The sequence below is a fragment of the Devosia sp. FJ2-5-3 genome (assembly GCF_029201545.1).
Lineage (GTDB): Bacteria > Pseudomonadota > Alphaproteobacteria > Rhizobiales > Devosiaceae > Devosia.
In genome coordinates this window covers 2,984,255-3,041,120 of sequence record NZ_CP104007.1, presented here as the reverse complement: position 1 = coordinate 3,041,120, position 56,866 = coordinate 2,984,255, and the positions used below count along the sequence as shown (strand labels likewise).

General features: G+C 60.7%; 52 protein-coding genes and 1 tRNA gene (2 of these 53 cut by a window edge). 21 read left to right on the top strand and 32 right to left on the bottom strand.

Going from position 1 to position 56,866, the window contains the following annotated elements:
• The 4 genes from fabF to gmk all read left to right on the top strand — a co-directional run.
• Window positions 1-170, top strand: the final stretch of a protein-coding gene (gene fabF, locus N0P34_RS14690) for a beta-ketoacyl-ACP synthase II (RefSeq protein ID WP_275603971.1). The gene continues 1,099 nt to the left of window position 1, outside the view; the window shows 170 of its 1,269 coding nt (coding positions 1,100-1,269); its start codon lies beyond the left edge, outside the window; it ends in the stop codon at window positions 168-170.
• A 165-nt stretch (window positions 171-335) separates the two neighbouring features.
• On the top strand, window positions 336-1,442 hold the full coding sequence (gene mltG / locus N0P34_RS14685; protein ID WP_275603970.1) for an endolytic transglycosylase MltG: 1,107 nt from the start codon (window positions 336-338) through the stop codon (window positions 1,440-1,442).
• Window positions 1,439-2,323: a YicC/YloC family endoribonuclease gene (locus tag N0P34_RS14680; RefSeq protein ID WP_275603969.1), complete on the top strand. Its 885-nt coding sequence runs from the start codon at window positions 1,439-1,441 to the stop codon at window positions 2,321-2,323. Before mltG ends, N0P34_RS14680 begins: the two co-directional genes overlap by 4 nt.
• Before the next feature lie 8 nt (window positions 2,324-2,331).
• The gene (gene gmk / locus N0P34_RS14675) at window positions 2,332-2,982 is read left to right on the top strand and encodes a guanylate kinase (RefSeq protein ID WP_275603968.1); all 651 of its coding nucleotides are present in this window, start codon (window positions 2,332-2,334) and stop codon (window positions 2,980-2,982) included.
• An 8-nt stretch (window positions 2,983-2,990) separates the two neighbouring features.
• Here the strand turns inward: gmk and rsmA are convergent, their stop codons facing one another.
• From rsmA to N0P34_RS14645, 6 genes are all read right to left on the bottom strand, one after another.
• Window positions 2,991-3,833 (bottom strand): 16S rRNA (adenine(1518)-N(6)/adenine(1519)-N(6))-dimethyltransferase RsmA, encoded by an 843-nt coding sequence (gene rsmA, locus N0P34_RS14670; protein WP_275603967.1) that lies wholly within the window; start codon window positions 3,831-3,833, stop codon window positions 2,991-2,993.
• Window positions 3,830-4,831 carry a 4-hydroxythreonine-4-phosphate dehydrogenase PdxA gene (gene pdxA / locus N0P34_RS14665; protein ID WP_275603966.1) on the bottom strand — a complete coding sequence of 334 codons (1,002 nt, stop codon included), beginning with the start codon at window positions 4,829-4,831 and terminating at the stop codon, window positions 3,830-3,832. Before pdxA ends, rsmA begins: the two co-directional genes overlap by 4 nt.
• A gap of 93 nt (window positions 4,832-4,924) precedes the next feature.
• On the bottom strand, window positions 4,925-5,830 hold the full coding sequence (locus N0P34_RS14660; RefSeq protein ID WP_275603965.1) for a SurA N-terminal domain-containing protein: 906 nt from the start codon (window positions 5,828-5,830) through the stop codon (window positions 4,925-4,927).
• 139 nt (window positions 5,831-5,969) lie between these two features.
• A complete protein-coding gene (gene lptD / locus N0P34_RS14655; protein ID WP_275603964.1) occupies window positions 5,970-8,270 on the bottom strand; it encodes an LPS assembly protein LptD in 2,301 nt (766 codons plus the stop codon).
• Window positions 8,267-9,337, bottom strand: a complete 1,071-nt coding sequence (locus tag N0P34_RS14650) for an LptF/LptG family permease (RefSeq protein ID WP_275603963.1) — start codon at window positions 9,335-9,337, stop codon at window positions 8,267-8,269. Before N0P34_RS14650 ends, lptD begins: the two co-directional genes overlap by 4 nt.
• Entirely contained in the window at window positions 9,334-10,401 is a 1,068-nt protein-coding gene (locus N0P34_RS14645; protein WP_275603962.1) for an LptF/LptG family permease, read from the bottom strand. The genes N0P34_RS14650 and N0P34_RS14645 overlap by 4 nt, the downstream gene beginning before the upstream one ends.
• Before the next feature lie 186 nt (window positions 10,402-10,587).
• Here N0P34_RS14645 and N0P34_RS14640 point away from each other — a divergent pair, with 186 nt between their 5' ends.
• Both N0P34_RS14640 and N0P34_RS14635 read left to right on the top strand, forming a co-directional pair.
• On the top strand, window positions 10,588-11,034 hold the full coding sequence (locus N0P34_RS14640) for a DNA polymerase III subunit chi (RefSeq protein WP_275603961.1): 447 nt from the start codon (window positions 10,588-10,590) through the stop codon (window positions 11,032-11,034).
• The gene (locus N0P34_RS14635) at window positions 11,031-11,648 is read left to right on the top strand and encodes a YitT family protein (protein ID WP_275603960.1); all 618 of its coding nucleotides are present in this window, start codon (window positions 11,031-11,033) and stop codon (window positions 11,646-11,648) included. Before N0P34_RS14640 ends, N0P34_RS14635 begins: the two co-directional genes overlap by 4 nt.
• A 38-nt stretch (window positions 11,649-11,686) precedes the next feature.
• On the opposite strand, the gene N0P34_RS14630 is transcribed toward N0P34_RS14635, so the two are convergent.
• The 3 genes from N0P34_RS14630 to N0P34_RS14620 all read right to left on the bottom strand — a co-directional run bounded on the left by N0P34_RS14630 (window position 11,687) and on the right by N0P34_RS14620 (window position 15,358).
• Window positions 11,687-12,505, bottom strand: coding sequence for a DUF4344 domain-containing metallopeptidase (locus N0P34_RS14630; protein WP_275603959.1), 819 nt, complete (start codon window positions 12,503-12,505; stop codon window positions 11,687-11,689).
• Window positions 12,506-12,538: 33 nt separating this feature from the next.
• Complete coding sequence (locus tag N0P34_RS14625; protein ID WP_275603958.1) at window positions 12,539-13,399, bottom strand: DUF4344 domain-containing metallopeptidase; 861 nt, start codon at window positions 13,397-13,399, stop codon at window positions 12,539-12,541.
• An 87-nt stretch (window positions 13,400-13,486) separates the two neighbouring features.
• A complete protein-coding gene (locus N0P34_RS14620; protein WP_275603957.1) occupies window positions 13,487-15,358 on the bottom strand; it encodes an ABC-F family ATP-binding cassette domain-containing protein in 1,872 nt (623 codons plus the stop codon).
• 230 nt (window positions 15,359-15,588) lie between these two features.
• Between N0P34_RS14620 and N0P34_RS14615 the strand changes: the two genes are divergently transcribed.
• The 3 genes from N0P34_RS14615 (at window position 15,589) to N0P34_RS14605 (ending at window position 18,599) form a co-directional block, all read left to right on the top strand.
• Window positions 15,589-15,969, top strand: coding sequence for a hypothetical protein (locus N0P34_RS14615; RefSeq protein ID WP_275603956.1), 381 nt, complete (start codon window positions 15,589-15,591; stop codon window positions 15,967-15,969).
• A 126-nt stretch (window positions 15,970-16,095) separates the two neighbouring features.
• Window positions 16,096-16,518, top strand: a complete 423-nt coding sequence (gene ndk / locus N0P34_RS14610) for a nucleoside-diphosphate kinase (protein WP_275603955.1) — start codon at window positions 16,096-16,098, stop codon at window positions 16,516-16,518.
• A 209-nt stretch (window positions 16,519-16,727) separates the two neighbouring features.
• Window positions 16,728-18,599, top strand: a complete 1,872-nt coding sequence (locus tag N0P34_RS14605; protein WP_275603954.1) for a DEAD/DEAH box helicase — start codon at window positions 16,728-16,730, stop codon at window positions 18,597-18,599.
• Between the two features lie 18 nt (window positions 18,600-18,617).
• Here the strand turns inward: N0P34_RS14605 and N0P34_RS14600 are convergent, their stop codons facing one another.
• On the bottom strand, window positions 18,618-19,838 hold the full coding sequence (locus N0P34_RS14600) for an MFS transporter (RefSeq protein ID WP_275603953.1): 1,221 nt from the start codon (window positions 19,836-19,838) through the stop codon (window positions 18,618-18,620).
• 91 nt (window positions 19,839-19,929) lie between these two features.
• Window positions 19,930-20,523, bottom strand: a complete 594-nt coding sequence (locus N0P34_RS14595; RefSeq protein ID WP_275603952.1) for a MarR family transcriptional regulator — start codon at window positions 20,521-20,523, stop codon at window positions 19,930-19,932.
• A 131-nt stretch (window positions 20,524-20,654) separates the two neighbouring features.
• Here N0P34_RS14595 and N0P34_RS14590 point away from each other — a divergent pair, with 131 nt between their 5' ends.
• The 3 genes from N0P34_RS14590 to N0P34_RS14580 all read left to right on the top strand — a co-directional run bounded on the left by N0P34_RS14590 (window position 20,655) and on the right by N0P34_RS14580 (window position 25,385).
• On the top strand, window positions 20,655-22,244 hold the full coding sequence (locus tag N0P34_RS14590) for an MDR family MFS transporter (protein WP_275603951.1): 1,590 nt from the start codon (window positions 20,655-20,657) through the stop codon (window positions 22,242-22,244).
• 233 nt (window positions 22,245-22,477) lie between these two features.
• Entirely contained in the window at window positions 22,478-23,086 is a 609-nt protein-coding gene (locus N0P34_RS14585) for a hypothetical protein (protein ID WP_275603950.1), read from the top strand.
• Between the two features lie 196 nt (window positions 23,087-23,282).
• On the top strand, window positions 23,283-25,385 hold the full coding sequence (locus N0P34_RS14580) for a molybdopterin-dependent oxidoreductase (protein ID WP_275603949.1): 2,103 nt from the start codon (window positions 23,283-23,285) through the stop codon (window positions 25,383-25,385).
• On the opposite strand, the gene N0P34_RS14575 is transcribed toward N0P34_RS14580, so the two are convergent.
• Entirely contained in the window at window positions 25,373-26,140 is a 768-nt protein-coding gene (locus N0P34_RS14575; protein ID WP_275603948.1) for a sulfite exporter TauE/SafE family protein, read from the bottom strand. The genes N0P34_RS14580 and N0P34_RS14575 overlap by 13 nt on opposite strands.
• A gap of 283 nt (window positions 26,141-26,423) precedes the next feature.
• Here N0P34_RS14575 and N0P34_RS14570 point away from each other — a divergent pair, with 283 nt between their 5' ends.
• Both N0P34_RS14570 and N0P34_RS14565 read left to right on the top strand, forming a co-directional pair.
• Complete coding sequence (locus N0P34_RS14570) at window positions 26,424-26,864, top strand: glyoxalase superfamily protein (protein WP_275603947.1); 441 nt, start codon at window positions 26,424-26,426, stop codon at window positions 26,862-26,864.
• Between the two features lie 107 nt (window positions 26,865-26,971).
• A complete protein-coding gene (locus N0P34_RS14565; protein ID WP_275603946.1) occupies window positions 26,972-27,676 on the top strand; it encodes a glutathione S-transferase N-terminal domain-containing protein in 705 nt (234 codons plus the stop codon).
• 9 nt (window positions 27,677-27,685) lie between these two features.
• Here the strand turns inward: N0P34_RS14565 and N0P34_RS14560 are convergent, their stop codons facing one another.
• Window positions 27,686-28,210: a DUF2147 domain-containing protein gene (locus tag N0P34_RS14560; protein ID WP_275603945.1), complete on the bottom strand. Its 525-nt coding sequence runs from the start codon at window positions 28,208-28,210 to the stop codon at window positions 27,686-27,688.
• A gap of 210 nt (window positions 28,211-28,420) precedes the next feature.
• On the opposite strand from N0P34_RS14560, the gene N0P34_RS14555 reads away from it, so the two are divergent.
• Together N0P34_RS14555 and N0P34_RS14550 are read left to right on the top strand one after the other, a co-directional pair.
• Window positions 28,421-28,510 (top strand) — tRNA-Ser (locus N0P34_RS14555).
• Window positions 28,511-28,902: 392 nt separating this feature from the next.
• Window positions 28,903-29,991 carry a LacI family DNA-binding transcriptional regulator gene (locus N0P34_RS14550; protein WP_275603944.1) on the top strand — a complete coding sequence of 363 codons (1,089 nt, stop codon included), beginning with the start codon at window positions 28,903-28,905 and terminating at the stop codon, window positions 29,989-29,991.
• Window positions 29,992-30,026: 35 nt separating this feature from the next.
• Here N0P34_RS14550 and N0P34_RS14545 read toward each other — a convergent pair whose 3' ends face one another.
• Both N0P34_RS14545 and N0P34_RS14540 read right to left on the bottom strand, forming a co-directional pair.
• Window positions 30,027-31,028, bottom strand: coding sequence for an ABC transporter permease (locus N0P34_RS14545; RefSeq protein WP_275603943.1), 1,002 nt, complete (start codon window positions 31,026-31,028; stop codon window positions 30,027-30,029).
• Window positions 31,029-31,045: 17 nt separating this feature from the next.
• Window positions 31,046-31,786: an ATP-binding cassette domain-containing protein gene (locus tag N0P34_RS14540; RefSeq protein WP_275603942.1), complete on the bottom strand. Its 741-nt coding sequence runs from the start codon at window positions 31,784-31,786 to the stop codon at window positions 31,046-31,048.
• A gap of 309 nt (window positions 31,787-32,095) precedes the next feature.
• Here N0P34_RS14540 and N0P34_RS14535 point away from each other — a divergent pair, with 309 nt between their 5' ends.
• The 5 genes from N0P34_RS14535 to N0P34_RS14515 all read left to right on the top strand — a co-directional run bounded on the left by N0P34_RS14535 (window position 32,096) and on the right by N0P34_RS14515 (window position 37,753).
• The gene (locus tag N0P34_RS14535) at window positions 32,096-33,085 is read left to right on the top strand and encodes a sugar-binding protein (protein WP_275603941.1); all 990 of its coding nucleotides are present in this window, start codon (window positions 32,096-32,098) and stop codon (window positions 33,083-33,085) included.
• 65 nt (window positions 33,086-33,150) lie between these two features.
• Window positions 33,151-34,125 (top strand): NAD(P)-dependent oxidoreductase, encoded by a 975-nt coding sequence (locus N0P34_RS14530; RefSeq protein WP_275603940.1) that lies wholly within the window; start codon window positions 33,151-33,153, stop codon window positions 34,123-34,125.
• A 76-nt stretch (window positions 34,126-34,201) separates the two neighbouring features.
• Window positions 34,202-35,149, top strand: a complete 948-nt coding sequence (locus tag N0P34_RS14525; protein ID WP_275603939.1) for a sugar-binding protein — start codon at window positions 34,202-34,204, stop codon at window positions 35,147-35,149.
• Between the two features lie 88 nt (window positions 35,150-35,237).
• Window positions 35,238-36,761, top strand: coding sequence for a sugar ABC transporter ATP-binding protein (locus tag N0P34_RS14520; RefSeq protein ID WP_275603938.1), 1,524 nt, complete (start codon window positions 35,238-35,240; stop codon window positions 36,759-36,761).
• Window positions 36,762-36,769: 8 nt separating this feature from the next.
• Window positions 36,770-37,753, top strand: coding sequence for an ABC transporter permease (locus tag N0P34_RS14515; RefSeq protein ID WP_275603937.1), 984 nt, complete (start codon window positions 36,770-36,772; stop codon window positions 37,751-37,753).
• An 869-nt stretch (window positions 37,754-38,622) separates the two neighbouring features.
• Here N0P34_RS14515 and N0P34_RS14510 read toward each other — a convergent pair.
• From N0P34_RS14510 to N0P34_RS14430, 17 genes are all read right to left on the bottom strand, one after another.
• The gene (locus N0P34_RS14510) at window positions 38,623-38,958 is read right to left on the bottom strand and encodes a hypothetical protein (RefSeq protein WP_275603936.1); all 336 of its coding nucleotides are present in this window, start codon (window positions 38,956-38,958) and stop codon (window positions 38,623-38,625) included.
• Between the two features lie 188 nt (window positions 38,959-39,146).
• Entirely contained in the window at window positions 39,147-42,224 is a 3,078-nt protein-coding gene (locus N0P34_RS14505; protein ID WP_275603935.1) for an efflux RND transporter permease subunit, read from the bottom strand.
• Entirely contained in the window at window positions 42,221-43,225 is a 1,005-nt protein-coding gene (locus tag N0P34_RS14500; RefSeq protein WP_275603934.1) for an efflux RND transporter periplasmic adaptor subunit, read from the bottom strand. The genes N0P34_RS14505 and N0P34_RS14500 overlap by 4 nt, the downstream gene beginning before the upstream one ends.
• A 68-nt stretch (window positions 43,226-43,293) precedes the next feature.
• Window positions 43,294-44,370, bottom strand: a complete 1,077-nt coding sequence (locus N0P34_RS14495; RefSeq protein ID WP_275603933.1) for an efflux RND transporter periplasmic adaptor subunit — start codon at window positions 44,368-44,370, stop codon at window positions 43,294-43,296.
• Window positions 44,370-44,945, bottom strand: coding sequence for a TetR-like C-terminal domain-containing protein (locus N0P34_RS14490; RefSeq protein WP_275603932.1), 576 nt, complete (start codon window positions 44,943-44,945; stop codon window positions 44,370-44,372). The genes N0P34_RS14495 and N0P34_RS14490 overlap by 1 nt, the downstream gene beginning before the upstream one ends.
• Before the next feature lie 403 nt (window positions 44,946-45,348).
• Window positions 45,349-46,110 (bottom strand): anti-sigma factor, encoded by a 762-nt coding sequence (locus tag N0P34_RS14485; RefSeq protein WP_275603931.1) that lies wholly within the window; start codon window positions 46,108-46,110, stop codon window positions 45,349-45,351.
• Window positions 46,110-46,628 (bottom strand): sigma-70 family RNA polymerase sigma factor, encoded by a 519-nt coding sequence (locus N0P34_RS14480; RefSeq protein WP_275603930.1) that lies wholly within the window; start codon window positions 46,626-46,628, stop codon window positions 46,110-46,112. Before N0P34_RS14480 ends, N0P34_RS14485 begins: the two co-directional genes overlap by 1 nt.
• Before the next feature lie 23 nt (window positions 46,629-46,651).
• A complete protein-coding gene (locus tag N0P34_RS14475; protein WP_275603929.1) occupies window positions 46,652-47,284 on the bottom strand; it encodes a TetR/AcrR family transcriptional regulator in 633 nt (210 codons plus the stop codon).
• A gap of 2 nt (window positions 47,285-47,286) precedes the next feature.
• A complete protein-coding gene (locus N0P34_RS14470; RefSeq protein WP_275603928.1) occupies window positions 47,287-48,927 on the bottom strand; it encodes an ABC transporter ATP-binding protein in 1,641 nt (546 codons plus the stop codon).
• The gene (locus tag N0P34_RS14465) at window positions 48,927-49,877 is read right to left on the bottom strand and encodes an ABC transporter permease (RefSeq protein ID WP_275606993.1); all 951 of its coding nucleotides are present in this window, start codon (window positions 49,875-49,877) and stop codon (window positions 48,927-48,929) included. Before N0P34_RS14465 ends, N0P34_RS14470 begins: the two co-directional genes overlap by 1 nt.
• A gap of 13 nt (window positions 49,878-49,890) precedes the next feature.
• Window positions 49,891-50,871, bottom strand: coding sequence for an ABC transporter permease (locus tag N0P34_RS14460; RefSeq protein ID WP_275603927.1), 981 nt, complete (start codon window positions 50,869-50,871; stop codon window positions 49,891-49,893).
• Between the two features lie 69 nt (window positions 50,872-50,940).
• Window positions 50,941-52,518, bottom strand: a complete 1,578-nt coding sequence (locus N0P34_RS14455; RefSeq protein WP_275603926.1) for an ABC transporter substrate-binding protein — start codon at window positions 52,516-52,518, stop codon at window positions 50,941-50,943.
• A gap of 379 nt (window positions 52,519-52,897) precedes the next feature.
• Window positions 52,898-53,614 carry an LrgB family protein gene (locus tag N0P34_RS14450; RefSeq protein WP_275603925.1) on the bottom strand — a complete coding sequence of 239 codons (717 nt, stop codon included), beginning with the start codon at window positions 53,612-53,614 and terminating at the stop codon, window positions 52,898-52,900.
• The gene (locus N0P34_RS14445; protein WP_275603924.1) at window positions 53,611-54,033 is read right to left on the bottom strand and encodes a CidA/LrgA family protein; all 423 of its coding nucleotides are present in this window, start codon (window positions 54,031-54,033) and stop codon (window positions 53,611-53,613) included. The genes N0P34_RS14450 and N0P34_RS14445 overlap by 4 nt, the downstream gene beginning before the upstream one ends.
• A gap of 49 nt (window positions 54,034-54,082) precedes the next feature.
• The gene (locus N0P34_RS14440; protein ID WP_275603923.1) at window positions 54,083-55,315 is read right to left on the bottom strand and encodes an amidohydrolase family protein; all 1,233 of its coding nucleotides are present in this window, start codon (window positions 55,313-55,315) and stop codon (window positions 54,083-54,085) included.
• 8 nt (window positions 55,316-55,323) lie between these two features.
• Window positions 55,324-56,301: an oligopeptide/dipeptide ABC transporter ATP-binding protein gene (locus N0P34_RS14435; RefSeq protein ID WP_275603922.1), complete on the bottom strand. Its 978-nt coding sequence runs from the start codon at window positions 56,299-56,301 to the stop codon at window positions 55,324-55,326.
• Window positions 56,288-56,866: the 3' portion of an ABC transporter ATP-binding protein gene (locus N0P34_RS14430; protein WP_275603921.1), read on the bottom strand. It continues 423 nt past the right edge of the window; 579 of the gene's 1,002 nt are visible here — the last part of the coding sequence; its start codon lies off the right edge, out of view; it ends in the stop codon at window positions 56,288-56,290. Before N0P34_RS14430 ends, N0P34_RS14435 begins: the two co-directional genes overlap by 14 nt.

The following is a 56,866-nucleotide window of genomic DNA, read 5'->3' as shown; positions in this document are numbered from 1 at the left end:
TGCGTGACAGCATCGCTCCGCCGACCCTTAACCTCGACAATCCTTCTGTCGAGACGCCGATCAACCTTGTTCCCAAGGTGGCCCTCAAGAAGGAAATCAACGTGGCTCTGTCCAATAGCTTCGGCTTTGGCGGTACCAATGCCACGCTGGTCATGCGCAAGGTCGCCTGACTTTTCCACTTTTCAAGAGGGGCACATCGCGCCGACGCGCGCTGTGCCCCTTGTTTTTGTGGCCGGCCATTGCAAAAAATGCGGGCGCGTCGCCACAGTTTGGCGCCAGAACCACAACACGGTCAGTATTGCCCTCAATACGGACAGCGAAGGTGACGACCCACAATGAATGACCGCCGCAAACGCCGCCGCCGCTCATCCAACGGTCTGGTTGATGTTCTCAACGCCCTTCTGACCCTATTGGTCATTGGTCTGGTGGTCGTGGGTGGCGGGTTCCTCTTCGTCGCCTCACAATATTACGGCGATGGCCCCATTTCCGAAGATCGCGTCTTCCGCGTCGAGAGTGGCAATACGCTGACCTCCACGGCGACCCGCCTCGAGGAGCAGGGCCTGATCTCCAACGCCTTCATTTTCCGCCAGTTCGGCGAACGGGTCGAGAAATCGACCGTCGTCAAGGCAGGCGATTTTACCATTCCTGCCAATTCCAGCATGTCGGAAATTTTCCGGGAGCTGACCGAAGGCACCCCAATTCGCTACGCAGTGACCATTCCAGAGGGCTGGACGTCCTGGCAGGTGGTACAGCGCCTGGGCGATGATGATCGCCTGACCGGCACCATCGATGTCCTGCCGCCTGAAGGCTCAATCCTGCCCGGCAGCTACGACTATTTGCCCGGCGATACGCGCCAGGCCGTCCTCGAGCGCATGCAGCAGGCCATGACCCAGGCTCTCGCCGAAATCTGGGAAACCCGTGCGGCCGACCTGCCGCTCCAGTCGCCGGCCGAAATGCTGATTCTCGCTTCGATCGTCGAGAAGGAAACCGGCGTCGCTGACGAGCGGCCGCAGGTCGCCGCCGTTTTCGTCAACCGCCTGCGCACCAATATGCGCCTGCAGTCCGACCCGACGATCATCTACGGCATCACCCTTGGCCAATCGACGCTCGACCGCGGCATCCGCCGCTCCGAAATCGAGGCCAAGACCCCGTACAACACCTATCAGATCGATCGCCTGCCGCCGACGCCGATCGCCAATCCCGGGATTGACGCCCTCAAGGCCGTGGCCAATCCCGATAGCCACAACTACATCTACTTCGTTGCCAAGGGGGCGACCCCCCGCGAAGGTCACGTTTTTGCAGAGACCTACGCCGAGCATCAGCAGAACGTCGCCCGCTATCGCCAGATCGCCCGCGAGGCTGCCGAACAGGCGGAAGCCGAGGCTGAGGCCGCCCGCCAGGCGCTCGAAGCCGAGGAAGCCGAAGAAGCACCGGCACAATGAGTGCCGCACTGGCCAGCATGACCGGTTTCGCCCGCGCAGAGGCCGCCAATGGCGCCCTGCGCGCGCGCATCGAGATCAAATCGGTCAATGGCCGTGGTCTCGACATCCGAACCCGGTTTGCTCAGGGTCTTGATATTTTTGATCTGCCTGTTCGGCAATTGCTCTCCCAGGCGCTGAGCCGGGGCTCCCTCAACGTCAGTCTGACGCTTGATCGGGGCGCGGCCGGAAAGCCTATCACCGTCAATGAAGCTGCCCTCGCAACGATCATCGCTGCAGCCAACGATCTCGCGCAGCGGCTGGAAGTCGCGCCCCCGCGCGTCGACGGCCTGCTCGCCCTGCCGGGCGTCTTGGCCGTCGAGGAGGCAGATGCGCTGGATGAAGAGGCCGTCGGCATCCTCGTGACCGAGGCCGCGCAGAATGCTCTTTCTGCCCTTCAGGCGTCACGCCGGGAGGAGGGGAGCCGCATTGCCACGACGCTCTCCGATCAGCTCGACCAGATCGCTGTCCTTGTCGAAGCCGCCGCGATCCACCCTTCGCGCAACCGCGAACAGATTTCTGCCCGTCTCAAGGCGCAGATCGAGGCCCTCAATCAGCAAACCGACATCGCGCCCGAGCGCTTTGCGCAGGAAGTGCTGCTGCTGGTCACCAAGGCTGATATCCAGGAAGAGATCGATCGTCTGCGCGCACACATCGCCGGGGCGCGCAAGCTGATTGCCCAGGGCGGGCCCGTGGGGCGCCGGCTGGATTTTCTGGCGCAGGAATTCAACCGAGAAGCCAATACGCTCTGCTCGAAATCGAACGCGGTGGAACTGACCACCATCGGCCTTGACCTCAAGGCGGTGATCGATCAATTACGCGAGCAGGTTCAAAACATCGAGTAGAGTGGGCAATGGATTTTCAGCGTCGTGGCGTCATGCTGGTCATCGCCTCCCCATCAGGCGCCGGCAAATCTTCCATTTCCCGTGCCCTGTTCCAGCAGGATCCCAACATTCGCCTCTCCGTCTCCGCCACCACACGCGCGCGCCGGAGTGACGAAGTCGAGGGCACCCACTACTATTTCGTCGACGTCCCGACCTTCCAGCGCATGCAGGCCGAGGGCGGCTTGCTCGAGTCCGCCGAGGTGCACGGCAATTACTACGGCACCCCGCGCGCCCAGGTCGAAGAACAGCTTGCCGCCGGCAAGGACATTCTCTTTGACGTCGACTATCAGGGCACACTGCAGCTCTACGAAAATTGCCGCGCCGATATGGTGACCGTCTTCATTCTGCCGCCAACCATTCAAGAGCTTCGTGCGCGTCTCGAGCGTCGCGCCCAAGACAGCGTCGGCACCATCGAAAAGCGCCTGAGAAACGCGCGCATCGAACTCGATCACGCCGGTGAATATGACTATGTCATCATCAACAGTGATCTTGAAAGCTCGGTCCAGCGCGTCCGCTCGATCCTCGCCTCCGCGCGCCTCAAGCGAGAGCGTCAGCTCGACCTCATGAGCTTCGTCCAGGATCTGCAGAGCCAGATCGACGCCCTCGGCCCTTCAGACTGATCAGGACTTCAGCGGAGGCCCGGCAGGGCCCTCGCCATCTTTAGGAACGCTTCTACCGGCAATTCCTCGGCGCGCTCATCGCCCTTGAGCCCCGCGGCGGCCAGCAAGCCTTCCACCGGCACACCCAAAGACTTCAGCGACTGGCGCACCATCTTCCGGCGCTGGCCAAAGGCTGCTTTCGTCACCTGTTCGAGGAGCTTTACCGGCAGGCCCTCTTCGACGGGCTTTGGCACGAGATGGACCACAGCCGAGGTCACGGCCGGCGCCGGCACAAAGGCCTGGCGTCCGACATTGAACGCAATGCGCGCATCGGTGCGCCATCCGGCCAGAACGCCAAGGCGACCATAGTGATTGTCGCCCGGCCTGGCGCAAATGCGTTCGGCCACTTCCCGCTGGAACATCAAGGTCAGGCTGTCGAAGAAAGGTGGCCAGGGCTCCATGGTCAGCCAACCGGTCAAGAGCGGCGTGCCGATATTATAGGGCAGGTTTGCCACCAGTCGCGTCGGGCCGTCCGCGAGCGCCCGATAATCCATTTCCATCGCATCGCCATGGATAACCGTCAGTCGGCCAGGATAGGCTTCGGAAATCTGCGCCAGCGCCGGTAGCGCGCGGGCGTCCCGCTCAATGGCGATCACTTCGCGTGCGCCTTCGGCCAGGAGAGCCCGTGTCAGACCGCCCGGGCCCGGTCCCACCTCGATGACGCGAACGCCTTCCAGCGAGCCCGCGACGCGGGCGATGCGAGCGGTCAGATTAAGGTCGAGCAAAAAGTTTTGGCCGAGTTCCTTCTTGGCCTGCAGGCCATGCTCGGCGATGACTTCGCGCAGCGGAGGAAGGTTGTCGATCTGGCTCATTGTGCGCTCTTTGTCATTCGGTCGGCCAAGGCGATAGCGGCTGCAAAGCTCTTCGTCGAGCCCTTGCCGGTTCCAGCCAGGTCAAAGGCCGTTCCATGGTCGGGAGAGGTGCGGACAATTGGCAATCCCAAGGTCACGTTGACCGCATCCTCGAAAGCCACCGTCTTGATCGGGATCAGGGCCTGGTCGTGATACATCGCCACCACCGCATCATAGCTGCGCCAATGCGGCGGGTAAAAGAGGGTGTCGGCGGGTAGGGGGCCAATAATATCAAGCCCTTCGTCGCGCGCCGTCGCAAGCGCCGGGCGGATCGTTTCGATCTCCTCCTGTCCGATGCCGCCATCCTCGCCCGCGTGCGGATTGAGCCCCGCGACCGCAATGCGCGGCCGGGCAATGCCGAAGCGCGCGCGCAAGTCGCGGTCGACGACCCGAAGAGTTTCGATGAGGAGGCTTGCGGTGATCAACTCCGGCACATCCTTGATCGGTACATGGATGGTCAGCGGCACGGCGCGCAGTTCGTCATGAGCGAGCATCATGACCGGAAGCAGGGTTTCACCCTCGCCAGCGCAAAGCGCCGCCAAATATTCCGTGTGCCCTGGATGGGAAAATCCCGCGTGATAGAGCGCCCCTTTGTGGATCGGCGCTGTAACGAGCCCTCGGCAAGCGCCCGCAAGCGTGCCACGCACGGCTGCTGCAATCGCCTCTATCACCACCGGTGCCGCGCTGGGCACGATTTCGCCCGGCCTGTCCGGCACCTCACCATCGATTGAAACGACGGGCAGGGCCCTCGAGAACGCCGTCTCTGCCTCCTCCGCCGTCGTCTTCACAATATCGAGGGAAATTCCCAGCCTCTGGGCGCGGCCACGCAAATACTGCGCATGCCCGAAGACGACGAAATTCGGCAAGTTCAGCGAGTCGCGCTGGGCGTAGAGCGACAGGATAAGATCGGGGCCGATACCGGCCGGCTCGCCCATGGAAATGGCCAGCGGCCTCGTCATGCTATCCCCCAAAAAGAGAGCGGAGACACACCCGGGGATGCGGCTCCGCAACAATATCCAGTTTGCCGTGCAGCGGGCGCTTCACCCAGCCGCTTAGTTGTAGATGATCTTGGCGCTCTTGCGCAGGGTAGCCAGATAGTCGTCGACCTGCTTCTGCATCGTGTCGTTGCCCACTTCGGCGCGAACTTCGTCCTTCACGAAGGTAAGGTCCTGTGCCTGCGCCTTTTCGCAGATGGCCAGCATCGAGACGCCGGATTCGACCACGCGTGGTTTGGTGATCCCGCCCACATTCATTCCGGCAAGTTCCTTGGCCACCGCCTCCGGAAGCTGAGTGGCATGACGCCGACCCACATCGATCACGGCGGCATCGGTATAGGCGAGAGACAGCGGAACGGCGCTGTCGCAGCCGGCAAAGCTCGAGCGGTACTTGTTGGCCTGCGCGGTGCGCCCACTGGCCCCCTGGCCACCCGGCGCGACGAAGATGATTTCCTTGAGGATATAGTCGAAATTCTGGAAGTCCGAGATCCGGCCAGCCGCTTTCTGGTCGAGGTCGAGATCGGAAATCTGCACGTTCGGCATCACGGCGCGTTCGGCAACCGAATTCCAGGCGATTGCGGCGCGCAGTCGATCCTTCAGCGTTTCGCTGTTGATGCCACCCTGGCGCAGCATTTCCGCAAGGCGGTCCTGGCTGAGTTTGAGGTTGCGCGCGATCTGGAGGAATGCCTCGTCCACCTGAGCATTCGAGACGGAGATTCCAAGCCGCTTGGCCTCTGACATCTGGATCGCCTCGGTGATCAACTGGTCTGTCGCGCCATTTCGGCCGGTCCGGTTGCCTTCCATCTGGAACAGGCGAAGCCGCTGGTCGATCTGGACGTCGGTAATGGGAGTGCCGTTCACCGTCACCACCGTGGCGGCCATGCTGGGGACGACCGAAGCTGTTACGATGGCGAGGCCCAGGAGCAAGGCGCCCGTAACGCGCCGCAGATTTGCGAAGATCATGGTCGTGTCCATTTTCATGCGAAGTGCCACTTCAATGCGGCGCTTGGATCGTGCTGTCAATTGCCCAATGAATGCGGCCAAAATCCGAGTCGGGCGAGGATCCTATAGGGCACGGCTGCCCGCATCCCCCGGCTCTCGTTCAAAACTGCGGCACCGATACATTCGTCGTGCCGCCAGCATTCAGTCCTGCCGGCGCCTTGAGCTGGAATGTCGCGGTCACGCGGGTGTCGTTGGGCGTTGTATGCGTCGCACCGGTGCGGGTCGCATTGGCGCCGAAGGCAAGGTAGCCGTCGTCGTAGTAGAGCCCGCCGCCAGCCTGCAGCCAGCTATTGCCGCCGATATCCCAGGCGGCGTTGCCCTTGAGGCTCCAATAATCGGAAACCGGCACGGTCAGCTCGCCGCCGATTTCGTGCTGGTCCTGTAGCGTCCCGACGTTCGCATTTGCAGCGATGTAGCGGTAATCGAGGGTTGCCGCGTAGCGCTCGAGGTCCAGCTTCATACCCGCTCCGGCCCGCGCCAATGCCCAGTCGTCGGTATCCACCTGCACCTTGCCGCCAAATGAAAGGCCCGGCGTGAACGATCCATAGGCGCCTAGGACCGCATAGGACGCCGCGCCCTCCATGCCCGAACCGCGGCTTGTCCCTGCTGGATCTGCCGCTGCGAACGCATTGGCACCCGCCAGTTGGAACGACTGCCCGCCGACGAGTTCAAGATAACCGCCGTCAGCGAAATTGGCCTGGTAGCGTGCGCCGATATTGGCCCGCAGCCCCGTTTCCTGCCGATCATAGCCGGAGAAACGGTTATAGCTGAACAGATTGGTGTCATCGAAGACAAAGCTTTGCGCATCGTCATTGGTGATGCCGACGAGGCTCGTGTCCGATCCGCGATAGACCATTTGCGCGATCGGCTCGATCAGGTGCATATCGGCGCCATTATGAGCGATCAGCGGATAGCGGATGTCCATGGCCGCGATCGGCGTTGCGCTGAAGAGGCTGGTTTCGCCGGGCATAAGCGGGCTCGTCCCGTCATAATAGGCGAGGTCCGTGCGAACGCCCGCATAGGGGGTGAACACCAGCCCGCTATTGATCCACTGCGTCTGCCAACCGGCCTGCAGTGTCGCGCGTGCCTTGTTGCCCGCATGGCCGAAAACATAGGGTACGCCATTCACCGTCCGGACTGCATCGGACTGGCGCTGCACACCCAGCAACTGGCCATCGATCGTCACCCGGCCCATGCCAGGTTCGAGATCCATCACATGGCTGAACCGTGTCACGGGTAGCGCCTTGCCCTGCTGAGACTGCTCCTGCGGCGTGATATTGCCGAGCAGGTTGAATTCCTGCAGCCGCACGTCAAAAAAGGTGTCGTCGGTCAGATGCGTGGCATAGACCTCGTTGACCGTGGATTTGGCCGTGGTCAGCCGATAGTCCTCGAGATAGGCCGCATCGGTAAAGGCAGTGTAGGACCACCCGGCGGACCAGGTCTCGATCGGCGTGAACGATCCCGAGGTCTGCAATGCCCCGCGCCAATCGCGATCGCCGACCGTGCCCGTGAAGGCCGCCGGGTCCCACTGATGCAGCCCCGATGCCTTGATCTGGAATGAGCCGGCATCGAAACGCTGAACCCACTCGGCGCCCATGAGGAAACCCTGCCGCGTCGTCGCGGTTGGCGTGAGGATGATGTCGGTCCAGCGATTGGTGTAGACCATGACCGGCACGCCGACGCGCAGCCCCGTCTTTTCGCTATAGTCGATGATCGGCATGCGCAGCGCCGAAAGCGCCTGATTGTCGGTACCCGGCAACCAAAGATAGGGCAGCCATGCGATCGGCATCCCGAGCAGGGAGAGCGTCGGCTGTTCGAGATAGACTGAGCCGTCTTCCGAATCGTGGACGATCCTGGCCGCATTGACGGACCAGCCTATCCGCCGCCCCTTGTCATCGATGCAGTCTCCGCACGGCGCATAGCCGGCATTGATCAACACCGATTGCAGAACGCTGTCATAGTCGACGCTGTCCGCGGTGATCCGCGCGCCGTCATACGAAGTTATGGTCAGCGCGTTGAGAAAGGCCTGTTTCATCCCGCCGCCAATGTCGAGCCCGTCGGTCTCCATGACATTGCCGAACGGATCGGTCACGCTCACGCGTCCGGTCAGCCGCACCTGGTTGCTGCGCCGATCAAACTCAAGCGTTTCCCCGCGAACCACATAGCCTTCATGCGACAGCACGACGTCACCCGAAGCCCGGATGACATTGGTGCGCGCATCGAATGTCAGGGTGTTGGCCTCCACGCCCGCATTGCCATTGGGGTTGACCGGGGCATTGAAGAAATTGTCGGGGACGAGGTTCTGGGCAAGGGCAGGGACAGCGGGCAAAAGGCACAGCGACACGCTCGCGAGCAGCGCGCGTCCAAGCCTTCCAAACCCCTGTCGGCCTATTGTCTTCACGTCCGCCCGTCTTCCTTATGCAGCAGCACCGTCACCCCGATGACGATGGCTACCAGTGCCGGTCCGACTGCCGCAAAAGTTGGGTCGAGAACGCCGGTCGACCCAGCGCGGTCGGCCATCTCGGTAATCACGAACACAACAAATCCGAGCACGATGCCGTAGAGGACCGCGGGACCTAGACTAGAGTTTCTTCGATAACCTGCGGTAAACGCAAAGGCAATGAAGAGAGAGCCGGTAAGCACAAGCGGAAGCGTCAGGAGCTTGATGAGCCGCATCGTCGCCGCGGACCGCACCGAAGGGTCCGAAACTCCCGTTTCCAGCAATTGAGCCAGGTCAAAGAAGGTCATGTCCTCGGTCGAGGCCAGGGAAAGCCGGATCTCCGCGGCACTGGATGTCGTTGGCAGCCGGTAATCGGGTATGAACCGCGCCGGTGCGTCGGGTGAGCGCGCGATCGTGTCAAAAAACACCCATGCGCCATTCTCCAGCACCGCATTTGCCGCTTCGATGCGCGGAATTTGATTGTGCATGAGGTGGAATACCGTCACGTCGCCCAATTCTGAACCGCCCGGCGACATGTGCCGCGCCAAGATGACGTAGTGGACGCCTTCGCCGCGTTGCTCCAGCCAGATTTCTCCCGGTGGGGTGAGAAGCGCCGCCTGTCCCGGCGGGGTCGGATAAAGTTCGCGATTGATTTGCGTGCTGACGGTCTCGGCGCCCAGCGCCACCAGAAAGCTCACCCCGATAAGCGCCAGGGTCGGCGCGCGCACGGCCCGCCAGATCGAGATGCCGCTGGCCTTGATGACGGTCAATTCATGCTTTGCCTTGAGATCGGCAAGCCCCAGGATTGCTCCCATCAGCACCGTCACCGGCAATGTCTTGATCGTCCATCGCACCGCGCTCATGGCGACCATGACAAGGGCCATGAAGACGCCATTGCTCTCGGCCACGGCATTGAACCGCCACGTGTCGAGCGATTCCACGAGGGCGATGAGGCCATAAAAGATGAAGACCGTCGCGCCGATGCGCCCGGCCAGTCGTCTGAGGATGAGCCAGTCGATTCGTGTCATGCGGCAATGCTCCTCGGCCGCCTCGGCCAGAGCCGATAGGCGAGAATGCCGCCCGAGAGCACGATCAACACCACGGCCCCAGTGCCAACGCCAAGGGGGCTATAGGTGCCGATGCCGCGTTCGCCAAACGCCACCAGCATCACCACGGCCTCGAGCGGCACGGGAATGCGCGCCCGCCGTCCGCTGGGAAAAGCGGCAATGGCTAGAGCAAAGAGGCAGATGGCAATCACCCTGAGCGCCTCTGCCGAACGATCCAGCAATCTTTGCATCGCCGGCTCGGAGAGCTGCCCCGTCGCCGCTGCCTCGGAAAGGAGCTCGAAACTGTCGCGCTCCGCCAGGGAGTCGCCAAAGGCCAGCGGTTGGCTCAGACTATCGACGCTGAGATCGTAGCGGGTAAACCGGACCTCGGAATAGCGCCCGTCCTCCTGCACATATTGCAGCGACCCATTGCGCAGCTCGAGCACGTAGTTTTGCCCGTCACTCGATATTTGAGCGCTCTCGGCGATGAAGGTGCGCCGGGTCTCCGGCGACCGCCGGTCATCCGCGAAAAACTCGCGGATTTCCCCTGCGCCCTCGCGCCCCCCGATCAGCAAAATGACCCCCGGCGTCACCTGGGTGAAACGACCCGGCCGCAGCGTCGAGCTGACCAGATCCGCCGCCACGCTGGCAGAAAGCTCGCTGAACTTGCGGTTGGCGTGGGGTTCCACCCAGTGGGCGAAGAGCAACACCGCCAGCACAGCGACGCCCGTAACCACTCCAGCGGCGCGCCAAAGACCGTTGACGCCTTTGCTCGTGTGAATGATGTGCAGCTCGTGGCTGTTCTGTAGTGCCGTCAGCGCCCGCACCAGGCCAATGCCGACACAGATGTAAAAGAAGGCCAGCGCCAATTGCGGCATCGTATAGAGCGCCTGCACGGCGAGCGTTACGAAACCCTGTCCCTTGACCGAAACCACGTCGAAAGAGCGCAGGCAATTGACCAGCCAGAGAAGCAGACACACGATGCCGAACAGCACGAGCGCGTCGGTGGCAAACAGGCGCGCCAGATAATTTGTCAGTCGTCTCATGCGCGTCCGCTAGCATTCCCCTGCGCCGCAAGTGTGGCCTGCAGAGCCTGCGCACCATGGTGCAGTTCGCCCATGCTGACAATTGCTTACAACCCTCTCCAAAAAATCGGTGGGAAATGTTGCGGTATTGCTGCGTTACAGCCACTCCGGTAGCGTTCCACCCGACACAGAGTTATAGGATCCCGCATGGCTGAAGTGCTGTTCTATCATCTCGAAGTGCGCCCCCTCGAAGCGGTCCTGCCCCAACTTCTCGAAAAGACCCTGGAGCGGGGTTGGCGCGCTGTCGTCGAATGCGGGTCGCGGGAACGCGCCGAGGCGCTCGACGCCCATCTCTGGACCTATCGGGACGACAGTTTTCTCGCCCACGGCCTTGCGGGTGAGGAAACGGACGCCCTCCAGCCCATCCTTCTCACCACCGATCAGGCCAATCCCAACAATGCGGGCGTCCGCTTCTTCGTCGCTCGCGCCGTGCCCCATTCCGCCGAGGACTACCAGCGCCTGGTCTACATGTTCTCCGGCCATGATCCTGATGCGGTAGCCGAAGCGCGCGAAGCCTGGCGAACACTACGCTCGGGTCATTTAGTCACCTATTGGCAGCAGGAAACAGACGGGCGCTGGTCGAAAAAAGCATGACACCCGATCTTTCGACCCCCAGCCGTCACAAGCTGCACGAAGACATCTTCGCCATGCTGATCGGCACCATTCTGGTGTCGCTGGGCATCGTCTTCTATTCGGAAGTCCATCTCGCCACGGGCAGCACGGCGGGCCTGGCGCTGCTGATCCAATATGTCACCGGCTGGCCTTTTGGCCTGCTCTTCTTTGCAATCAACCTGCCGTTCTATGTCCTCGCGGTGCTCCGCATGGGCTGGCCGTTCGCCATCAAGACCTTCGTCTCTGTGGCCATGGTGTCCTGGCTGACAATCCAGATCCCTTTCTGGCTGGACATAACCGCCATCCATCCGCTGTTCGCGGCGCTGGTCGGCGGTGGCCTCATCGGCTTGGGAATTCTCTCGCTCTTCCGCCACAAGGCCAGCGTCGGCGGTATCAACATCCTGGCCCTCTTCCTCCAGGATAATTTCGGGATCAGGGCCGGTTATTTCCAGCTTGGTGTGGACGCGGTCATTCTGGCAGCAGCCTTTTTCATCCTGCCGCTCGACCGCGTCATCTACTCGATCCTGGGGGCGCTGGTCCTCAACATGATCGTCGCCCTCAATCATCGTCCGGGCCGCTACGTTGGCTTCAGCTAGAGCGCTTTAGCCAGAGTAGGATCCCACGATGAGATGTCCTAGTCGCTGGATTCACCCCAACCCATGATGTCGTACAGATACATGTAGTACATGTACTCGGCCAATTCGTAGCAATAGATCACTTCGCTTTCGCTGGGATCGAAGAAGGCATTTGCCTCCCCGCACTGCGTCGCCCGGAAGGTCACTGTCTGGGGCAGGACATAGTTCTCCATGACCAGCTCGGCCGCATGCTCCATGATCCCGCGGCCTTCGAACTCTTCCGCGAATTTCGCGTATTCGCCCGCGTCCTCGTAGACGATCTTGATCGGCGCGCCATAATATTCGTCGTCCGTGTGGGGCTCGAGCAGCATTTCCCAGGAGCTTCGCGCCTGCTCATAGGTATAGGAGCAAGCCTCCTGCTGATCGGCGTCGATCTCGTAGGCGTCGGCTGTGTCCCCGAACGCATCGGCGTCCTTGCCGACCATCAGGCAGACCATGGCGTAGGCACGCTGAATGTCGAGGCTATGGTCGCTGTAATAGGAAAAGTCGTCCACGCCCGAGCCGGTGGAGTCGACGGCGTTGAAATACCAGCCATCGGCGGCATCGATCAGGGCATTGTAGCTGTCCGGATCGCTGTCATCGGTCAGCAGCCACACCGTGGCCAACGCGTCCACGGCGTCTTCCTCACGGCCCAGCACCGGCAGTCCGAGCTCGCTGATCAGCATATGGCCGATCTCGTGATACATGGTAAAGGTCGCATCATGCATGGCGAAGTCCATCGCATCGCTGAGGATGGACAACTCATCCTCCGCCTCGAGGGCAGGGGACAGGGCCGCCACAATGCAGGCCGCCAAAACGGTAGCACACAGGGTGCGCATTCATCGATCTCCGGAATATCTAGAGGCTGCCGCCTAAAAGCTCTTTGTCTTTTCTTTTCCCGCGCCACCCCCCTGGGGCACAGGCGCCGCCGGCTTTGGCAACTCGGCGGCATAGAGCTCCATATAATCCGTCATCAGCTCATAGCAGAAGATGATTTCTATGGTGTCGGGGTCATAAAATGCGTTCGCTTCGCCGCATCTTTTCGCGTTGAAACGCACCGGCCGGCGCAGGCTGAAATTCTCGCGCAGATCTTGGGCCACCTGGTCGAACACGCCGCTCGAGCGGAAAGCGTCCGCGGCCAGTCGCAATCGCCCGCCTGCATCGTGATAGGTCACGTTTACGACCGTGCTCTTCGCGTTTGCGGGCCGCTCGCTCAAAAGGCTCTTTATGCTGCGGTTGATCAGCCGGTAGTCCCACTGGCAGGTGTCCTGCCGCTCGTGGTCCATCGCATATTGATTGGCAATGGGCCGGAATGCCTTGCCGTCGCTGCCCACCATCATGCAGACGATCTGATAGGCCCTCTGCTTGTCGAGGCTGTGGCCAGCGGCATAGTCTTCCTCAAACTCTCCGCTTCCATAGGCAACGCCCGAGAGCTGCCAGCCCTTGGCCGCGTCGGCCAGCGCCTGGTCGGCTTCCTTGGATCGCTTGTTGAGCAGCATCCAGGTCGCGACATTGTCCGCCGCATCCTCTTCGCGGCCCAGCACGGGCAATTGCATCTGGTGCACCAGCAGGTGCGCCATTTCGTGGTAGAGCACGAAAAGACTGTTGTTGGCGGCAAAGCGGATGATTTCGGCGCGCTGCGCCTTGGTGTATCCCGTCAGGTCCTGTGCCTGGGCCGCCTGCGGAACCAGGGCCAATGCAGCCACGAGCAGAGACGCTAGAAAAACACGCATGACAAGCCCTTGCTGCCCGATCAGGCGCCAGCAGAGTGCAACAGCCGGGAGCTGTCAACTCGCGGCATGGATTGGCCTTTACGTTTTCTAATCGCGTTCGGCTTCCTCAAGCTCGGCGCTCAATGTCAGCCAGCTTTCCTCGATTGCCTCGAGTTCCGTGCTGAACCGGGCCTTGTCCTTGCCCAGTGCAATCAGGCGGTCGGCTGGGCCGTTATAGACGGTCGGGTCAGCCAGCTGCGCCTCGACTTTTTCGATCTCGGTCCTGAGCCGGGTCATCTTCTTGTCTGCGTCCGCGATCTTTTTCTTCAGCGGAGCGAGATCTGCCCGACGCGCTGCCGCTTCCTGGCGGGAAAGCTTGCGATCGCCCTTGGCGTCGCCGGAATTTTTCTTGGATTCTTTGTTCGACGTGATGCTGCGCTGGTAGCTGTCGAGATCCTCGTCGAGTTCGCGGATGGTGCCGTTCTCGGCAATCCACAGCGTGTCGCAGGTCGCCTCGATCAAATGGCGATCATGCGAGATGATGAAGACCGCGCCCTGATAGTCGTTGAGCGCGTGCACCAGCGCGTCGCGGCTGTCGATATCGAGATGGTTGGTCGGTTCGTCGAGGATCATCATCGCCGGGCCGCCGAAGGTGATCAGCCCCATGAGCAGACGCGCCCGCTCGCCACCGGAGAGATTTTTCGCCTTGGTATCCATGCGGCTGGTGGTCAAGCCCATCTGGGCCAGCCGACTGCGACGCTTGGCTTCGTTGTCATACGGCGTCAGCTCGACAACGTGCTCGAGCGGCGTCAATTCCGGCTTCAACTTGTCCATCTGGTGCTGCGCGAAATGCGCAATTTCCAGCTTCTTGTGGATTTTCATGCTGCCATCGATCACCGGGATATCCCCGGCCAGCAGCTTGGCGAAAGTGGACTTGCCATTGCCATTGACGCCGATCAGGGCGATGCGGGCATCGGGATCGATGCGCTGGGTCACATTGCGCAGGATGACCTTGTCGCCATAGCCGGTCGACACCCTGTCGAGCGTGATCATCGGCGTCGGCAGCTCGATCTTGGGCTGCTGGAATTGGAACGGCGCGCCGTGCTCATCGAACATTGCCGCCGGCGGGCGCAGCTTTTCGATCATCTTGACGCGGGCCTGGGCCTGCTTGGCCTTGGTGGCCTTCGCCTTGAAGCGATCCACGAATTTCTGCAGATGCGCGATTTGATCCAGCGTCTTGTCGCGGCTCTTGTTGTTGAGCTCCATCTGCATGCGGCGGGTGGTTTCGAAAGTGTCGTAATTGCCCTTGTAGAAGGTCAATTTGCGATGCTCGAGATGCACGATCGAATTGACCGCCTTGTTCAGGAGGTCACGGTCGTGGCTGATCAGGAAGACGGTGTATGGATAGGTGGAGAGATATTTCTCCAGCCAAAGCGTGCCTTCGAGGTCGAGATAGTTGGTCGGTTCGTCCAGCAGCAGCAGGTCGGGCTGGCTGAACAGCACTGCCGCCAGCGCCACGCGCATACGCCAACCGCCTGATAGCTCGTGGGTCGGCCCGTTCTGCCGGTCCTGCTCGAAGCCGAGACCCTTGAGGATCGCGGAGGCCCGGCCCTCCGCACTGTGGGCCTCGATTTCAGCGAGCCGCGTATGAATTTCCCCGATCCGGTTGGGGTCGGTCGCAATCTCGGCCTCTGCCAGCAGCGCCGTGCGCTCCTTGTCGGCGGCCAGCACCACGTCGAGCACGGTTTCATTGCCCGCTGGCGCTTCCTGGGCGACAGCGCCGATCCGCGCCTTCTTCGTCACCTCGATGCCGCCGGCGTCGGCGCCGATATGCCCCTGGATCAAATGGAACAGCGTCGTCTTGCCGGTGCCGTTCTTGCCCACGAAACCAGTCTTGGATCCCGTCGGAATAACTACCGAGGCATCGTCGAACAATTCGCGGCCCTGGATGCGGTAGGTGAGATTGGAAATGGTCAGCATGGCGGCAAACAGGAATCCGAGGGAAAGGCGCAGGCATCATTTGGCCCGACAGGGCAGGGAGCTGCGTAAAAATGTCTAGGCTGCTGGATAGAGGCAAGCCTCTGCCATGGCAACCGGCCAAAGCACTCTTGCGTCCACATGCCGGACACTTCGCCGCGGCGCTTCACAATTGTGCATCCAATCGCGCCGCGCAGCATTCTGCTCAAATGCCGAGCCTGAAAGGACGCCCCATGCTTGACGCCCGCCTTGCCCTCGCCCTCGTCGTTTCCGCCGGCCTTGCCGCGCCTGTCCTGGCGCAGGAGCAAACTCAGCGCCTCGAGGACCTCGACGCCACCCGCATTAACTCCTTCCAGATTCTCATCGATTTCGAGTATGGCGGTAGCGCTTGCGAAGCGATCGGCCGTGCTGAGCTCGGCGAAATGGTCAACGGCACGCTGGCCGTGACATTCCCCGCAACCGCCACATCCGAAGTCTGCACCATGCAGATTGAGGAGCATGAGATAAAACAGGCGATCGAAACCGAGGATCCAATCGACAATATCGACGTCACCCTTACCGGTACGGACGGTGCAATCATCGCCACCGGTTCCACATCGGTAGAACGCGACTAGGCGTGGCAGCCCGCTTTACACGCGATTTGCGGCAGATAGGCCCGGGTCTGTCGGGATGTCTTGCGCCAGCAAAACTCTCCCGCTAAAAGGCGCCATCATCCTAAGCAATAAGCAGGTCAACTCGCCATGGCGATCGAACGCACTTTCTCTATCATCAAGCCCGATGCCGTCCGTCGTAACCTCATCGGCAAGATCCTCACCAAGTTCGAGGAAGCCGGTCTGACCCCGATCGCCCTCAAGAAAATCCACATGACGCGCGAACAGGCCGAAGGCTTCTACGCTGTGCACAAGGAACGCCCCTTCTTTGGCGAACTGGTCGAGCAGATGATTGCGTCGCCGGTTGTCGTTCAGGTTCTCGAAGGCGAAAACGCCATTCTCAAGAACCGCGAAATCATGGGCGCCACCAACCCGGCAAACGCCGCTGAAGGCACGATCCGCAAGGAATTTGCTCTTTCCGTTGGCGAAAACTCCGTCCACGGTTCGGATGCTCCCGAGACCGCTGCCGAAGAAATCAAGTTCTTCTTCTCCGACGAAGAGCTGGTCGGCTAACGCCGCCGCAATCACGACTTTTGAGGCCGCCCAGCCGGGCGGCCTTTTTTTCTTTTCCTGTGGTATAGTGCCACTGAACGAATGCGCCCCCTTCTGCATTTCCCGCAGACCTTGGCGCCGAGATGCCCTTTTGCTTGCGAATTTTCCCGATTGTTGTGACGGGAGTGACTTCGTGCTCACGGGGCTAACCCGCTTTTGAAAGCCACGACATGTCACTTCCAGACTCTATTCTCCCAGCCATTGCCGGCGCTCTGGCCGCCAAGGGCTACGCCAATCTCACTGCTGTCCAGTCGGCCGTCATAGAAGACGAGACCGCGGGTCGCGACCTGCTCGTTTCCGCTCAGACCGGCTCGGGCAAAACCGTCGCTTTTGGCATGGCTATCGCCCCGACCATTCTGGGCGACGCTGATACACTGCCTGATGCTGAAGTTCCCCTAGCGCTGGTCATCGCCCCGACCCGCGAACTGGCCCTGCAGGTTCAGCGCGAACTCGAATGGCTTTATGCCAATCTCGACGCGCGCATCGTCGCCAGCGTCGGCGGCATGGATGCTCGCACCGAGCGACGTGCCCTCGAGCGCGGCGCCCACATTGTGGTCGGCACGCCCGGCCGCCTTCGCGATCACATCACTCGCGGCGCCCTCGACATGTCCGCCCTACGCGCTGTCGTCCTCGACGAAGCCGACGAAATGCTTGATCTCGGCTTCCGCGAAGATCTCGAGTTCATTCTCGCCGCCGCGCCGGAAGATCGCCGCACGCTGCTGTTCTCCGCAACAGTGCCACGCCCCATCGTGCAACTGGCCAAGACCTTCCAGCGCGATGCGCTGCGGATCTCCGCCACGAGCTCGGAAGAACAGCACGCCGATATCGACTACCGCCTGATGCTCGTGCCCGCGGCCGAGCGCGAAAACGCCGTCATCAACACCCTGCTGTGGTTCGACAGCGCCAATACCATCGTCTTCGCCTCCACCCGCGAAGGCGTGAAGCATCTCTCGGCACGCCTTCACAATCGCGGTTTCGACGTTGTCACTCTGTCGGGCGAGCTGAGCCAGGCGGAACGCACCAGCGCCCTGCAGTCGATGCGCGATGGTCGCGCTCGCATCTGTGTCGCCACCGACGTGGCCGCCCGCGGCATTGACCTGCCCAATCTTGATCTCGTCATCCACGCCGATCTGCCCACCAATGCCGATACGCTGCTGCACCGTTCGGGCCGCACCGGTCGCGCCGGCCGCAAGGGCACCAGCGTCATCATCGCCGGTGCGCATCGTCGCGGCGTCGCCCAGCGCATTCTGCGCACCGCCAAGCTCGACGTTTCTTTGATGACGCCGCCCCTGGCCTCCGAGATCGAGGAAAAATACAAGGAAGCCATCCTTTCCTCCGAAACGATCAAGGCTCCGGAAAATGGTGACGAAGCGCAGCTGGTCAGCCAGCTGCTCGAGCGTCACACCCCCGAGGCCATTGCCGCCGCCTATCTCCGCCAGCAGCTTGCTGCCCGTCCGATCCCCGAGGATGTGACGGCCCAGGAAGCCGGCGCGGCGCTCGACACGCGTGCCCCGCGCACCCGCGAGCGCTTCGAGGGCGGCACCTGGTTCCGTGTCAATGTCGGCCGCAAGCAGCGTGCCGAACCGCGTTGGCTCCTGCCCATGTTGTGCAAGGCCGGCAAGACCACCAAGGGCGATATCGGCTCGATCCGCATCTTCGACACCGAAAGCCTTTTTGAAATCGCCGCCGACAAGGCCGACGCCTATGCGCGCACGATTGCCAAGAACGGTTCCGGCGAGAAGGGGATAACCATCTCCCCGGTCGAGGGCGACATGCCGGTCGCAGAGCGGTCCGAGCGCCCCAAGAGCAAGCGTCCTGACTTCGATTCCGCACCGCGCGGCGAACGTCCGGAACGCAAGACCTGGAGCAAGGACGGCGACGATGCCTCCAAGCGTCGGCCCGCTGCCGCCAAGGACAAGCCAGCCTTCAAGTCGGACAAGCCCTACAAGGAGAAGACCTTCTCCAAGGATAAGGGCAAGCCGACCTGGTCCAAGGATGGCGACAAGCCACGTGCACCCAAGCGCAAGCCCGCAAACGGCTGATCTGATGCAGGCGGGCGCCTAAATTCTGGCGCCCGCCGCTTTCTGCCTGGCACCCAGCCGGCCGGTATTGCCCAGCGCCAAAATGATGGCTCCAGCCACCGAAAGTACGGCGGCGACCATCAGGGCGAAGCGGTAGTCTCCGCCGGCCGCCAGTACGCCGAACGCCGTCGCGCCGAGAAGGTTGGCCGCAATAGCCACCACATCCAACAGCGACGTTGATAGTCCGACCCGATCCTTGATCGCCTCCTGCACATAGGAGAGGCTGATGGTCATCAGCGCCGCCGTGCCCAGGCCGTTAAGGACGAGCAGCCAGAACAGTTGCGTAACGGTGCCGATCTGGCTGGCAAGCCCGATGAACACCGCCATCACCACACCGGCCCCAGCGAGCAGCGTCTCCTTGGACAGCCGGTTGCCGAGATAGCCCAGGAGCAGCAGGGACGGGACCTCGATGGCCGCGGTGATCCCCGCATAGAGGCCGACATCGGTCAGGCTTCCGCCGAGGTCAGTGACGATGGAAAGGGGGATGGTGAAGGTAAAGAGCCGCGATCCGCCGGTCATCACCACCAGCCCGATCAGCCCCGCCAAAATGCCCGGTTGCAGGGCGAAGCTCGACCGCCAGTCGCCACCCTCAAGCCGCCTGGGCGCCGAAGCCTCGATGCGTGTCGCCGGGTCGCGCATCAGCGCCGCATAAATACCCGCGATGGCCGCGTAGCTCAGGGCCGATGCGAGATAGACGTTGAAGATGTTGAACTCAGCCGCGATCCAGCCTGCCAGCGGCGGCACGACGATCCAGGCGATGGTAAACACAGTCCGCAGAGCCGTGACCATGAAGTCCGCCCGCTCCGGGCGGTGCCTTGCGTAATAGACCCGTACATAGCCAAAGCACTGCGAATAGCAGGCCCCCGCAACCGGCATGATCACGCCCATGGCTAAGGCAAAACTGGCCTGCGTGGGCCAGACGAAGATCATCCCATGGGCAACCATTCCGGCCAGCGCGGTCATCAGCACCAGCAGGCGACGGTCGGGCAGCTTGTCCGAAATATAGCCCAGGCCCACTGAGACGAACGTCGCCAACACGGAGCCGACTGCCATGATCGTGGCGAACAGCGCCGGCGACAAACCAAGCGTGTCCACCCCGGCCAGCGACGCATAGGGAATGGTCGCGGCGTAGGTCACGCCCGAAAAGAACATGTTGGCCCCGAGCAGCGCCGTGACCGGCATGCGAGATTGATCGGTCATGGTGTCCCCCCTCAAGGAGGCACAGAGCTATTGGCTCAACTTCACCCTGTCCAATCAAAAAACAGGCGCCCGCCCATTCCTGGAATTGATACTAGCGAGGCGCCTGTATCGATTTGGACAGTTCTTCGATGTCGTCTGCGAATTTTTCGGCGGACCGGCCCATGCCTTCGTTCCAACTGGCAAAGCGCTGCAGCAGGGGCACGAAAACAGCCAGATCCTCGGCGGACCAGCCGGAGAAAAAATCCCCCATGACGAGAAATTTGTATGCCCGCACTGCGTCTACCAGCGCGCGACCCCGTTCGGTGAGCTCGATAATGGTGCGTCGCGCGTCGGCCTGACTCACAGCGCGCCGGGCAAAGCCGCGCTCCACCATTTCGCTCACCACCCGGCTGGCGCGGGAAGGATCGATACCCAGCCGCTCGGCCACTGTCGCGATCATTGTCTCGCCACTGGCCTCGCCGAATTCCGGGGTAGGGCCCTCTATCGCGATCAGCACGTCCAATTGGGCCAGATCTATGCCGGCCTTGAGATCGATAAGGGCTTTGTGGCCCATTTCGCGCCGCATCGCCCGCCGGCGCCAGCGCTGCAGCAGCGCGTCGACAGTCAGGACGACATCGGTCGTCTCCGGACTGATCCCCGCCTTTTCGAGCAGGGCATTGATCGCGCTCGCATTGTTGTCAGCCATTTCGGCCCCTATTCACTGCTAATGACAATTGCATGCTGTTGACATGTAATTGCTAACGGCACATGTATGGTGTCAATCATTCTATAGCAAGGGCCTGGCTGCTCAAAAGGCGCCCGCCCGGGATTTGCCTGATGTCAGATACTCAGTCACCAGCCGAAACGGCGCCGGTTCAATCCGTGCGCCTGATCATCGGCGCCATCGCAACCACCATTTTCCTCGCATCCCTGGGCCAGACCATTGTCTCGGCGGCCCTGCCCATCATTGTCGGCCAGCTTGGCGGCCTTGAACACCTGACTTGGGTGGTCATCGCCTATCTCCTCAGCTCCACCGTTGTGGCGCCCATTTATGGCAAGCTCGGCGATCTCTACGGCCGCAAGATCGTGCTCCAGATCGCCATCGTGCTGTTCCTGATCGGCTCGGTGCTCTCCGCTTCCGCCAATTCCATGACCTTCCTCATTGCCGCCCGTGCCATCCAGGGCCTCGGCGGTGGCGGGCTGATGGTCATCGCCATGACCGTCGTTGCCGACGTGATCCCCGCCCGCCAGCGCGGCAAGGTGCAGGGCCTGTTCAGCGCCGTATTCGGCGTTTCGGCCATTGCCGGCCCGATCTTCGGCGGCTTCATCGTCGAACACTTCTCCTGGCAGTGGATCTTCCTGCTCAACCTGCCCGTGGGCATCGTTGCGCTCGTCGTCATCACCATGGTGCTCAAGCCCAAGGGCGAGCGCGTCAAGCGGTCGGTCGACTATCTCGGTTTCGTCCTGCTCTCCACCAGCCTCACCGCGCTGGTGCTCGCCACCTCGCTCGGGGGCACCACCTGGGCCTGGACGTCGCCGCAGATCATCGGCCTCGCCATTCTTGCAGCTGTTGTCCTGGCCGCCTTCCTCTATGTCGAGACGAAGGCCGCAGAGCCGGTCCTGCCGCTGGTTCTCTTCCGCAACCAGACCTTTACCCTCTTCAACGCGGTGGGTTTTCTCGTCGGCATTGCCATGTTCGGCTCGATCACCTTCCTGCCGCTCTATTTGCAGATGGCAAAGGGTGTTTCCCCCACCGCTTCTGCCATGCAATTGGTCCCGATGATGGCAGGCATGATCGGTGCGTCAATGTCCTCAGGCTTCCTGATGACGCGAACCGGCCACTACCGCTTCCTTCCGCGCCTTTCGACCGCCATTCTCACTATTGGCCTTGTCCTGCTCGGCTTCATGCAGCTCGATACGCCGACCTGGCAGGTGAGCCTTTATATGCTGATGATCGGCGTCGGCATCGGTCCGGTGAACAGCGTCAGCGTCACGGCCATTCAGAACGCGACCCCTCCGGCAATGGTCGGCGTCGCCACCGCCGGGGCAACATTGTTCCGCCAGATCGGCGGCTCGATCGGCATTTCGGTCCTCGGTGCGCTGTTCTCGGCCGGGCTCAATTCCCGTCTCGCCAATATTCTGCCCGAGGGCACGGAGGGGGCTGGCTCGTTCTCCCCCGGCATGGTCGAAGGCCTGCCCGTGGAGCTGCGCGCACAGGTGCTTGAGGCTCTCGCCTCCGCACTGCATCCCGTATTCTTCGTTGCGGCCGGTTCTGCGGCGCTCGCCTTTGTCTTCACCATGCTGGTCGAGGAACGCCCCTTCGTTTCAGGGTCGCGTGCGAAGGCCCAGAAGGTCGAGATCGAATCCGATGAAAACGCTCTCGCCGCTGCCGGCGCAGGGCCCGCACCCGCGTCGCAAGCCGGGTAGGTTCAGCGCACCCGAAAACGGGAAAACGCGTGAGTTTTCAGTTCTTGGCGGGCGGGCCCCAGGTCCGCCCGCGGTCCATTCCGGGGCAGGGCGCGGTGGCGGCTTTGTCACACATGTGTTCGCCGCCATGCTTATGGCAAAATTGTGAATAGCCAAATCGCAACGCGCGCCCTCTCTTATTGTCATCAACCGCCGAGTAGCGTCGTAGGCCTGACTTTTTTGGAGACCTCAGAGTGCCCTTGCGTTGGCAGGAAGTGGCTTTGCCACTCATCGTGATCACAATCCTCATCGCCCTCAAATATGTGCCTGCCACGGCTCATCTTCCGCTATCCCGCGCGGCCGGCGTGGTCGCTTTCGGCTACGCGGCCTTCCTCGCGCTTCGCCTCGTTCAACCTGAGGAAGCGGTCATGGTCGATGGGTGGTCCGAACTGCGTCCTTCCATGGTTGAATATTTTGCCTGCTATGGCGCCGCCGCCCTGGCCGCTGTTATTCTCTCCGCCATAATCTTCATGGGGGGCTCTGCCGACACGGCGCAATTGGTGGCCGCCTATGCGGCGGTCCTCCTGCTCGCAGGCGGCGCGCTCGGCATCGGGCTTGTGGGCCTCTTCACCCGCGTCCGCTGGGATTTCAAGCGCGTTGAGCATCGCAACGCCTTCGGCCGCCACACGTCGATCGACTGGTCCGAAGTCCGCTCTGTTTCCCCCAATTGGCGCGGCATCACCATCTCCACCGGCGACACGGGCATCACCTTCTCTCAATTCCATGGCGGCGCCGCCGAACTCGCCAAACACGCCACCCAACGCGCCCGCCGCAATACGGCAAGTGCTGCGGTCCCAGCCTAGGCCCCACCCAATTTCTCCCTTAAGGCGAGGAAGAGCCCATCGCTGGCTCACTATCCTCACCACGAACTCGATAGATCCCTCCCCCTACCAGGGGGAGGTCAGGTGGGGGTCTCTGCCCAGCCCCATAACCTTCACGAATACCCCCCATCACCACAATACGATTGTGACGACGCTTCGCCTCCGCTAGCGTCGCCGCATGAACGACCTCAGCCCGCTTCGCACCATCCGCTCCGTCTGCCCGCACGACTGCCCGTCGGTCTGTGCCCTCGATGTCGACATCCTGCCGGACGGCACAGTTGGCCGCGTGCGCGGCGCCAAGGATGATCCCTATACGGCTGGCGTGATCTGCGAAAAGGTGGCCCGCTACGCCGAGCGTATCCATCACCCCGAGCGTCTGTTGCACCCCATGCGCCGTATCGGTCCCAAGGGGGCAGGGCAGTGGCAACAGATTTCCTGGGATGAAGCCCTGGATGAGATCGCCGCGCGCTTTCTCCAGGTGGAGCAGAACTCCGGCCCTGAATCGGTCTGGCCCTATTTCTATGCCGGAACCATGGGCCATGTGCAGCGCGATGGCATAGAGCGCCTGCGCGCCGTGCGCGGCTATTCGCATCAATACGACACCATCTGCACCGGTCTTGCCTGGCCAGGCTATATCGCCGGCACGGGTCTGCTGGGCGGGGTCAATCCCGAGCAGATGGCCGAGAGCGACTGCGTCGTCATCTGGGGAACCAATGCGGTGCACACCCAGGTCAATGTCATGACCCACGCGATGAAGGCGCGAAAGACGCGCGGGGCCAAGATCGTGGTCATCGACATCTATCGCAATGCGACCATGCAGCAGGCCGATATGGGCCTCGTCCTGCGTCCCGGCACCGATGGCGCTCTCGCGGTCGCCACAATGCACATCCTCCTGCGCGACGGCCTCGCCGACCGCGCCTACATGGCCCGCTACACCGATTTCTCGCCTGATTTTGAAGCCCATCTCAAGACCCGGACGCCCGAATGGGCGGCCGAGATCACCGGCCTAACCGTCGCCGACATCGAGGCGTTCGCCCATCTCGTCGGCGCAACGCCAAGATCGTTCTTCCGCCTGGGCTATGGCTTCTCCCGCCAGTCCAACGGCTCGACTGCCATGCATGCGGCGCTCTCCATTCCGGCCATGACCGGTGCATGGCAGCATCGTGGCGGCGGCGCCTTCCATTCCAATTCCGGCACCTGGGGTCTCGACAAGTCACGGCTCGAAGGCACTCACCTGCAAAAGGGCACGCCGCGCCTTCTCGATATGTCCGAGATCGGCCCGATCCTCACCGGCGACAAGGTGGCCCTGCAGGGCGGTGCACCGGTCCATGCCATGATCGTGCAGAACACCAATCCGGCCTCCGTCGCGCCGAACCAGAACCTCGTCCGCGAGGGTTTGATGCGCGAGGATCTGTTCCTAGTCGTCCATGAGCAGTTCATGACTGAGACGGCTGAATTGGCCGACATCGTCCTGCCGGCGACCATGTTCCTCGAACACAACGACTATTACACCCGTGGCGGCCACACCCGCATCCTCTACGGCCCCGCCATCATCGACAAACCGGGCGATACCCGCTCCAATCACGAGGTCATCAACGCGCTGGCCCTTCGTCTTGGTAGCCAGGATCCCGTTTTCAACACCACCGATCGTCAGGTCGTCGCCGATACCTTCGCTCGCTCCGGCCTGACGCCGCTAGAAGAGGTCGAAAAAACCGGCTTCGTCGACAAGGAGCGTCCGGACGATGTCGCCCGCTTTGCCAACGGTTTTGGCTGGGCGGATGGCCGTTATCGCTTCGAGCCGGATTGGAACGCGGTTTCGCGTCTCAAGGGCTATCGCTGGGTTTGCGATCCCGCAATCATGCCGCGCTTTGCCGATCACTGGGACATCACCGAAAAGCCCGACGCCGAGCATCCGTTCAAACTTGCCACCAGCCCGGCGCGTGCCTTCCTCAACTCGTCCTTCAACCAGACGGCGGGCAGTCTCAAGCGCGAAGGCGGCCCATCGGTGTTCATGCACCCCGACGACGCCGCACGCCTCGCCCTCGCCGATGGCGATGCCGTCACTGTCGGAAATCGGCGTGGGTCTGTCGAGTTGACCCTGCGCATCACCGACGTGGTTACGACGGGCGTGCTGGTCGCCGAGGGCCTTCACCGAAATTCCGCACACCGCGGCGCAAAAGGTATCAATGTGCTAACGAATTCGACGCCGGCGCCACCTTTTGGCGGCGCCGTTTTCCACGATTGCACCGTGTGGGTGCGTCCCTCCGATCAGGCGATATAAGCCGTCCAGAAGAAATAGAGCGTCATCCCGATCCCGTAGATGATAACGCCCGTCCGGATCCAGTTGGTGGGGATGAATTTCGCAAGCCGTGCAGCAGCATAGCCGCCGATCGTCACGCCCACGAGGGCGATCGAACCATGGTAGAAATCGATCGTCCCGCCCAGGGCGAAGCGGACCACCGCGACCAGCGCAACTATTGAGGAAATATAGAGTTTTAGCCCGTTCATGGCGTGAATGTCTGTCATCCCGGCCATGGCCAGAAATGCCAGCAGCAAGATGCCCAGACCGGCATTGAAGAACCCGCCATAGACGCAGACCGCGGCCAGCAATCCCAGCAGCAGCACGGCGCCGAGCGCCTTCATCCCGCGCCGCTCGCCACCCCGCGCCTTGATCATGGTATTGATCTGGTTTCCGAACACGAAAAGCGCGACCGCAAACGCCATAAGCCACGGAACAACCTTGGAAAATTGCTCGTCGGACACAACCAGCAGGAGTTCGGCGCCGACATAGCCAAACAGTGCTGCCACCACCCCATAACTGATCAGTCGGTCCTTGTAGGCCGCCATGGACTTCCAATAGCCCATCGCGCCGCTGGCATAGCCGGGCAGGGCGGCATAGGTATTCGAGGCATTCGCCAACACCGGAGGCACCCCTGCGAACAGCAGCGCCGGAAACACAATAAACGATCCGCCTCCGGCCAGTGAATTGACGGCGCCGCCAATAAGTCCTGCCAAAAGCAGCATAATTTCAGTCATATTCTCGAACTCCTCCCCCATGCGGACGGCGTTACGCTTACGCCAGTCACGCAAGGGAGCCCAACACAATTGTCTTCTGGCATCATCACGGGAAATGATCACGGCTTGACTTATTCATTCGGCCAGACCATTTAGGCCTTGGTCGCCGGCACCAGCCGCTCGCGGGACATTGCTCCTACGGTGAAGCCCGGCCCGAACGAGAAACATCGCAGTTTTCTCCGAGGCGCATCATGGCAAGGCGAGCACCCATGGACCAGTCGCCTCCTCCAGGAGAGGACACGCCATGACTTTTTCCCTCGATACCCCCTCTGCCCAGACTCTCAAGGCCGAAGCCCGCGCCCTTCGCGACGAGCGCAGCCGGGCCGGGCTTGACCTGTCCCACGGCGCCGCCCTTGAAGAAATCGCCCGTCGCCACGGCTTTCGCGACTGGAACACTGCGCGCGCCGCCTTGCCCGAACGTGTGATGGTGCCCTTCCAGGTGGGCATGCGCGTCAGGGGTCTTTACCTCGAACAGCCCTTCAAGGGGCTGGTGATCGGTGTCCAGATGTCCGGAGACATGCAGACCTTCACGCTCACTGTGAAGTTCGATGACCCGGTCAACGTGACGCCGGACTTTATGTTCGCGGCACTGCGCCACCGCGTTACGGCTACAGTGGATGCGCGCGGCATCTCCCTTGCCCTCCGCGGAAATGGAAAGCCGCAAATGGAGGTGGGCCGGGAATAGATTGGACAAGATGGACTGGAGGGGAGATTCCGCTTTCTCTCCAGCGCCTTGTTTTTCATCGGCAAGTACCGATAGAATGCATCCAGTCAATTAGAGGACGCCTTGCCATGACCACCCAGACCAAGCCTATCGACGCATATTCACTGCCCACGCCCAACGGGCAGAAGGTGCATATCATGCTCGAAGAGCTTGGCGTGCCATGGACTTACCACCGCATCGATATCGGCAAGGGCCAGCAGTTCACCCCGGAGTTCCTGGCGATTTCACCGAACAACAAAATCCCGGCCATCGTCGATCCCGAAGGTCCGGGCGGCGAGCCGATCTCGATCTTCGAATCCGGCGCTATCCTCAAATATCTTGGCCTGAAATTCGGCCAATTCTACCCGACCGATGCGCGCGCCCAGGTCAAGGTCGACGAATGGCTGTTCTGGCAGGTCGGCGGCTTTGGTCCCATGCTCGGCCAAAACAACCATTTCTCAGTCTATGCGCCTGAAAAGGTGCCTTATGCCATCAAGCGTTACAGCGATGAAACCCATCGTCTTTTCGGCGTCCTGAACAAGCAGCTGGCCGATAGCGAATACATCGCCGGAGACTATTCCATCGCCGACATAGCCTCCATCGGCTGGGCCCAGTCCTGGGAGCGCTACGGCATCACGCAGCAGGATTTCCCCCACGTCCACGCCTGGCTTGAGCGCGTCGGCGCGCGCCCAGCCGTCGCGCGAGGCTTGGCCTACGGCAAGGACATTCCGAACCACGACCTTGCCAACGACAAGGAAGCGCAAAAAGTCCTGTTCAATCAGCGCGCTCGCTGATTTTAGCCATTACGATCCCGGCGCTACGGCGCTGGGGTCGATCATTTCTGGCAGCACCCTGACCCAGTCCTCGCCCCGGCAGACGACGTTGAAAAGCACGCAGCCATTAAGCCGCACCAGGTCGGGACCCAGCATTTCCATATATCCGGAATAGGTGTTTCCATCCTCGGGGTTGTAGACCTCCCCGTCATAAACGGTCGGTTCGCTGCCTTGGTGCAGCTGGAGGATTTGCAGGCCGAGCATCGGCCGGCCTCGCAGGGCAGGGTCCTTGTTCCGAGCATCGAAAAACGCCTCCGGGGGCATCGCGGCGGCGGCCTCCGCCTCTGCTCCGCTCAGCATGCCTTCTGGCACGACGATCTTGCTCAGATAGCCGCAAAAGCCTTCGGGGCAGGATGCGATCGTGACCTCCGAGGCAAGGACGGTGCGCCAAACACCCTCGATCGGCGCCACCCCCTGCGCCTGGGCGCCGACGACGGTGAAGACAAATCCCAGGCCCAGCGTCAGCCAGAAGCCGTCCGTACCGCGTTTGCCCATCGTCTTCCCCTTCTCATCTCGACGCAGGGAAACGCAACTCGAGCGATTCGACCATGGGCTAAGCCACGCACACGCCCTGCAGTTTCGCACCAAACCCAGCGCGGCAGATCGAGCAAACTCCGATAGACCACGTCTTTCCCCGGCATTGGTGCCGCCGGAACCAAAAAGCGCTTGCCAATCAAACCCTCTCCCGCTAGACCCGCCTTGCGTGGAGAGGTGGCCGAGTGGTCGAAGGCACACCCCTGCTAAGGGTGCAGATCGGGAACGGTCTCGAGGGTTCGAATCCCTTCCTCTCCGCCACTTTCCCGACATGGCTATAGGTTCTTGATTTTCCTCATCTTCTGGAAGTCGAAACTGTGATGTACCTCAGAGCAGCCGAGCGCGATGGCTCCGCTGCAGGATGAGTTGTCGAGTATCATCATTTGCCCAGACGCGATTTCGGCTTAGGCCTCGACGTTACCGTGGAGATCTGGGGGCGTAGGGCGAGAGTAGGGCATATGCCCCTACATTGTGCCGCTGGCGTTTTCGTGTGTTACGTTGGGTCGCCATGGTAGTTTTATGGCAGCCTCATCAAGGGCCGTGATGAGAAGATCGGGCGAAGCCATGCAGATACTTAGTAGTAGGGTGAACTGTGCTGATCATGGCATTTGTTGGTGGGGTATCCTTCCCCAATCTGTGACTTTCATCAGAAATTGACTGAAGCGGATCTTGCCTGTGAAGACTTCCAAGCGACGCTCGCCTTCGGGGCGCCCCACCATGATGGAGCCGCTGCAGCAGGGGTATCACAGGCAACCGTGTCGCTCGTGCTCAGTGGTGGCAAGAGTGGCCGGCTCGCAGATGAAACGCGAAAGCGGGTCGTCGAGGCCGCCCAGCGACTGGGGTATAAGTTCGTACGACGCGGGCAACGCATCGCCCCGGGCGGCCAGTCCACCATTATCTTTATGGCCGACGAAACCATCACGGATCCCTGGATGTCCTTGGCCTTCGAAGGCGCGCGCGATAAGGCGCTGGAGGCCGGAATAAATATGCTCATGGGCGTTAGCCACGGTGACGCCGATGTGGAAACCAATATCCTTGCCGGCCTTGGAAATTTGCCAATCCTGGGACTGATCTACGGCACCATCCTCGCACGCCAGGTCCAAATCCCCCAGTCGCTGGCCCGGCATCGTTTGGTGCTGGTCAACTGCTATGACCCCGAGCACCAATTCCACTCTATCTTGCCCGGCGACGTCTTGGGCGGTCGTGCGGCTACGGAGCACCTGCTGCACAGAGGTCGCACTCGCATCGGGTTCATCAATGGCCAGCAGGGGGTCGACGCCGCGCGCGATCGCTTGAAAGGATACAAGCAGGCTCTGTCGAGTAATGACGTGCCGTTCGATCCGGCCCTTGTCCGCCCTGGGAACTGGGAGCCCTCCGCTGGCTATCAGATGACCAGGGAGTTGATGGCGCTTGACAATCCGCCCGACGCAATCTTTTGCGCCAACGACATGATGGCGGTCGGCTGCTACGACGCGCTACGCGAACTCGGGCTGGCAGTGCCGGACGACGTTGCCGTCATCGGCTTTGATGATCGCGAGATCGCACAATATATGCACCCGCCCCTGACCACGCTGGTGCTGCCGCTTTACGAGATGGGACGCGCTGCCGTGGAACTGCTTCTTGACGATGCGGGCGGACTTCATTCGTCCCCCAGCCGGATCAAGGTCGAATGCGAACTGGTCGAGCGGCAATCAACCAGCACGGTCGCCCAACTGACAGAGCGGCGTCTCGCGGCGCGCTAGTCTGCTCCGCCAGCGGCTGGGGGGGCCGGGCAGTCTCATTCCGAAGAACGGAGGCTGCGGAAGCGGTCAAAGGCCACGGCTATGATGATGAACGAGCCGACGAAGGCCCCTTGCCAGAACGTGCTGATGCCCAGGAGGATGAGGCTGTTGCGGATGACCTCGATGAGGAGGGCGCCGACAATGGCCCCGAATGCCGTGCCGGTGCCCCCGGCCAGATTGGCACCGCCGATAACCGCCGCAGCAATCACCGACAATTCCATGCCCTGGCCGAGATTGGTGGTAACCCCGCCCAACCAGCCGACTTCCAGCACACCGGTTATGCCGGCCGTGAACGCCGAAAAGATATAGACCGAGACTTTCAGCCTGCGCACTGGAATGCCGGTGAGCTGGGCGGCCTGCTCGTTGCCACCCATGGCGAAAAGATGTTGCCCCCACCGCGTCCACTTGAAGAGAAAGGCCGTTATTGCAGCGAGTATTGCGAGCACGATCAGCGGGTTGGGCAGGCCGAGCGTGGAACCGCCGCCCAGAGACAGCAGCAGCCGCGTGTCTGGGCCGAATTCGTAGATCATCTTGTTGTCAGAGAGGACCATGGCCAGCGATCGTACCACGGAAAGGGCGCCCAGTGTGACCACGAAGGGCGGCATGCCGGCATAGGAAATCAGGACGCCGTTGAATGTGCCGACCAGGATGGCCGCCAGCAGGGCAGCGGGGATGCCGATCCATATGGGTTGTCCCGCTGACATGAGCACGGCAACGACCATGGCCGAGAGGACAACGGTTGAGCCCACCGAGAGGTCGATGCCGCCCGAGGCAATGACTGCGGTCATGCCGATCGCGATGATGCCCACGAAGGCGAAATTTCGCGAAACGTTGAAGAGATTGCGCTCACTGGCAAAAGTGTCGGTCAGCAGGGACAGCGCCAGGCAAGCGAGAACGGCTGCCAGAAAGACCCAAAATGTCTGGTGGCTGGTGATGCGCGCCAAGGCGCTGCGATGTTCCGAGCGGTCGATGGCCTCGGACAGGGTATCGGCGGACATGTTCGACTTCTCCGGGGTCATGCGAGTTCGATGGCACCTGTGATGAGGCCGGTAATTTCCTCTGGTGAGGTGGTGGAAATCCGCTTGTCGGCGACCAACCTTCCGCGGCGGAGCACGGCGATGCGATCGGCGACATCGAATACGTCTGGCATGCGGTGGCTGACCAGAACGACAGCGATCCCATGGTCGCGCAGCTGGCGGATGAGGTTGAGCACCTCGGCCACCTGGCGCACGGAGATTGCCGCGGTCGGCTCATCCATGAGCACGAAACGGGCATCGCTTAGAAGTGTCCGGGCAATTGCGACGGCTTGCCGCTGGCCGCCCGACATGCGCCTGACAAGGTCTCGGGGGCGGGTTTCGGACTTGAGCCGCTTGAAGAGCTCGGCCGTACGATCACGCATTCCGGCATAATCGAGGATACGAAAGGGTCCGATCTGGCGCATCATTTCGCGCCCGAGAAAGACATTGGAGGCGGCCGAAAGATTGTTGCAGATCGCCAGGTCCTGGTAGACGACCTCGATGCCAGCGCGCTGGGCTTCGATCGGCCTGCGGAAGTCGACTTTGCCGCCATCGATCGACATTTGACCCGAGGTGGGCGCGAAATTCCCCGCTATGACTTTTACCAGCGTCGATTTTCCCGCTCCATTGTCTCCCATCAGCCCCAGCACCTCGCCCGACTTGATCGTCAGCGATACGTCGATCAATGCATGGATTGCGCCGAAATGTTTGCTAATATTATCTAATTGGAGTGTGCTCATCCGCTTCCCAATCAGTCGCTGTCACCCAAACGATTGATGCATAGTCTGTCTTGTGCTGCTTATTTGCGGCTTAAGCCTTGGCTGGCAGGGACCTTTTTCGCCGCTTCATTCACCACAGAATACAACTTGACGCCCGTCATATTTCGATGATGATATTATCACATAATATCAAATTCGCTATGCAGAAAGTCTTGCGCGCTCGGAGTGCCGAGCGGCGAAATCACGCTGGAGGAGTAGTGAAGCGCGTTGCGTCGCGTCGGGTGGCCGTTGGCCTCCTGCTCGGCGTTCACAACATGGGAGGAGTAGAAGATGCGGTATTTCGGTGCGATAGCGGTGGCCCTTGCGCTTGCGGCCAGCGGTGCGGCGGGTGCTCAGGCTCAGGAGAAGAAAACGTTGGCCATAGTGGTCAAGGGTTTGGACAATCCCTTCTTCGAACAGATCAACCTGGGCTGCCAGGACTGGGCCGCGAAGAACCCGGATTCTGAGTATGAATGCCTCTATACCGGCCCGGCATCCAGCGCCGACGAGGCCGGGCAAGTGCAGCTCGTCGACGATCTTTTGACGCGGGGCGTCGCTGCAATTGCCATCTCTCCATCCAACGCGCCGGCAATGGCCAATCGTCTCCGGGAAGTTGCCCCTAAAATCCCGGTTATGACCATCGACGCCGACCTTTCTGAGGCCGACAGGTCACTGCGCGCCACGTTCCTCGGCACGGACAATTATCTGATGGGTGTCATGATGGCCGAGCAGGCCAAGCGCCTCAAACCCGATGGCGGCACGGTGTGCCTGCAGTTGGGCAATGTGGCGGCCGACAACATCAATGCGCGTGCGGCTGGGTTCCGCGACACCATAGCCGGATCCAAGGGCGTATCGCGCCTCGCCGGGGAGGGGGGCTGGACGGAAATCGAGGGTTGCCCCGTTTTCACCAATGACCAGATCGACTTGGCCAACCAGCAGATGGCCGACGTGTTCACGTCCAACCCCGACCTTGACGCGTTCATCCTCGTCGGTGGCTGGGCGCAATTTGCCCCGCAGGCCTATGCCCAGGTGACCGACCAGGTGATGGACAAGCTCACGAATAACGAGCTGGTTATCGTCGCCGGCGATACGCTCCCGCCACAGGTGCAGGCATTCAACGAGGGGCGCAGCCACGCCCAGATCGGCCAGCGGCCGTTCGAGATGGGCCAGCGGGCGCCGGAAGTGATGATGCAGCTTATCAACGGCGAGACGGTGGATGACCCGCTGTACACCGGCCTGGACGTCTGCACCCGGGAAGAACCCGGCTTTTGCGCCCAGTAAAAACAGCTCAGGCCGGCATGTTGTTTTTGCGGCGTGCCGGCCCTCCTTGATTGAGGGGTATCGTTGTGAAGCTGCTCGTTACCGGAATAACCGGCAAGGTCGGATTCAATTTCTTGCCCGCCTTCCTCGACGAGGAGCGGTTTGCCGATTGGTCTATCCGAGCCATCTGCAACAACAGGACGATCACTCATCCAGCAGTCGAAGTTCTGCGCGCCTCGTTGTCTGATGCAGCCGCGATGCAATCCGCTATGGCCGGGGTTACGCATGTGCTGCACATGGCGGCGGTCAAAGAGCGTCCGGACCTGGCAATGGATGTAGGCGTGAAGGGCATGTTCAACCTGCTCGAGGCCTTTCGCGCGTGCCCAACCGCAAGGCAGTTCGTGCTGATCGGAGGGGATTGCTCGGTCGGGCACATCTTTCACAAATACGTTGCCCCGATCACCGAGACATCGCCGCGACGGGCCTATCGCGGTTGTTATGCCCTGACCAAGGTGATCGAAGAGGTGATGCTGGAGCAGTACCGCATCCAGTATGGCATCAATGGCTGCTGCCTGCGGGCGCCCTGGATCATGGAAAAGGATGATTTCCGCCATGTTCTGAGCTTTCGGAGTCAGTTCGGCGGGCCCCCCTGGTCCGAATTCTTCAGTGCTGAGGAGATCGAAAGGCTGGCGCAACTCGAGGCGGTTCCGCTGTTGCGGGATGCCGACGGGGTGCCCCTCCAGCGCAATTTCATCCATGTCAGCGATCTCGTCACCGCCATACTGGCTGCGCTCGACGATCCGGGGGCCGACGGCGAACTTTTCAATGTCTCCATGGCCGAGCCGGTCGACTATGCGCAGGTGGCCGCCCATCTCCAAACTACGCGCGGGCTTCAGGTGGTGGATGTGCCCACACCCTATTTCAGCAATTGGCTCGACAGCGCCAAGGCCAGACAAATGCTGGGATGGCGGCCGCTGGTCGATCTCGAGCAGATGATCGAGCGCGCCTGGGCCTATGTCCGTCCTGCCGATGATCCGCGCATCGTCTGGTACCCCGGATAGGCGGGCTGGCCCATCTAGTCCGAAATTTGCCGCCCGACGCGGCAAGAGCCGTCGGAGTTTTTTCTGGGAGGAAAACATGAACTGGAAACGCACACTATCGGTTGCCCTATTGGCGGCGGTAATCGCAGGCCCCGCCAGCGCGCAGGACAAGCAGCAACTGGCCTTTGTGGTCAATGCAGCATCGGACTTCTGGAAGCTCGCCGAGGCAGGCGTCAAGAAGGCTCAGGAGGAGCTGCCGAACTATGAGTTGCAGTTCCGCTATCCGGCGCAGGGCACGGCGGCACTGCAGAATTCGCTGATGGACGATCTTGTGGCGGCGGGGACAGACGCCATCATGATTTCCTCGGCAGACCCGAAGAACTCCATCGACGCCTTTAACCGGATTGCCGCGCAAATTCCGCTTTTTACGACGGACAGCGACGCGCCCGACAGCAACCGCATCGCCTATCTGGGCTCGTCAAATACCGATGCAGGCAAGCAGGCAGGCGAGATTGCGGTCAAGGCGCTACCGGACGGCGGCAAGTGCATGGGTTTTGTCGGGTTCCTCGGCGCAGACAATGCCGTGGAACGCATTGCCGGTTTCAAGGAGGCGGTGGAAGGCTCGGGGATCGAGCTCGTTGACGTGCGTGGTGATGACGTGGATTTTGCCCGCGCCCGTTCTAATGTGGATGACGTGCTCGCGGCCAATCCAGACATCACCTGCATGGTTGGGTTCTATTCCTACAATCCGCCGAAAATCTACGAAGCGCTGCAGGCGGCGGGAAAGCTCGGCCAAATCACCGTCATCGCCTTTGACGAGGACCCAATCACCCTGGGTGCGGTCCGCGAGGGCAGTTTTGCCGGAACGGTTGTTCAGGATCCTTATCAATGGGGGTATCAGGGCATGCACCTGATGGCAAAATATCTGGAAGGGGATAAGTCCGAAATCCCCGAGGACGGATTGATCATCGTCCCCACCAAAGTGATCGACAAATCCAATGTCGATGCGTTCGAGGCCGAGCTCAAGGAACGCATTGGCGGTTGAGCCTCCGGCATGCTGCCGCACCGGACCACGGCCTCCCTTGGCCCGGTGCGAGCCGTGACCGTCGTCGATATTGGTGTTGGGAATGACCATGAATTCCAAACCGCGCCTGGCGCCACAACCGGCGCCCTTTTTGGCGATGGAGGCCATCTCGAAGGCCTATCCCGGCGTGGTCGCGCTCGCCGACGTGTCCATGACAGTGCAAGCTGGTGAAGTACTTGGACTTATCGGAGAAAACGGCGCCGGCAAGTCGACCCTGATGAATATCCTCGGGGGTGTGATCGCACCGAGCTCGGGCCGGATCGTCATCGACAATGTGGTCTACGAGCGTCTCAGCGTTACAGAGTCTCACGCTGCCGGGATTGCGTTCGTCCACCAGGAACTCAACGTCTTCGATAATCTCGATGTGGCCGCCAATATTTTCCTTGGCCGGGAGATGCAGTTCGGGCCACTTGGCCTGATGGACCTCAAGGGCATGCGGGAGGCGGCACAGCCATTGCTGGCGCGTGTGGGGGCGCGATTTGGGCCGGAGGCGCGGGTGCTTGACCTGTCGCTGGCGGAAAGGCAATTGCTCGAAATCGCCAAGGCGCTGTCGACCAGGGCGCGGCTGGTGATCATGGATGAGCCCACCTCGTCGCTGACCATTTCCGAAACGCGCACGCTGATGAAAGTGATCGCCGATCTCAAGGCGCAGGGGATCGCGGTGATCTACATTTCCCACCGGCTGGGCGAGATCGAGGAATGCGCCGACCGAGTGGTGGCGCTGCGCGATGGCCGGGTGGCAGGCGAGCTTGCGCGCGGCGGGATCCGGCACGAAGCGATGATCCGGTTGATGATCGGCAGAGACCTCAAGGCGCTCTACACGCCGCCCTCTGCACCGATCGGAGAAGTCATCCTCTCCCTGAACGGGGTAACCACCCAAGCCTGGCCGCATGCACGGGCCGACCTCGATGTGCGGGCAGGCGAGATTGTCGGTGTGGCGGGGCTGGTGGGGGCGGGCCGAACGGAGCTGGCCGAAGCCATTTTCGGCATAACGCCCATGCTCGGCGGAGAAATCCTGCTCGATGGCAAACCTTTCCGGGCGCGTATCCCGCGAGAGGCAATCGATGCCGGGCTCTATCTCGTGCCCGAGGATCGCAAGCGAAACGGCCTCGTGCTGGAAAGCTCCGTCAGCGATAACATTGTGCTGGCCGATTTGAAGTCGCTGTCGCGGCAAGGGATCGTTTCTGAAACCCACGTTCGCGCAAGGGCCGCGGCGCAGTGCCGCCGGCTCGACATCAAGGCGGTGAACCTCTCGCAGGTGGCCGCCGAACTCTCCGGCGGAAACCAGCAGAAGGTGGTGCTCGCCAAATGGCTGTCTATGCGGCCAAGGCTAATCGTTTTCGATGAACCAACGCGGGGAATCGATGTGGGGGCGAAGTCTGAGGTCTACCAGCTGCTGCGAGGTCTGGCCGATGCAGGGGTGGGCGTGATGATGATCTCGAGCGATATGGAGGAGGTCATCGGCGTGTCCGACAGGATCGTGGTGCTGCGCGAGGGCAGGGTGCAGGGATCGCTGCAGCGAACGCAGTTTTCCGAACAGAGCGTGCTCAGGCTTGCTGTGGGAGCCAACTAGGGAAAGCCATGCAAAAGAAGGACATGGGTCTGACCGTCCTGATCATCCTGGTGGGGACTATCGTCTATCTGCGCAACCCGCTTTTCCTCTCGCCCATCAATCTGGGTAATACTGCAAACCTTATTGGCCTCTTTGGCCTCTTCGCCATAGGCCAGGGTTTTGTGATCATGACTGGCGGTATCGATCTCTCTGTGGGGTCGATGATTGCGCTGTTGGGCGTGGTTTTTGTGGACATGGTGGGCAAATATGGCGTGCCTTGGCCGATTGCGGCCCTGATCACAATCGGCGCCGGGACGCTAATGGGGCTGGCACATGGGCTGCTGATCACCAGGCTCAAGATGCAGCCCTTTGTGGTAACTCTTTGTGGGCTGCTCATCTATCGGGGCGTGGCCCGGGGCTATACGGGAGAGGCCACGGCGGGATTTCCGTTCGGGGCCAGTTACCCGCAGCTCGAATGGCTGACGATCGGGCGGTCGTTCGGAGTGCCGCATTGCTTCTTCGCCATGGTGATCGTGGCAGTGATCTGTTGGGTAGTGCTGCATCGCTCGGTGTTCGGCCGGCATCTGTACGCGGTGGGGCGGAATGAGGATGCTGCGCGATATTCGGGCATCCACACCGGCAGGGTCATCACCGCGGCCTATGTGATCTGCGCGGTGCTCACCTCCATCGCGGCTATTTATTTCGCCATGTTCACAAAATCGGTGCAGCCGTCTTCGCATGGCAATTTCTACGAGCTCTACGCCATCGCGGCGGCAGTGCTCGGTGGGTTTTCACTGCGGGGCGGCGAGGGCTCGATCGTCGGTGTGGTGCTTGGCGCGGTGCTTCTGCAGGAATTGCAAAACCTCGTCAATTTGCTCGGTATTCCCTCGTCACTGAATTTTGCGGTGATGGGGGCGGTGATCCTTCTCGGGGTTCTGGCAGACCAGCAGTTCAACCGCTATCGCGCCCGGCGCCGGGCGCAGCGGACGATTCAGCATCACACCACAACTTGAACTCCCAGTCCTCACGGCCGCGTACGACCGAAAAAGAGAACCGAGGCGATCCCCCAATTAACTGCGAGTATCGGAGTGGAAAACCCATTGGACAGGGATAATGGCCTTGCAAAAATTGACGGAGGCGTTGCCGTCCGCCTGCTGGCACTGGAAAAGCTATTCGGGCAAAGCGCCGGGCGCCTAGTTCGCTTGGCACATCAGTTTCACAGTCGAAGCCACTGGAGATACAGTTGACCGTCATCTTTTGATGGCTCTCGACCCGCCTCCCGAACCTCACGTTCCAGACGATCCCTTAATTCTGGCGCGAGAGTTTCACCCCATTTGAATTCTTCAAGTGCGGTACAAATTCGTCTTTCGGTGTTGCTGATGCCTGCTCCAATCGGCGAGTGGCAGCTGAGGGCGAAATACCGTTTTGGCTCATATCTGCGGCGAGACCGTGTTCCCCCAGACCTATGCCGCCACTACTTCTTGAGAAGCAGTAAACTGATCAATGCGACGTAATCAATAGAGCCTATTTGTCGCCGAGATTCCAACAAGAATATTGCATTTAGCCAATAATATTTATCGACGTCCAGTCAAGTGGGTGTGGGAAATATTCGCGATTTGTGATGTGCATTTTATTGTATTATTATTGGCGAGTGAGCGGCTATGGTAATTGGAGCACAGTAAGCGACCTTTCACATTATGAAAAATCTTGGCCGATTATCATATGTTAATTCGAGTGCATTTTCCCAGTGCAACGAAAAAAATCGTAATAATTTCAATTTCGCGCAATCGCGAAGCACAATGTGATTGTTAGTGCGATTTATTCGTCGGAATATTTGTGACCAGATCAGCGGGCCGCGTTGCTCCTCTCCTTGCTGACTCTCCTATTGCCATTCGACGGTCTCTTGATGCGGCGTGTCAAGTTCAAGACCCTGGCTGATCATGCGACCGATCTCTTCAAGCTGATCGAACTTTCCCGGCCATGCCTGACCATGCACGAACACCGCATTCTCGAAACCAGCGCGGTCGGCGTAGCGGGACGCAAACACCAACATTTCGAGCGCCATTGAGATCAACTCGCGCATCTCTATTGAGGTGTCGATCTCCATACTGCCCATTCCATGCTTTCCTTGATCATCCAGCCTGAAATTGAAGCGCTTCTTGCTCTCATGAAGCCCAAATTCCAGACGTGGTTTCTTTAGGACGGTGTAGGTGCTCATCGGCTTTAGTCTCCGCAAAACCGCGCGACCCGCCAAATCGTGTCAGTAGCGGGCATTCCCACCACGTTGACCGATGGCATAAGACCGCGCGGGGCCAGACGTCATGTCGATGTCATCATCTGCCGTTCTCGGTGAACCCAGCATTAACCAAGGTATTGGCGGCCGTTCACCTGCGTTCTCTTCGACACTTAAATCTCAACTTGAACGGGCCGGGCGGGATCCGCCACTTCGTCACGCTGGATGCGGAACCAGGTGACGTATAGCGCCGGCAGGAAGACCAGGGTCAACAGAGTACCCACTATGATGCCGCCGATCATGGCATAGGCCATTGGCTCCCAGAACACCTCTGTAGCAATCGGCACGAGCCCCAGACTGGCGGCAAGCGCTGTCAGCATAATGGGGCGTACCCGGTGCTCGGTTGCTTCCACGACGGCCTGCCAGGCGCTCATCCCTTCGGTCCTCAAATGTTCGATCTGGACGATTAGGATTACGGAATTGCGGATGAGAATGCCAACCAGCGCCAGCACCCCGAGTATGGCTACAAAGCCAAGCGGTTTGCCGAAGGGCAGGAGCGCCGCCACCACGCCTATCAAGGCGAGCGGAGCCACCGCGGTAACGAGGAACAGTCGCGAAAAACTCTGCAATTGCAGCATCAGAACGGTAGCCATGACGAAGAGCATGAGCGGAACAACAGAGAAGATGGGCGCAATGGATTTGGCGCTGCTTTCGACGGTTCCGCCTTCGGCGACAGAATAGCCAACGGGCAGGCTTTCCCTGAAGGCGTCGATGACGGGGGCAAGTTCTTTGGACACCGTAGCCGGCTGTACATTCCCCGCCACATCGGCATTCAGCGTCAACGTGGGGAGACGGTCCCGCCGGACGATCAATGGTTGCTCCTGCGTGTAGCGCAGGGTTGCGACCGAGGCGAGAGGAATGGCGCGTCCATCCCCGGTCGCCAATTGCAGGTCCTGCAATGTCTCGATGGAATCCCGGTCCTGCTCCTCCGCACGACCCGTCACAGTCACCAGATAGATGCTGTCGCGAATCTGGGTGATCGGCTGGCCGGCCGTGATGCCGTTAAGCGCCGTGGCGATGTCGCTGTTCGATATGCCCAATTGGCGAGCCTTGTCCTGCAAGACATCTACCTCGACCACCTGCATCGTTTCCATCCAGTCATAACGGACTAGGCCAAGCTTCGGGTTCTGGTTGATCATGCCGGCAAGGCGCTGCGCTTCTTCGCGAAGCATTTCCACGTCAGGACCACTGACTCGGTACTGGATCGGGCGCGTCACTGGCGGGCCCAGCGAAAGCAGGCGCACATAGGTGTCTGTGCCGGGGAAGGCATCCCGAAGATAGGCTTCGACCTCGGCTTTCACGTCGTCGCGGACGTCCACCCCCTTTGTGACGATAATGGTCTGCCCCATTGACGGCATGCCGACGGGTATGTCGAGCGTCAGCACGAAACGCGGTGCGCCTTCGCCGACATGGCTGGAGAAGTGATCGATTTTCCCGTTTCCGGCCAGCAATTCAGCCTCAAACTGAGAGATCTGGGCTTGAGTTTCGGCAATGGATGCATTGTGAGGCAGTGTCCATTCGACGATCAACTCCGGTCGATCCGACGCCGGGAAGAATTGCTGCGGTACAAGGGTTAATCCAAAAACCGACAAGGCAAAGAACGCCACGGTTACAGAAATAGTTAGCCACCGAAACCGCATTGCGCCTTCGATCAGGGCGGAAAAGGCGCTCATCAGCCGGCCCTTTCCATCCCCCTTGTGCTTCATCTGCTTGGGCAGGATGGTTACCCCAATCAGGGGGGTGAACAGGACTGCGACGACCCATGACACGAGGAGGGATATCGCCAGCACCACAAAGAGCGTGAAGGTGAATTCGCCGGCCTGGCTGTTGTTGAGCCCGATCGGGATGAAGCCAGCGACCGTAACGATTGTGCCTGTAAGCATCGGAAAAGCTGTGGAGGTATAGACAGCGACCGCCGCCTTGCGGAGCGTGTCTCCCGCCTCAAGGCGCGACACCATCATCTCCACCGCGATCATCGCGTCGTCGACAAGCAGACCGAGGGAGATGATCAGAGCGCCCAGCGACACGCGCTGCAGCGAAATGCCGAGGTAGGACATTGCAACGAACGTGATTGCCAATACCAGCGGTATGGAAAGCGCCACAACAAGACCCGCGCGCAGCCCCAGGCTGACGAAGCTGACGATCAGCACAATGACCACGGCTTCAAAGAGCGCCTTGGTGAATCCGTTGACGGCCTCGTCCACGACATGGGGCTGATCGGAAACCAGATGCACGTCCACGCCATGCGGCAGGCCCGCCACGATCCGCTCGAGTTTTTCATCAAGCGCCTGACCGAAATCGAGCAGGTTGCCGCCTGCACGCATGCCGATGGCCAGGCCTATGGCCGGCTGGCCATTGTAGCGGAAAAGTGCCCTAGGAGGGTCAGTATAGCCGCGTTTGATTGTTGCCACGTCGATCAGGCGAAAGAACTGGTCTCCAACGCGCAAATTGACATTGCTCAGGCTATCCTCCGACGAGAATTGACCGCCTAACCGAATGGCAACTCGCTGTGCGCCGGCCTGAATGACGCCGGAAGATGAAATCGCGTTCTGGTCTTGAAGCGTGGCGATAACCTCGGCAGCGCTGATGCCCAAGGTCGCCAGTTGGCGCGTGGAAAATTCGAGAAATACGACCTCGTCCTGCGCGCCGATCAACTCAACACTGCCAGCTTGGGAAAGTGTAAGGATTTCCGAGCGTGCCTCTTCGACGTAGTCGCGAAGCTGGCGATGGCTCAAATCATCGGCGGTGAAGGCATAGATATTTCCGTAGACATCGCCAAACCGGTCATTGAAGAAAGGTCCCTGCACGCCTTGGGGGAAGGTGCGCACGATGTCGTTCACCATGGCTCGCACTTCGAGCCAGACCTGCCGTACGGTGTCTGCTGGCGTCTCATTGCGCAGGTTCACATAAATCGTTGTGCGGCCCGCCGTTGTTACTGAGCGGGTATAATCGAGTGATTGGAGATCCTGCAGTTCGCGCTCGACGCGCTCTGTCACTTGCGTCGTCATTTCCTCGGCCGTGGCGCCGGGCCAGGCTGCCGCGATAACCATGGTCCGGATGGTAAAGGCGGGGTCCTCCTCCCGACCCAGGCTGGCATAGGAGAATACGCCGGCAACCAGAGCCAGGATCATGAAATACCAGACGATGGAGCGGTGCTGCAGCGCCCATTCCGAGAGGTTGAAGCCCTTCATTCCTGCCGCTCCCGGTTGACCGTGATTTGTTGTCCATCCGCGAGGTCTTTGACGCCCGCCACAACGACTTCCTCATGCGCGCCAAGGCCCGAAATGACTCGGTATGGCCCATTATCGCTCTCTTCGATCTCGACCTGTCGCTGCCGCACTACCGATGCCGGTCTATCGACCACGAATACAAAAGACCGGTCGTCGTCCGTCCGAACAGCGGTTCGTGGCACGGTGAGCGTACCGTCCTCGACTTCATCAAGAAGGGCGGAGGCTGTCGTGCCAAGCCAGAATTGGTCGGCCTCGCTGTCAATGCCGATCCGGACGCGCCAGCTGCGGGTCACGGGATGGGCCTGCGGTGCAATCTCCCGTACTTTGCCGCTCACAGAGGTGGACGGTGTGAGTTGCGGCGCGATGCGGAAGGTGGTGCCAATCGCAATGTGGTCGATGACGCTTTCCGGCACGTCTATGACGAGATCGCGTGTGGCCGGGTCCGAGACCGTAACGACCATCTGCCCGGCACCTACGACCGAGCCTGCTTCGGCTCCCACGGCCATGGTGATGCCATCCATCGGTGAGGCCAGAGTGGAGTAGGAAAGCTGCTCTTCAGCCTGGCTGAGCCTGGCTTGCGCCTGGATAAGTGCGGCCTGCGCACCGGCAGTTTGCTGCTCGGACTGTTCCAGATTGGCGAGAGTCACAACATCGCTTTGGTTAAGGGTGCGTAGCCGCGCTTCCGCCGCAGCGGCATTGGCGAATTGTGCTTCCGCGGAACTCAAATTGGCACGGGCAGTCTGCACAGCGAGTTCGGATGTCGTGGCGTCGAGAGTTGCGAGGGTTTCGCCCTTGGCCACCGCATCGCCCGTCTCGACCTGGCGGGTCAACAGCGTGCCGCCGACCCGGAAAGCGAGAGAAACCGATGTGCGAGGTGTCACCACTCCCACAAATTGTGGCACATTGGCGGTTTCTGCGGCGACAACCGCTGTCAGCACGGGACGGGCGGGCGGAACTGACACGGCCTGCTGGTCCGAACAAGCCGCAACAAGCAGAGCGGAGGGGGCTAAGAGAAGGAGGGGCCAATTTTTCATTCTGTCTCGCCTCCCTGGATTTCGATGCGTTGACCGGGGGTGAGGAATTGCGAGCCGGCAACCACCACCACGTCACCTGTCTTCAATCCCTGTTCGATGATCACCTTGCCCGTCTCATAGGAGTCCACCTTTACAGCCGTCTGCTGAACGGTCATGTCCTCGGAGACGAGCCAGACGATAGGCGAAGAGTGGGATTGCCCTAGCGCCTGTGCCGGCAGGATCACCCGTTCGGCTGGGGACTGAGCGAACTCCACAGTTACGGCTGCGCCGAGAGGCAGTTTCGCATCGATGGCCACCTTCACGGGTACCGTGCCAGTCGCGTCAAGAGCCGGCGCGACCTCGGTAATCTTGCCCGTGACTTTCGCGTCAGGGGCAGAAACGAGTGACACGCTTATGCTTTGGTCGCTGCCAAGCCCGGCGACGGCAGTCTCCTGCACATTGACCACCACATTGAGAGGACCGTCTTCGGCTATCAAATAGATGGGCGAACCCGCCTGTACGATTTCGTCTGCCTCCACCATTCTGCGGATGATTACGCCATCGGCGCTGGCCGCAAGACTTGTATAGCGAAGTGCCTCCTCGGCCAGTTTCAATTGTGCATCGGCGCTTTCGGCAGCACTCGCTGCTGTCTCCCATGCTGTATTTGCACTGTCGAATGCCGATCGCGTGGTGAGACCCTGTTCCCAAAGCGATGACTGGCGATCGAGTGAAGCCTTGGCCTGGCCCAGTCGGGACCGCGCCACCGTGACGCCAGCCTGCGCTGCGGCCACCTCGGCCAGTTGTTCTGTTTTGGACATGGACGCCAGCAGCTGGCCTTTGGATACCCTGTCTCCCACGGAGACATTTAGGCTCTCCACCCGCCCACTGATGAGGAAGGCGGCCGGAGTCTGGGCGCGGGCTTCTACGGTGCCGGTCAGCGTTTGCCGTCTTGCATGGGGCAGTATCTCGACCTTGACGACGTCCACGAGCGGCACCGGCGTTTGTGCATTGTCCGCGCTGGGTGAGCAGGCCGCTAGGGTGATAGCGAAAAACGCTGTTGCCAGCTTTGCCCCCAAATGAAGTGACCCCGACATCAGCGGTGCTCCTCTTCCTCGGTTTCCTGAAGAAGCGGCGCCAATGTGGCGATGCGCCTCGCAATGTCCCGAGGGCTTCCGTCAACGGATCCCCTTAACCAGCGCACCACCAGCCACATCGCTCCTGCCGCGATGACATCGGAGAGGTCGTTGTCGCTTTGCGGTGGATGCCTCTGCATGCGTTCCTGGACCAGTCGCACCAGCGCTTCAAAGAGCGAGGCTGATGCAGCCGTCTGAATGACTCGCAGATAGAATTGCCGGTGGTCGTGAAGATGCTGCAATGGCGGCAGAATGTGGTCATAGACCTGCTGGACAATTGCGCGCCCATCGTCATGCCGGACGAAGGAAGGATATGCGGCCGCCACGCGCTCCAGCGCGGCCTCCTGCAACGCGGCGCCCACATCGGCAAAGTGCTGATAGAATGTCGGTCGTGTGACACCAGCAGTCTCAACCAATCTGGTGATGGATATGGGCTGGCCGGGATCCGCATCAACCAGCGCAATCAAAGCCTCCAGAAGCGACTTGTGCGTTCGGATGAAGCGAGGATCCGTTTCGGGCTGCGCGATCTCTGACATATTTTCTGCCGGCTGCAATTCTATTTTTCAAATGTAAAATAGGAGCATTCCTCACGAGCGTCAAGGGACGAAGGGGGCGCGTCCGGCCGTCTGAGTTGCAGGGCCGGTCTTCACCTTTCCAGACGCGTATTCTGCTAAATTCCGCCCCTTGCGCGGGATGGCGTGAGTCGGGTGCTACTGACGCTGAATTACGCCGTGCGGTGAAGTCCTGCGTTGTGCCGCTGCCTTTTCGGCAGGGGCCAAATACGCTCGTTCCGCAGCCCGTACGTCAAGTTTGCTCAAATGCGTAGACCGCGAAGCCCAAACAATACGGGGACTAGAGACACAGATATGAAATGGCGTTCCCTGTCGGAACAAGCACCATGCAAGTGCCTGGGAACATTTCCGCGTCGCGTTTTCCGGCTTAACGCAACAGTTCGAACAGGCGGGTCGCGGCCGCGCCTACATTATCCTGATGGCCGGTGGCCACGATTGCATATGCCATGTCGCCAACCTGCCAATAGGCGGTGGTTGTATCTTCGACGTCTCTGGTGCGCGGCGGCATGACAAGAAATGGGCCAGGCCTGGCGGCAAAGATTGATATCAGTCCGAATTCTGTGGTGTGGACGGCGATCTCTACGCTAGGCCCATGGCGTGACGGATAAACCTGTACGTCTGAGACCGTCCAACTGCTGGGGAGTTGGGGCAGTTTCAGGCCGGTGCCAGCCATCAACTCGTCCGGATCGTAATCTGTTGCCTGGACCTGAGAGGTCATGGACGCGCGCAGTTCTGTGGTGTGGTGTGCGTCGACCGCGGCGGACACATAGTCTGGTACCGCACTCGAAGCCCATGCGGATGTGTGGCCGACTTGATCGTGGGCAAGCCAGCCGAGCATGACAAGCACGCACGCCGCAAACACCGGCCTGGCATTTCGGAAAAGCTGCTGCCTCTGCAACTTGCCGCCCAGGCGGGCGGCCAATAGCTCTGTTTCGTCCGAAACAGATACTTCATCGGCCACGAGCGCCATGCGAAGCTCGCCGCGCAATCGCAAATCGGCCATGATCCCGGCGGCCTCGGAGGGGTGCTGCGACAGCCAGTGTTCAACAGCTATGCGCCGTTCGGGCTCAAGCTGATCATCAGCGTAGGCAACGAGGTCCAAAGCATCAATAACATTGCCTTTTGACATCACTCGTTCTCCTTCACCAAGCTCAGTGTTGGTCCACTTTCCCAGCGACGCAGTGCCTCTCGACCACGGGAGATGCGCGACATGACCGTTCCTGCCGGGACACCGAGTACCTCAGAAGCCTCGTCATAGCTCAATCCTTCTATGGTCACGAGATGCAAGGCTTCGCGTTGTTCAACCGGGAGTAGATCGAACGCACGGCGAACTTGTGACAGTCGCAACGTGTCGTATTGGTTGGCGGGCAAGGTCAGCGCGACGCGAGAGCCAAATTCGCTTTCATGGTCCGCTGCGCTGGACCGCGACCGCAGTCGATCGACAAAGAGGTTATGCATCACGGCCAGCAACCAGCCGCGCAAATTTCCGCCTGCGCGATAGCTGGCGCGTCGCTCCAGGGCGCGTAGGAGGGCCTCCTGGACCAAGTCCTCCGCTTCCGAAGGGTTTCGTGTAAGGCTCAGCGCGTAGCGCCGCAGGGCCGGCAATTGCCCAAGGACATCGAACTGGCCTCGTCCCCAAGATGCCATGCGTTGCCGAAGTCCTCGCCCGTTCACTCTGCAGCTAGTGAAGCATCGGGAATGACGTCAGGCAAGTTTGCGCCGCGCACCCCAGGCTCAAGCAGTGCAAGCAATTGCGCGGAGCAATGATTGAGATCGAACTCGGGGTCGTGGGCCAATCGTGCAAGGCCACTATCGATGGCTCCGGAGATTGCTCCGGCCACCACATGCGCATCGAACTGCTTGAAATCGCCAGCAAGTTGTCCAGCCATCAGCGTTTCTGCCAGCCAGTCGCGCTGTTCACGCCAGATCGAAATCTGATCCTCGTCCTGGCCATTTCCGTCACTTTCGGCAAGGTGGCGCATGGCGAGGACCTCGACCTGTCGATCGCGCATGAGCTGGAGATGAGTACAAACAAATGCTGCAATCCGCTCCCAGGCTTCATCACGACTTTCTGCCCTTTTCACTGCGGAGAGGAAGGTCCGTTCGCGTAAACGCTCCATCACCGCGGCGAAAAGTCCGTCCTTATTTCCAAAATAGTAGCAAATTATCCCCTTCGCGACCTTGGCCTCCCGCGCGACGCGTGACAGCGACGTTCCCGTCAAACCGTCACGCGCAATGACGCGAATGGTACAATCGATGATGTGTCTGCGTCGCGTGGCCTCCATAGACTCCATCATCGCCATGTTCACGCCACCTTGGAAATATCCGGGACGGCGTCGAGGAGCATGCGCGTATAGTCGGCCTGCGGGTTATCGAAAATCTGATCAGTCGGACCTTTCTCCACCATCACCCCGTTGTGCAGCACACCTACGGCATTGCTCATCTGCCGCACCACGGCAAGGTTGTGGCTGATGAGCAGATAGGTCAGGCCGAATTCCTCCTGCAGGGCTTGCATCAGCTCAAGAACCTGGGCCTGCACCGACACGTCGAGGGCGGACGTTGGCTCATCGCAGACGATGAACTCGGGCTGGCTCGAAAGGGCCCTCGCTATGGCGATGCGCTGGCGCTGCCCCCCGGAAAATTCATGAGGAAATTTCCGCATCACGCTGGGATCGAGCCGCACCTTCGTCAGGAGTTCGGCGACCCGCTGGTCCACCTCGGTGCGGTTGCGGGCTATACCCAGCGTGCGCATCGGCTCTGCGATGATGTCCTTCACCCTCCAGCGGGGATTGAGGCTAGCATAGGGGTCCTGGAAGATCATCTGCACGCGTTTGCGGCGCTCCTGATGCCCTTTGCCGCCGGCCCATATGTCGTGGCCATCAACCAGGATATGACCTGAGCTGGGGCGAACGAGGCCGACGATCATCTTGGCACAGGTCGACTTGCCCGAGCCGCTCTCCCCGACAAGGCCGAATGTCTCGCCCTTGTTGATGGTGAAGCTGACCTCGTTGACGGCGCGGAACATTTCCACCTTGCCAGGCAGGAGCTTGGTAAAGCTGCCGCCTCCGATCTCGAAATCCCGTACGAGCGCTTTGACCTGCACATACGCCTTGTCATCGTTGGCGGCGACGCTGGGCACTGCTGCCCCTTCCTGACGGACGATAGTCGGGATCGATTCAATAAGCTTGACTGTGTACGGTTCACGAGGCCGGCGAATGATGTCACCGACAGTGCCTGTCTCCACCACCTTGCCATGGTGCATGACCACCATTCGATCTGCGGTCTGTGCGATGACGCCCATATCATGCGTAATCAGCATCACCGCCGCGCCGTGGCTGGCACAGAGCTTCTTGAGAACTTTGATGATCTGGGCCTGGACAGACACATCAAGCGCCGATGTGGGCTCGTCGGCAATGATGAGTTCTGGTCCTGCCGCGATGGCCAGCGCGATGACCACGCGCTGCCGCATGCCGCCGGAAAATTGGTGCGGATAGCTATCGATGCGCTCCGCCGCTTTTGGGATGCCGGCCTCGGTCAGCAAATCGATAGCCTTCTTGCGCGCTTCGGCCTCATTGAGCGGCAGATGCGTGCGAATGGTCTCCACCAACTGCTTGCCCACAGTATAGAGTGGGTTGAGGCTTGTGAGCGGATCCTGAAAGACCATGCCGATGCGCTTGCCGCGCAGTTTTGCCTTCTGCTCTTCTGACAGGTTGTCGATCCGCATGCCCTTCAGGCGGATTTCCCCACCCGCAATATGGCCTGGCCGCTCGATAAGACCGATGACAGCGGAGCCGGTCATGGATTTGCCGGCGCCACTCTCGCCCACCACGCCCACGACTTCACCGGGCATGATGTCGAAGGAGACTCCATCTACGGCACGGAACACGTCATCACGGAAGGGGAACTCTACGACGAGGTCCTTTATGGAAAGAACGGGCTCGGTCATCAGCGCAACTTCGGGTTGAGGGCATCGCGCAACCAGTCACCAAGAAGGTTGACCGAAAGAGCGAGCAAAATAAGGGTGGCGGCCGGGAACAGCAGGATCCACCATTCTCCCGAGAACAGAAATTGCTGGCCGATGCGGATCAGCGTACCCAGCGAGGGTTGTGTTGGTGGGACGCCTACGCCGAGATAGGAGAGCGTGGCCTCCTCGATGATAGCCAATGCCAGCCCGATCGTGCCGATGACCAGCACCGGACCCATGACATTGGGCAGAACGTGGCGCAGCAGAATGATGATCGGATTGACACCGAGTATTCGGGCTGCCGCGACATAGTCCTTCTGCCGCTCAACCATCGTGGCGCCGCGCACTGTGCGTGCGAACTGTGCCCAGTTCGCCAGACCGATGGCGACGATCAGGACCCAGACGGCCGTACCTTCCTGCTGATTGGGCGGAATGATCCCGCGTGCAACCCCGAAGATCAGAAGTGCGATGAGGATCGCCGGAAAGCTGAGCTGGACGTCTGCAACGCGCATGATGATGGCGTCGACGACGCCACCGACATAGCCGGAGACGAGCCCGAGGCCCACGCCCATGACCATTGCGAAAAGAGTGGCCATAACCCCGACGAACAGGGAGACGCGGGAGCCGTACATGATCGTCGAGAGCATGTCCCGGCCTTGGCTGTCTGTGCCAAGCGTGAAGTACTTGCCGCTCATCGACGTGGAATTGGGCGGGGTGAAGCCGTCCATCAAATTGAGCGTGGCCGGGTTGAACGGATTGTAGGGGGCCAGCCAGGGAGCAAATATGGCCATGAGGATGAGCAGCGCCGCGACGACGGAGGCGACGATGGTGATTGGAGAATGCCTGTAGGACCACACAATGTCGGATTGGACAAAGTTCTTCCAGCGCGACGACTTTGCCGCGAGTACGGGCGTATCGGGGGATTGGGGCAGATCTGTCACGATGCTACCTCCCGGTTTTTGCGCCGACGCGCAGTCGCGGATCGACGATGAAATAAAGGATGTCGACGATGAGGTTGATCACCACAAAGACGAGCGCCACGAAGACGAGATAGGCGGCCATGACTGGCACGTCGACGGCCGCAACCGAATTGACGAAGAGGGAACCCACGCCCGGCCACTGAAATACCGTCTCGGTGATAATGGCGAAGGCGATCACGGAACCCAGCTGAAGCCCGGTAATCGTAATGACGGGAACCATGGTATTCTTGAGTGCATGGCCGAAATTAATGGCACGCTTGGAAAGCCCGCGAGCCCTTGCGAAACGGATATAGTCGGTCCGCATCACTTCGAGCATTTCTGCCCGCACCAGGCGCATGATCAGCGTGAGCTGGAACAGCGAGAGCGTGATGGCTGGCAGGATCAGCGACCGAAGGCCGGATTGCGTGAGGAGACCTGTGCGCCACCACCCAATCTGCACGACTTCGCCACGCCCGAACGACGGGAGCCATTTTAGTTCCACGGCGAACACGTAGATGAGCCCGATGCCAATCAGAAAGGTCGGGATTGAAACCCCGATCAGCGACAGGGTCATGATAATGCCTGTCGAAACAGCCCTCTGGCGAAGGGCAGTATAGATGCCCAAAAGGACCCCGCCGATGAGTGCGATGATTGAAGAGGCGAATGCCAACTCGATCGTCGCCGGTAGCCGTTCAAGGATCAACTGGCTCACTGGCTGTTGCAGACGATACGATATGCCGAACTGGCCTTGGAGGGCGTTGGCGACAAAATAGAAAAACTGGACGTAGAACGGTTGGTCGAGTCCAAGGCGTTCGCGCGCCGCGTCGTAATCGGCCTGCTTGGCATCCTGGCTGAGCAGGGCAGCCAAGGGATCGCCAACATAACGGAAGACGAGGAAAGCGATGAAAGCCACGACTAGCATGACGATGACGGATTGCAGAAGCCGCCGGGCAATGAAGGCGAGCATGGCGCCCCCTCAAATGCGAACCGCCGCGGGAGACGGACTCTCCGCGCGGCGGCCCTGGATTGACGGAAATTAGTCGAAAGTGACCGTGGTCATGTTCGGCTGGTTTTCCGGCTGCACCGGCAGGGTGACACCTTCGCGCATTGCGTAGGCGAGCACCTGGTTGTGCACGGGCATCAGCACCCGGTCTGCCTTCACTACGTTCCAGATTTCGGCGATCGTCGCATCGCGTGCGGCGATGTCGTCCATCGTGCCGAGGGCGATGATCTTCTCGTCCAGTTCCGGATTGCTGTAGAGGCCGACATTGTACGTGCCATGCAGATCCGTCTTGGAGTGGATCAGGTCGTTGAAGACATAGGCGGAGTCAAAGGTTGGGACGCCCCAGCCGAGCAGATAGAAGTCGGAATTGTTGGCGAGAATGATCGGGCTGTGTTCGGCGACCGGACGCGAGGCCAGGGTCACCTTGATGCCGATCTGGCCGAGCATGCCGACATAGGCCGTGGAGATGGCTTCGTCATTGACGTAGCGGTTGTTCGGTGTGTCGAGCGTGACCGTGAAGCCATCCGGATACCCGGCTTCCACCATAAGCGCCTTGGCTTTTTCGATGTCGGGTTTCGGATAGGCGTCGAGTTCCGGGGTCCACCCGTTCACGAAGGGCGGGTTGGGAATGCCGGTGGGGATCGACTGGCCACGCATGACGACCTGCTTGATCGCATCTCGATCAAGAACCAGCTCCATCGCTTCGCGCACCTGCGGGTTGTTGAACGGGTTGCTGTCGGTGATGTTCGAGGACTTCAGCGGCTCTTCGCCAAAGCGATAGCCGAAATAGATGAAGCGATTTTCCGGGCCGATTTCGACCTTGAATCCCTCAGTATTGCCAAGGCGCTCAATGTCCTGCGGCGGCACGTCCTGGACGATGTCGACTTCACCGGAGAGCAAGGCCGAGACGCGGGTCTGGGCATCGGCAATGGTGAGATATTCGATATCGGTCACGGCGGGCTTTTCGCCCCACCAGCCGTCGTGAGACGTGAGGACCGTTTTGACGTCGACTTCACGCGATACCAGGGTGTAGGGACCGGTGCCATTGGTGTTCAGCACCGAGTAATTGCTCGCGCCGCTCGCGAAATCCTGGACGACGGCGAGATCGTGCTCGTCAGACCAGGTTTTGTCCATGATGAAAGTGTTGGTCAAGTTATTCGGGTAGATGAGGGCAGGGCCCTTCATCTGGAACTCGACGGTGTGGTCGTCTACCGCACTCACCGATACCACTTCTGCGTGCAGTTGCTTCATGTTCGAGAACTCGCTTTTCGCGCGTTCAATCGAATAGATGACATCCTCTGCAGTGAAGTCGTTGCCGTTATGGAACTTCACGCCCTCGCGCAGCTTGAACACCCAGACCGTGGGGTCGCCTTCCTTCAAACCCCATTCCGTGGCCAGGCGCGGCGTCAAAGAGCCATCATTGTCGCGACCAAGCAGCGTCTCGTAGATGTGGTGGGCGACGGTATGGGTGTTACCCTGGTTCTGCGAATGCGGATCCAGAGTGAGCGCGTCAGAAGAGCGCGCCCAGCGGATGGTTTCGGCATTGGCGACGCCAACAAGCACAGTCGACGCGATAAGCACCGCCGTTAGGCGGGCAAGTGACTTTTGCATCAATGTTCTCTCCGTTCCTGAGTGACGACCTCCTCGCTGAATTCATGGGAGGCTTGTGTCACACGAGAGCCCAGATTTTATGCCAAATCAATCAGTCATTACTGTTTTCAGTGGGCCGACTTTGCAAATTACACTTCTGCATTGCTCGGTGTCGGCCGATTTTTTCGGTAAATGGCAATTTTAAACTTGGTGATACGAAAGCTTGCGCAGCACGCTTCGTATACGGAGTGAACCCCGATTTTATTCCGGCGGTCTGACGATTTTTTCGTGAAAGCCGGAAAAGGATTTCGCGGCGAGCACAGCCGTGCTTCCGCACGGCTGTGCCGGCAGTGTCTGAGCCAGCATGAAGATCAGAGCATTATTGCGGTTTGCGCTGCGCCTAGGCGAAGACCAGGCTCCAGATCAGGATCAGGAAGCTTGTTAGGGCACCATTCAAGGCCATGGCAATTCCTGCGAACGCACCCGCAACGTCATTGACCTGAAATGCGCGGGCGGTGCCGATCCCGTGAGACGCAACGCCTACGGCAAAACCCCTTGCTGCATAGTCCTTGATACGCAGAAAGTTCATTAGCGGCGTGACGATCACAGCGCCCGTTATGCCGGTCAGGATGACCAGCACTGCGGCCAGAGAAGGGACACCGCCGAGGCTTCTGGCCAGTTCCATGGCAATAGGCGCGCTCGTCGATTTGGGGGCGATCGAGGCGATGATATCTGCTGGGGCACCGAACGCGGCAACGATGGCGACCGCGCTGCCGATCGCTGTCAGCGAGCCAGCGAGAAGCGCGCCTGCCATGGGCAGGAGGACTGGTCTGACCTTGTCGAGATTCTTGAACAGAGGCACGGCCAGGGCCACTGTCGCCGGGCCCAGCAGGAAGTGCACGAACTGCGCGCCTTCGAAATAGGTCGCGTAGGGCGTGCCAGAGACAAGGAGCAGGGCGATGATTATCGCCCCCGCAATCAGAACGCTGTTGGCCAGAGGCGAGCCACCCAGCTTTCTGCCGACAAAATGGGCGGCCAGAAATGCCGCGATGGTCACTGCCAGCCAAAGGAGGGGACTGGTGTTGAGATAGACCCAGATCGTGCTGATGCCGCTCATGGCGACTGCTTTCCAGTCAGCTTGGCGATCCAGAGGAACGTTCCAACCGTTACCAACAGGGTCGCCAGCGTCGAGAGCACAACCGCGAGCAGCAGTGGCCCACCCCAATCGACGAGGACGCCCCCATATTGGATTACCCCGACTGCCGAGGGCACGAAGAGCAGGGACAGCACGCCGATGAGCCCAGATGCCACCGCATTGGTGCTGGAGTCGAGTGACTTGCGGACAGTAAGGAAAACGAGCAGCAGCAGCATGCCCGCCACCGGCCCTGGAAAAGCGAAGGAGGGAAGGATCAGTCGCGTTGCGACAACAAAGATCTCTCCCGCCAGTTGGAAGCCAAGCAGAACCGCAAAGCCGGCCAAGATTGCCACCGGGGTCAGTGCCGGCCGGGCAGTTTCGGTTTCGCTTTGTGGGCTCATCGCCTTACCTTTGCTTGGCAGTGCGCGGACGGAGCGCTGATGGGTGGGGCTAGAGGGCGTGCTTGACCACCTTGCCATTAGCCATGATGAGCGACATGTGCGCGCCGTCATCCTGCAGCAAGGTAATGTCCTCAAGCGGATTGCCGTCAATAACCAGCAAGTCGGCATATGCATTTTCGGCGATGGTGCCGGCGAGACCTTCCAGCTGGCAGAGACGGGCGCCGATCGTCGTGGCGGAGCGGATGATCTCGGCAGGGCTCAGTACCTTGGCAAGGAGTTCAAACTCCATGCAGTGATATTTGCGGAGCTGACCCAGAAGGTCCGACCCGAAAGCCATCGGCAGGCCGGCGTCGCGCATGATCTCGAGCGAGCGCAAGCCGCCGCTGCGAACGGTCTCGATCTTGGAAAACTCGGTGGCGCCGAGGCCGAGTGCCTCACCCTCGATAGCCAGGGCATCGTAGGCGACGAGCGTCGGCACGGCGATGCAGCCCTTTTCGGCGGCGAGTTTGGCCGTCTCCGGTTCGATCAGATTGCAGTGCTCGAGCGAATGCACGCCGAGTTCGACGCAGCGACGGATGGCCTTGTCGGTATAGACATGGGCCGAGACGTACAGGCCTGCATTGTCCGCCTCTTCCACCATGGCAGCGATCTCTTCGCGCGAATACTGGATGGAGTGGATCGGGTCATTGGGGGAGGAGACCCCGCCATTGGCCATTACCTTGATGAAGTTTGCGCCTTCCTTGATCATCGTGCGGCAGGCGGTGCGGACATTGTCGACGCCGTCCACGATGAGTCCCATGGAGCCGAGACGGTCCGACAGGATGCCGGGGCGATCATCAGTGCGCTTGCGCAGGTCAGCGTGACCACCCGTGGTGGTAAGGCCCTTGCCGCAGATGACGAGGCGCGGGCCATCGACGAGGCCTTCCTCGACTGCCAGAACCAGGCCGTAATCGGCGCCACCCAGATCCCGCAATGTCGTAAAGCCACGCATCAGCGCGTCGTTCATCACCCGAGCAGAGCGCAGTGCTGAAAGCGAACTCGGGGCGATCATGTTGCCCCAAAGGTCGAGCGTTTCGGCCACCACGTGGACGTGGCAATCGATAAGGCCGGGCATGAGGGTCTTGCCGGCAAGATCGATGATCTCTGCGTCGGCAGGGCGGGGAAGGGCGGCGCCGATGGCAGTGATCCGGCTTCCCGTCACCTGCACTTCGAGGTCATCCCGCAGCTGGCCCGCCTCGGCATCAAGAATATGGCCGCCGGTGAAAATAATGGTCTTGGTCATTGGATTACTCAGCGGTGGTGACAGGCGACAAGCTGCCCGTCTTCGCGCGCGGTCAGCGCGGGCTCGTCAGCCTTGCAGATATCGGTCGCCAATGGGCAGCGCGTATGGAACGGGCAGCCGCTCGGCTTGCGTGTGGCGCTGGGAATGTCGTCATTGGTGGCGCTGAAGCTGTGACGCTTGCGCGGGTCGCGCGAGGGCGCCGACCGCATCAATAGTTCGGTATAGGGATGGCGTGGGGTCGCAAAGATGGTTTTCTTCGGGGCTATCTCGACGATTTTGCCGAGATACATCACAGCCACACGATGGGAGATGAACTCCACCACGCCCAGATCGTGCGAGATGGAGAGATAGGACACACCGAGATCGCGCTGCAGATCGCTGAGCAGATTGAGGATCTGTGCCTGAACCGACACGTCGAGCGCCGAGACCGGCTCGTCGCAGACAATGACATCGGGATTGAGGGCCAGTGCGCGGGCAATGCCGATGCGCTGGCGCTGGCCGCCGGAGAATTGGTGCGCAAAGCTCTCGGCCTGGTCCGGGCGCAGGCCAACACGCTGCATCAGTTCGGAAACGCGGGCATCGCGGTCTTCGTTCGTGCCGACATTGTGGATGTCGAGCGGCGCGCGGATAATGTCCTTGACCCTCTGGCGAGGATTAAGGGACGAAAACGGATCCTGAAAGACGATCTGCATGCGCCGGCGATAGGATTTGAGCGCCGCGCGATTAAAGCCACGGATCGGTTGGCCGTCAAACTCGACGCGGCCGCCCGTTGGCTTGACGAGCCCCATAAGTGCTAAACCAGTGGTGGATTTACCGCAGCCACTCTCGCCCACAAGGCTGAGTGTTTCGCCTCGATTGAGGGAGAAGCTGACGCCATCGACGGCTTTGACCGCACCGATCTGGCGCTGGAACACGCCACCCCGAATGGGGAAATGGACCTGCAGGTTCTCGACGCTGAGTAGGGGTGTCTGATCAGGCTGCATCATTGTGCTCCCAGCAGGCGGCCCAGTGGCCCGGGCGTTTTTCCTCGAATGGTGGACGTTCCTCGAGGCAGCGGGCCGAGGCGTTGGGGCAGCGGGGCGCGAAGGCGCAGCCCTTTGGCAGGTCCCAGAGCGGCGGAACGGTTCCAGCGATATCGGCGAGACGGTCGCCCTCCTGCGAGGAAGTACCGGCGCCGGGCACGGCACCCATCAGGCCGACTGTATAGGGGTGGAGGGGATTGTCGAAGAGGTCGTAGATGCTGGCTTCCTCGACCTTGCGGCCGGCGTACATCACGATGACCCGATCCGCGACTTCAGACACCACACCGAGATCGTGCGTGATGAGAATCTGGGCCGTACCTAGCCGCTTCTGCAGATCGGAGATCAGCCCCAGGATCTGGGCCTGGATAGTCACGTCGAGTGCGGTGGTCGGTTCGTCGGCAATGATGATGCTGGGGTCGCAGGCAAGGGCGAGTGCGATCATGGCGCGCTGGCGCATGCCACCCGAAAGCTCATGCGGGAACTGCCTGGCGCGACGTTCGGGGTCGGGCATCTGCACGAGGCGCAGCAC

What these genes read in the sequence shown, in the direction of transcription:
- N0P34_RS14510 (WP_275603936.1), bottom strand. Translation starts at nt 38,958, where the DNA reads ATGAGCACCTACACCGTCCTAAAGAAACCACGTCTGGAATTTGGGCTT.
- N0P34_RS14515 (WP_275603937.1), top strand. Translation starts at nt 36,770, where the DNA reads ATGCAAAAGAAGGACATGGGTCTGACCGTCCTGATCATCCTGGTGGGG.
- N0P34_RS14475 (WP_275603929.1), bottom strand. Translation starts at nt 47,284, where the DNA reads ATGGCGATGATGGAGTCTATGGAGGCCACGCGACGCAGACACATCATC.
- N0P34_RS14590 (WP_275603951.1), top strand. Translation starts at nt 20,655, where the DNA reads ATGTCAGATACTCAGTCACCAGCCGAAACGGCGCCGGTTCAATCCGTG.
- N0P34_RS14625 (WP_275603958.1), bottom strand. Translation starts at nt 13,399, where the DNA reads ATGCGTGTTTTTCTAGCGTCTCTGCTCGTGGCTGCATTGGCCCTGGTT.
- N0P34_RS14650 (WP_275603963.1), bottom strand. Translation starts at nt 9,337, where the DNA reads ATGACACGAATCGACTGGCTCATCCTCAGACGACTGGCCGGGCGCATC.
- N0P34_RS14575 (WP_275603948.1), bottom strand. Translation starts at nt 26,140, where the DNA reads ATGACTGAAATTATGCTGCTTTTGGCAGGACTTATTGGCGGCGCCGTC.
- N0P34_RS14535 (WP_275603941.1), top strand. Translation starts at nt 32,096, where the DNA reads ATGCGGTATTTCGGTGCGATAGCGGTGGCCCTTGCGCTTGCGGCCAGC.
- N0P34_RS14520 (WP_275603938.1), top strand. Translation starts at nt 35,238, where the DNA reads ATGAATTCCAAACCGCGCCTGGCGCCACAACCGGCGCCCTTTTTGGCG.
- N0P34_RS14580 (WP_275603949.1), top strand. Translation starts at nt 23,283, where the DNA reads ATGAACGACCTCAGCCCGCTTCGCACCATCCGCTCCGTCTGCCCGCAC.
- N0P34_RS14565 (WP_275603946.1), top strand. Translation starts at nt 26,972, where the DNA reads ATGACCACCCAGACCAAGCCTATCGACGCATATTCACTGCCCACGCCC.
- N0P34_RS14435 (WP_275603922.1), bottom strand. Translation starts at nt 56,301, where the DNA reads ATGATGCAGCCTGATCAGACACCCCTACTCAGCGTCGAGAACCTGCAG.
- N0P34_RS14525 (WP_275603939.1), top strand. Translation starts at nt 34,202, where the DNA reads ATGAACTGGAAACGCACACTATCGGTTGCCCTATTGGCGGCGGTAATC.
- N0P34_RS14645 (WP_275603962.1), bottom strand. Translation starts at nt 10,401, where the DNA reads ATGAGACGACTGACAAATTATCTGGCGCGCCTGTTTGCCACCGACGCG.
- rsmA (WP_275603967.1), bottom strand. Translation starts at nt 3,833, where the DNA reads ATGAGCCAGATCGACAACCTTCCTCCGCTGCGCGAAGTCATCGCCGAG.
- ndk (WP_275603955.1), top strand. Translation starts at nt 16,096, where the DNA reads ATGGCGATCGAACGCACTTTCTCTATCATCAAGCCCGATGCCGTCCGT.
- N0P34_RS14440 (WP_275603923.1), bottom strand. Translation starts at nt 55,315, where the DNA reads ATGACCAAGACCATTATTTTCACCGGCGGCCATATTCTTGATGCCGAG.
- N0P34_RS14455 (WP_275603926.1), bottom strand. Translation starts at nt 52,518, where the DNA reads ATGCAAAAGTCACTTGCCCGCCTAACGGCGGTGCTTATCGCGTCGACT.
- N0P34_RS14600 (WP_275603953.1), bottom strand. Translation starts at nt 19,838, where the DNA reads ATGACCGATCAATCTCGCATGCCGGTCACGGCGCTGCTCGGGGCCAAC.
- pdxA (WP_275603966.1), bottom strand. Translation starts at nt 4,831, where the DNA reads ATGACGAGGCCGCTGGCCATTTCCATGGGCGAGCCGGCCGGTATCGGC.
- N0P34_RS14505 (WP_275603935.1), bottom strand. Translation starts at nt 42,224, where the DNA reads ATGAAGGGCTTCAACCTCTCGGAATGGGCGCTGCAGCACCGCTCCATC.
- N0P34_RS14490 (WP_275603932.1), bottom strand. Translation starts at nt 44,945, where the DNA reads ATGTCAGAGATCGCGCAGCCCGAAACGGATCCTCGCTTCATCCGAACG.
- N0P34_RS14540 (WP_275603942.1), bottom strand. Translation starts at nt 31,786, where the DNA reads ATGAGCACACTCCAATTAGATAATATTAGCAAACATTTCGGCGCAATC.
- N0P34_RS14470 (WP_275603928.1), bottom strand. Translation starts at nt 48,927, where the DNA reads ATGACCGAGCCCGTTCTTTCCATAAAGGACCTCGTCGTAGAGTTCCCC.
- N0P34_RS14545 (WP_275603943.1), bottom strand. Translation starts at nt 31,028, where the DNA reads ATGTCCGCCGATACCCTGTCCGAGGCCATCGACCGCTCGGAACATCGC.
- N0P34_RS14495 (WP_275603933.1), bottom strand. Translation starts at nt 44,370, where the DNA reads ATGTCGGGGTCACTTCATTTGGGGGCAAAGCTGGCAACAGCGTTTTTC.
- N0P34_RS14605 (WP_275603954.1), top strand. Translation starts at nt 16,728, where the DNA reads ATGTCACTTCCAGACTCTATTCTCCCAGCCATTGCCGGCGCTCTGGCC.
- N0P34_RS14485 (WP_275603931.1), bottom strand. Translation starts at nt 46,110, where the DNA reads ATGTCAAAAGGCAATGTTATTGATGCTTTGGACCTCGTTGCCTACGCT.
- N0P34_RS14630 (WP_275603959.1), bottom strand. Translation starts at nt 12,505, where the DNA reads ATGCGCACCCTGTGTGCTACCGTTTTGGCGGCCTGCATTGTGGCGGCC.
- N0P34_RS14450 (WP_275603925.1), bottom strand. Translation starts at nt 53,614, where the DNA reads ATGAGCGGCATCAGCACGATCTGGGTCTATCTCAACACCAGTCCCCTC.
- gmk (WP_275603968.1), top strand. Translation starts at nt 2,332, where the DNA reads ATGGATTTTCAGCGTCGTGGCGTCATGCTGGTCATCGCCTCCCCATCA.
- N0P34_RS14560 (WP_275603945.1), bottom strand. Translation starts at nt 28,210, where the DNA reads ATGGGCAAACGCGGTACGGACGGCTTCTGGCTGACGCTGGGCCTGGGA.
- N0P34_RS14570 (WP_275603947.1), top strand. Translation starts at nt 26,424, where the DNA reads ATGACTTTTTCCCTCGATACCCCCTCTGCCCAGACTCTCAAGGCCGAA.
- N0P34_RS14660 (WP_275603965.1), bottom strand. Translation starts at nt 5,830, where the DNA reads ATGATCTTCGCAAATCTGCGGCGCGTTACGGGCGCCTTGCTCCTGGGC.
- mltG (WP_275603970.1), top strand. Translation starts at nt 336, where the DNA reads ATGAATGACCGCCGCAAACGCCGCCGCCGCTCATCCAACGGTCTGGTT.
- N0P34_RS14635 (WP_275603960.1), top strand. Translation starts at nt 11,031, where the DNA reads ATGACACCCGATCTTTCGACCCCCAGCCGTCACAAGCTGCACGAAGAC.
- N0P34_RS14480 (WP_275603930.1), bottom strand. Translation starts at nt 46,628, where the DNA reads ATGGCATCTTGGGGACGAGGCCAGTTCGATGTCCTTGGGCAATTGCCG.
- N0P34_RS14445 (WP_275603924.1), bottom strand. Translation starts at nt 54,033, where the DNA reads ATGAGCCCACAAAGCGAAACCGAAACTGCCCGGCCGGCACTGACCCCG.
- N0P34_RS14595 (WP_275603952.1), bottom strand. Translation starts at nt 20,523, where the DNA reads ATGGCTGACAACAATGCGAGCGCGATCAATGCCCTGCTCGAAAAGGCG.
- N0P34_RS14460 (WP_275603927.1), bottom strand. Translation starts at nt 50,871, where the DNA reads ATGCTCGCCTTCATTGCCCGGCGGCTTCTGCAATCCGTCATCGTCATG.
- N0P34_RS14680 (WP_275603969.1), top strand. Translation starts at nt 1,439, where the DNA reads ATGAGTGCCGCACTGGCCAGCATGACCGGTTTCGCCCGCGCAGAGGCC.
- N0P34_RS14640 (WP_275603961.1), top strand. Translation starts at nt 10,588, where the DNA reads ATGGCTGAAGTGCTGTTCTATCATCTCGAAGTGCGCCCCCTCGAAGCG.
- N0P34_RS14620 (WP_275603957.1), bottom strand. Translation starts at nt 15,358, where the DNA reads ATGCTGACCATTTCCAATCTCACCTACCGCATCCAGGGCCGCGAATTG.
- N0P34_RS14615 (WP_275603956.1), top strand. Translation starts at nt 15,589, where the DNA reads ATGCTTGACGCCCGCCTTGCCCTCGCCCTCGTCGTTTCCGCCGGCCTT.